General features: G+C 27.9%; 54 protein-coding genes (1 of these 54 cut by a window edge). 9 read left to right on the top strand and 45 right to left on the bottom strand.

Annotated elements, in window-relative coordinates; translation table 11 throughout:
• Positions 1 to 40: 40 nt before the first annotated feature.
• Positions 41 to 733 carry an RDD family protein gene (locus HBE96_RS25920; protein ID WP_169300599.1) on the bottom strand — a complete coding sequence of 231 codons (693 nt, stop codon included), beginning with the start codon at positions 731 to 733 and terminating at the stop codon, positions 41 to 43.
• Between the two features lie 68 nt (positions 734 to 801).
• Between HBE96_RS25920 and HBE96_RS25915 the strand changes: the two genes are divergently transcribed.
• Positions 802 to 1761, top strand: a complete 960-nt coding sequence (locus HBE96_RS25915) for a stage II sporulation protein M (RefSeq protein ID WP_169300598.1) — start codon at positions 802 to 804, stop codon at positions 1759 to 1761.
• Between the two features lie 293 nt (positions 1762 to 2054).
• Here the strand turns inward: HBE96_RS25915 and HBE96_RS25910 are convergent, their stop codons facing one another.
• The 8 genes from HBE96_RS25910 to HBE96_RS25875 form a co-directional block, all read right to left on the bottom strand.
• Complete coding sequence (locus tag HBE96_RS25910) at positions 2055 to 3368, bottom strand: DUF58 domain-containing protein (RefSeq protein ID WP_169300597.1); 1314 nt, start codon at positions 3366 to 3368, stop codon at positions 2055 to 2057.
• An 18-nt stretch (positions 3369 to 3386) separates the two neighbouring features.
• A complete protein-coding gene (locus HBE96_RS25905) occupies positions 3387 to 4352 on the bottom strand; it encodes an AAA family ATPase (RefSeq protein ID WP_243187069.1) in 966 nt (321 codons plus the stop codon).
• On the bottom strand, positions 4325 to 5323 hold the full coding sequence (locus tag HBE96_RS25900) for a DUF4350 domain-containing protein (RefSeq protein ID WP_169300596.1): 999 nt from the start codon (positions 5321 to 5323) through the stop codon (positions 4325 to 4327). The genes HBE96_RS25905 and HBE96_RS25900 overlap by 28 nt, the downstream gene beginning before the upstream one ends.
• Positions 5304 to 5996: a hypothetical protein gene (locus HBE96_RS25895; RefSeq protein ID WP_169300595.1), complete on the bottom strand. Its 693-nt coding sequence runs from the start codon at positions 5994 to 5996 to the stop codon at positions 5304 to 5306. Before HBE96_RS25895 ends, HBE96_RS25900 begins: the two co-directional genes overlap by 20 nt.
• Complete coding sequence (locus tag HBE96_RS25890; protein WP_169300594.1) at positions 5965 to 6948, bottom strand: glycerophosphoryl diester phosphodiesterase membrane domain-containing protein; 984 nt, start codon at positions 6946 to 6948, stop codon at positions 5965 to 5967. The genes HBE96_RS25895 and HBE96_RS25890 overlap by 32 nt, the downstream gene beginning before the upstream one ends.
• Positions 6949 to 7115: 167 nt before the next feature.
• Entirely contained in the window at positions 7116 to 7979 is an 864-nt protein-coding gene (locus HBE96_RS25885) for a methionyl aminopeptidase (protein ID WP_169300593.1), read from the bottom strand.
• A gap of 178 nt (positions 7980 to 8157) precedes the next feature.
• A complete protein-coding gene (locus tag HBE96_RS25880) occupies positions 8158 to 9147 on the bottom strand; it encodes an NlpC/P60 family protein (protein ID WP_169300592.1) in 990 nt (329 codons plus the stop codon).
• A gap of 414 nt (positions 9148 to 9561) precedes the next feature.
• Complete coding sequence (locus HBE96_RS25875) at positions 9562 to 9750, bottom strand: ferredoxin (protein WP_169300591.1); 189 nt, start codon at positions 9748 to 9750, stop codon at positions 9562 to 9564.
• Between the two features lie 349 nt (positions 9751 to 10099).
• Here HBE96_RS25875 and HBE96_RS25870 point away from each other — a divergent pair, with 349 nt between their 5' ends.
• A complete protein-coding gene (locus tag HBE96_RS25870) occupies positions 10100 to 10288 on the top strand; it encodes a hypothetical protein (protein WP_169300590.1) in 189 nt (62 codons plus the stop codon).
• A gap of 149 nt (positions 10289 to 10437) precedes the next feature.
• Here the strand turns inward: HBE96_RS25870 and HBE96_RS25865 are convergent, their stop codons facing one another.
• From HBE96_RS25865 to HBE96_RS25825, 9 genes are all read right to left on the bottom strand, one after another.
• Positions 10438 to 11616, bottom strand: coding sequence for an ABC transporter substrate-binding protein (locus tag HBE96_RS25865; RefSeq protein ID WP_169300589.1), 1179 nt, complete (start codon positions 11614 to 11616; stop codon positions 10438 to 10440).
• 168 nt (positions 11617 to 11784) lie between these two features.
• Positions 11785 to 12888: an HD-GYP domain-containing protein gene (locus HBE96_RS25860; protein WP_169300588.1), complete on the bottom strand. Its 1104-nt coding sequence runs from the start codon at positions 12886 to 12888 to the stop codon at positions 11785 to 11787.
• Positions 12889 to 13081: 193 nt separating this feature from the next.
• Positions 13082 to 13888 (bottom strand): energy-coupling factor ABC transporter ATP-binding protein, encoded by an 807-nt coding sequence (locus tag HBE96_RS25855; protein ID WP_169300587.1) that lies wholly within the window; start codon positions 13886 to 13888, stop codon positions 13082 to 13084.
• Positions 13881 to 14726, bottom strand: coding sequence for an energy-coupling factor ABC transporter ATP-binding protein (locus tag HBE96_RS25850; RefSeq protein ID WP_169300586.1), 846 nt, complete (start codon positions 14724 to 14726; stop codon positions 13881 to 13883). The genes HBE96_RS25855 and HBE96_RS25850 overlap by 8 nt, the downstream gene beginning before the upstream one ends.
• On the bottom strand, positions 14723 to 15490 hold the full coding sequence (locus HBE96_RS25845; RefSeq protein ID WP_169300585.1) for an energy-coupling factor transporter transmembrane component T family protein: 768 nt from the start codon (positions 15488 to 15490) through the stop codon (positions 14723 to 14725). Before HBE96_RS25845 ends, HBE96_RS25850 begins: the two co-directional genes overlap by 4 nt.
• Before the next feature lie 24 nt (positions 15491 to 15514).
• Entirely contained in the window at positions 15515 to 16117 is a 603-nt protein-coding gene (locus HBE96_RS25840) for an ECF transporter S component (protein WP_169300584.1), read from the bottom strand.
• 14 nt (positions 16118 to 16131) lie between these two features.
• A complete protein-coding gene (locus HBE96_RS25835) occupies positions 16132 to 16875 on the bottom strand; it encodes a nucleoside phosphorylase (RefSeq protein WP_169300583.1) in 744 nt (247 codons plus the stop codon).
• A gap of 14 nt (positions 16876 to 16889) precedes the next feature.
• Positions 16890 to 17567, bottom strand: a complete 678-nt coding sequence (locus tag HBE96_RS25830) for a Crp/Fnr family transcriptional regulator (protein ID WP_169300582.1) — start codon at positions 17565 to 17567, stop codon at positions 16890 to 16892.
• 417 nt (positions 17568 to 17984) lie between these two features.
• Complete coding sequence (locus tag HBE96_RS25825) at positions 17985 to 18875, bottom strand: GGDEF domain-containing response regulator (RefSeq protein ID WP_169300581.1); 891 nt, start codon at positions 18873 to 18875, stop codon at positions 17985 to 17987.
• Between the two features lie 263 nt (positions 18876 to 19138).
• Here HBE96_RS25825 and HBE96_RS25820 point away from each other — a divergent pair, with 263 nt between their 5' ends.
• Positions 19139 to 19585, top strand: coding sequence for a hypothetical protein (locus tag HBE96_RS25820; protein WP_169300408.1), 447 nt, complete (start codon positions 19139 to 19141; stop codon positions 19583 to 19585).
• A 147-nt stretch (positions 19586 to 19732) separates the two neighbouring features.
• On the opposite strand, the gene HBE96_RS25815 is transcribed toward HBE96_RS25820, so the two are convergent.
• The 7 genes from HBE96_RS25815 to HBE96_RS25785 form a co-directional block, all read right to left on the bottom strand.
• Positions 19733 to 21445: a methyl-accepting chemotaxis protein gene (locus HBE96_RS25815; RefSeq protein ID WP_169300580.1), complete on the bottom strand. Its 1713-nt coding sequence runs from the start codon at positions 21443 to 21445 to the stop codon at positions 19733 to 19735.
• A 608-nt stretch (positions 21446 to 22053) separates the two neighbouring features.
• Positions 22054 to 22914 carry a pyridoxamine 5'-phosphate oxidase family protein gene (locus HBE96_RS25810; RefSeq protein ID WP_169300579.1) on the bottom strand — a complete coding sequence of 287 codons (861 nt, stop codon included), beginning with the start codon at positions 22912 to 22914 and terminating at the stop codon, positions 22054 to 22056.
• A gap of 320 nt (positions 22915 to 23234) precedes the next feature.
• Complete coding sequence (locus tag HBE96_RS25805; RefSeq protein WP_169300578.1) at positions 23235 to 24032, bottom strand: hypothetical protein; 798 nt, start codon at positions 24030 to 24032, stop codon at positions 23235 to 23237.
• Positions 24032 to 24718, bottom strand: a complete 687-nt coding sequence (locus HBE96_RS25800; RefSeq protein ID WP_169300577.1) for a hypothetical protein — start codon at positions 24716 to 24718, stop codon at positions 24032 to 24034. The genes HBE96_RS25805 and HBE96_RS25800 overlap by 1 nt, the downstream gene beginning before the upstream one ends.
• 132 nt (positions 24719 to 24850) lie before the next feature.
• Positions 24851 to 25747: an ABC transporter ATP-binding protein gene (locus tag HBE96_RS25795; RefSeq protein ID WP_169300576.1), complete on the bottom strand. Its 897-nt coding sequence runs from the start codon at positions 25745 to 25747 to the stop codon at positions 24851 to 24853.
• A gap of 279 nt (positions 25748 to 26026) precedes the next feature.
• Positions 26027 to 27382, bottom strand: a complete 1356-nt coding sequence (locus HBE96_RS25790; protein WP_169300575.1) for a sensor histidine kinase — start codon at positions 27380 to 27382, stop codon at positions 26027 to 26029.
• Positions 27379 to 28098, bottom strand: coding sequence for a LytR/AlgR family response regulator transcription factor (locus tag HBE96_RS25785; protein ID WP_169300574.1), 720 nt, complete (start codon positions 28096 to 28098; stop codon positions 27379 to 27381). Before HBE96_RS25785 ends, HBE96_RS25790 begins: the two co-directional genes overlap by 4 nt.
• A 241-nt stretch (positions 28099 to 28339) precedes the next feature.
• On the opposite strand from HBE96_RS25785, the gene HBE96_RS25780 reads away from it, so the two are divergent.
• The gene (locus HBE96_RS25780; RefSeq protein WP_169300573.1) at positions 28340 to 29638 is read left to right on the top strand and encodes an esterase/lipase family protein; all 1299 of its coding nucleotides are present in this window, start codon (positions 28340 to 28342) and stop codon (positions 29636 to 29638) included.
• Between the two features lie 155 nt (positions 29639 to 29793).
• Here the strand turns inward: HBE96_RS25780 and HBE96_RS25775 are convergent, their stop codons facing one another.
• The 13 genes from HBE96_RS25775 to HBE96_RS25715 form a co-directional block, all read right to left on the bottom strand.
• A complete protein-coding gene (locus HBE96_RS25775) occupies positions 29794 to 30627 on the bottom strand; it encodes a methyl-accepting chemotaxis protein (RefSeq protein ID WP_169300572.1) in 834 nt (277 codons plus the stop codon).
• 152 nt (positions 30628 to 30779) lie between these two features.
• Entirely contained in the window at positions 30780 to 32315 is a 1536-nt protein-coding gene (locus HBE96_RS25770; RefSeq protein ID WP_169300571.1) for a cell wall-binding repeat-containing protein, read from the bottom strand.
• Between the two features lie 453 nt (positions 32316 to 32768).
• The gene (gene dmpI, locus HBE96_RS25765; protein ID WP_169300570.1) at positions 32769 to 32969 is read right to left on the bottom strand and encodes a 4-oxalocrotonate tautomerase DmpI; all 201 of its coding nucleotides are present in this window, start codon (positions 32967 to 32969) and stop codon (positions 32769 to 32771) included.
• A 58-nt stretch (positions 32970 to 33027) separates the two neighbouring features.
• A complete protein-coding gene (locus HBE96_RS25760) occupies positions 33028 to 33525 on the bottom strand; it encodes a hypothetical protein (RefSeq protein ID WP_169300569.1) in 498 nt (165 codons plus the stop codon).
• A 170-nt stretch (positions 33526 to 33695) separates the two neighbouring features.
• Positions 33696 to 33965 (bottom strand): hypothetical protein, encoded by a 270-nt coding sequence (locus HBE96_RS25755; RefSeq protein ID WP_169300568.1) that lies wholly within the window; start codon positions 33963 to 33965, stop codon positions 33696 to 33698.
• 289 nt (positions 33966 to 34254) lie between these two features.
• Entirely contained in the window at positions 34255 to 35052 is a 798-nt protein-coding gene (locus tag HBE96_RS25750; RefSeq protein ID WP_169300567.1) for a carboxymuconolactone decarboxylase family protein, read from the bottom strand.
• Positions 35036 to 35416, bottom strand: coding sequence for a MerR family transcriptional regulator (locus tag HBE96_RS25745; RefSeq protein ID WP_169300566.1), 381 nt, complete (start codon positions 35414 to 35416; stop codon positions 35036 to 35038). Before HBE96_RS25745 ends, HBE96_RS25750 begins: the two co-directional genes overlap by 17 nt.
• Positions 35417 to 35704: 288 nt before the next feature.
• Positions 35705 to 36460, bottom strand: coding sequence for an NADH-quinone oxidoreductase subunit NuoB (nuoB, locus tag HBE96_RS25740; protein ID WP_169300565.1), 756 nt, complete (start codon positions 36458 to 36460; stop codon positions 35705 to 35707).
• An 8-nt stretch (positions 36461 to 36468) separates the two neighbouring features.
• Positions 36469 to 38049, bottom strand: coding sequence for an NADH-quinone oxidoreductase subunit D-related protein (locus HBE96_RS25735; RefSeq protein ID WP_169300564.1), 1581 nt, complete (start codon positions 38047 to 38049; stop codon positions 36469 to 36471).
• 30 nt (positions 38050 to 38079) lie between these two features.
• A complete protein-coding gene (locus HBE96_RS25730) occupies positions 38080 to 39540 on the bottom strand; it encodes a proton-conducting transporter transmembrane domain-containing protein (RefSeq protein WP_169300563.1) in 1461 nt (486 codons plus the stop codon).
• Positions 39541 to 39550: 10 nt separating this feature from the next.
• Positions 39551 to 40162: a hydrogenase gene (locus HBE96_RS25725; RefSeq protein ID WP_169300562.1), complete on the bottom strand. Its 612-nt coding sequence runs from the start codon at positions 40160 to 40162 to the stop codon at positions 39551 to 39553.
• Between the two features lie 58 nt (positions 40163 to 40220).
• Positions 40221 to 41150 (bottom strand): respiratory chain complex I subunit 1 family protein, encoded by a 930-nt coding sequence (locus tag HBE96_RS25720; protein ID WP_169300561.1) that lies wholly within the window; start codon positions 41148 to 41150, stop codon positions 40221 to 40223.
• A gap of 34 nt (positions 41151 to 41184) precedes the next feature.
• On the bottom strand, positions 41185 to 42969 hold the full coding sequence (locus HBE96_RS25715; RefSeq protein ID WP_169300560.1) for a proton-conducting transporter transmembrane domain-containing protein: 1785 nt from the start codon (positions 42967 to 42969) through the stop codon (positions 41185 to 41187).
• A gap of 255 nt (positions 42970 to 43224) precedes the next feature.
• On the opposite strand from HBE96_RS25715, the gene HBE96_RS25710 reads away from it, so the two are divergent.
• The 3 genes from HBE96_RS25710 (at position 43225) to HBE96_RS25700 (ending at position 47287) form a co-directional block, all read left to right on the top strand.
• A complete protein-coding gene (locus HBE96_RS25710) occupies positions 43225 to 44241 on the top strand; it encodes a MarR family transcriptional regulator (protein ID WP_169300559.1) in 1017 nt (338 codons plus the stop codon).
• Between the two features lie 323 nt (positions 44242 to 44564).
• The gene (locus tag HBE96_RS25705; protein WP_169300558.1) at positions 44565 to 44972 is read left to right on the top strand and encodes a bacteriohemerythrin; all 408 of its coding nucleotides are present in this window, start codon (positions 44565 to 44567) and stop codon (positions 44970 to 44972) included.
• A gap of 314 nt (positions 44973 to 45286) precedes the next feature.
• Positions 45287 to 47287, top strand: coding sequence for a methyl-accepting chemotaxis protein (locus HBE96_RS25700; protein ID WP_169300557.1), 2001 nt, complete (start codon positions 45287 to 45289; stop codon positions 47285 to 47287).
• A gap of 117 nt (positions 47288 to 47404) precedes the next feature.
• Here the strand turns inward: HBE96_RS25700 and HBE96_RS25695 are convergent, their stop codons facing one another.
• Complete coding sequence (locus HBE96_RS25695; RefSeq protein ID WP_169300556.1) at positions 47405 to 47602, bottom strand: Uma2 family endonuclease; 198 nt, start codon at positions 47600 to 47602, stop codon at positions 47405 to 47407.
• A 111-nt stretch (positions 47603 to 47713) separates the two neighbouring features.
• Here HBE96_RS25695 and HBE96_RS25690 point away from each other — a divergent pair, with 111 nt between their 5' ends.
• Both HBE96_RS25690 and HBE96_RS25685 read left to right on the top strand, forming a co-directional pair.
• Positions 47714 to 48046 (top strand): helix-turn-helix transcriptional regulator, encoded by a 333-nt coding sequence (locus HBE96_RS25690; RefSeq protein ID WP_169300555.1) that lies wholly within the window; start codon positions 47714 to 47716, stop codon positions 48044 to 48046.
• 3 nt (positions 48047 to 48049) lie between these two features.
• Positions 48050 to 48763 (top strand): DUF2812 domain-containing protein, encoded by a 714-nt coding sequence (locus tag HBE96_RS25685; protein ID WP_169300554.1) that lies wholly within the window; start codon positions 48050 to 48052, stop codon positions 48761 to 48763.
• Positions 48764 to 49017: 254 nt separating this feature from the next.
• Here HBE96_RS25685 and HBE96_RS25680 read toward each other — a convergent pair whose 3' ends face one another.
• From HBE96_RS25680 to HBE96_RS25655, 6 genes are all read right to left on the bottom strand, one after another.
• Positions 49018 to 49551 (bottom strand): GNAT family N-acetyltransferase, encoded by a 534-nt coding sequence (locus HBE96_RS25680; RefSeq protein ID WP_169300553.1) that lies wholly within the window; start codon positions 49549 to 49551, stop codon positions 49018 to 49020.
• Positions 49552 to 49757: 206 nt separating this feature from the next.
• Entirely contained in the window at positions 49758 to 53333 is a 3576-nt protein-coding gene (locus HBE96_RS25675; RefSeq protein ID WP_169300552.1) for a DUF4132 domain-containing protein, read from the bottom strand.
• 110 nt (positions 53334 to 53443) lie between these two features.
• A complete protein-coding gene (locus HBE96_RS25670) occupies positions 53444 to 53767 on the bottom strand; it encodes a hypothetical protein (protein WP_169300551.1) in 324 nt (107 codons plus the stop codon).
• Positions 53768 to 54187: 420 nt separating this feature from the next.
• Positions 54188 to 55867 carry an SWIM zinc finger family protein gene (locus tag HBE96_RS25665; protein WP_169300550.1) on the bottom strand — a complete coding sequence of 560 codons (1680 nt, stop codon included), beginning with the start codon at positions 55865 to 55867 and terminating at the stop codon, positions 54188 to 54190.
• Positions 55843 to 56967 carry a VWA domain-containing protein gene (locus tag HBE96_RS25660; RefSeq protein WP_169300549.1) on the bottom strand — a complete coding sequence of 375 codons (1125 nt, stop codon included), beginning with the start codon at positions 56965 to 56967 and terminating at the stop codon, positions 55843 to 55845. The genes HBE96_RS25665 and HBE96_RS25660 overlap by 25 nt, the downstream gene beginning before the upstream one ends.
• Positions 56967 to 57671: the final stretch of a DUF5682 family protein gene (locus tag HBE96_RS25655; RefSeq protein WP_169300548.1), read on the bottom strand. Its footprint extends 1707 nt past the window's final position; the window shows 705 of its 2412 coding nt (coding positions 1708–2412); its start codon lies beyond the right edge, outside the window — the gene reads right to left on this strand; its stop codon occupies positions 56967 to 56969. Before HBE96_RS25655 ends, HBE96_RS25660 begins: the two co-directional genes overlap by 1 nt.

Here is a 57671-nt window from a genome sequence, read left to right as displayed (position 1 = left end):
TGTGTTATAAATTAAGTTGAAACTCTATTAATCAATGATATTATAAACTATTTATAAATTCTTTCCATTCATCTAAAATTCCTAACTCATCAAATTTTTTTGTGAAATGTAATTTTAATTCTTCTCTTAATTCTGAACAATCATCCATATCATTCTTACGTCCTAAATATTCTCTAACCAGCTCATTTTCTTCCTTTGATATGTAATAACTAAAATTTTCATTAGTCTTTTCTAAGTTTTCAAGTGTAATTGGACAATCTTTATTTTTATCAGCTATAACAATGGTAGATGCAGCAAAATCACCTAACCTTCTACGGTCTTTTGAAAAGAACATAAGTACAATGCCCACACCAAATGTATCTATAAATATCCTGAATAAGTTTCTTATAAGTGAATGCTTTAATGTTAAAGGTTGTCCATTACGTCTAATTGTTCTAAGTTTAAGAACTTTTTTTCCAAAAGTCTGCCCATTCATATTAAGTTCCATATAAATGAAATAACCATAACTTATCAGCATACTTATAATTATTAATATACCAATAATCCAGCCGTGATATTCCATCCAAAATTCAATAGAAAAGTATTTTATAAGCGCTGCAGCAATAAGAAGTATTATATAAAATATACATTGAATTGCAGTATCAATAACTGCTGCACCTGTACGTGAAGCCACGTCTGCTAAGGTATATTCTACTTCTATATTTTCAGGGGTTATAATTTTAATTTTTTTCATAATATCACTCCAATACATGTATACACAATTTAATACTTATTTGGTAAAATAAATATGAGGTGAAATCATTGAAAGAAGATCAATTTATTAACACACATTTAAGTACCTGGAAAGAACTTGAACAATTCACTACAATAATTAATAATAAAGGAATTAAATCTTTATCTTCAAAAGAGGTACAAAGATTTTTATATGCTTTCAGGCAAAGCAGTCATCATTTAGCTTATGCCAGAACTCATTATTCCAAAAGTAATGTAGTGGAATACTTAAATTCATTAATTAGTAAATGTCATTCTCATATTTACACAGTAAAAAAAATATCATCAGGAGACTTTACAAAGTACATACGTTATGACTTTCCAAAATTTATAAAAGAATACCGCTGGTTTGTTATTGGTGCCTTTGGTTTCTTTATTATAGGATTTTTAGTAAGTTTACTAATGGTATTACATAATGTAGATAACTCCAACATCTTCCTTCCTTCTAACTTAGTAGAAAATATAAAAGAAGGAAAGTCTGGAGGAGGGCAGTGGAATTACCCTCTAATGTCTAGTTATATTATGACAAACAACATTGCAGTATCCCTAAAAGTTTTTGTTTTAGGTGTAACATTAGGCCTTGGAACAATATACGTATTGTTCTTTAATGGAGCTATGCTGGGAAGCCTTACTGCTGTTACCTATCTTTATGGTAATCCAACAAATTATTGGTCACTTATACTTCCTCATGGAATAATTGAACTTACTGCAATATTTATTTCAGGAGCAGCAGGATTAATCATTGCTAAAAGTATATTAATTCCAGGAGAGTACAGCCGTAAATCTTCACTAATAAATGGAGCAAAAAAAGCCTCATCTTTGATTCTAGGTGTAATACTCATGCTTATAATTGCTGGTATTATAGAAGGTTTCTTTACTCCTCTTAAAATTTCTGCAGCAATTAAACTTTCATTTGCTACCATAACTGCAGTAATTTTAATGTTATACTTCTCCACTGCCTATTTAAAAACAAATACTAAAAAAGTTTAAAACAACTGCTAACTTTTTCAGAGGACATAGGACAATTGACAGAGGACAGTGAAGGATGATTTTTCTCCATTACACTACGAAAAATCTTTAGCTAAATTTTTGATAACTCGTTTCGCTAAAGCGAAACATTACTGACTTGTATAAATTTAAAGATTCTTTTGAGTCATCAAAATAAGTTTTAAAATAAATTAGTTTTCTAACATAAGGAAGAAAACTTACCTTCACTGTCCTCTGTCCTCTGTCCTCTGTCAATTGTCCTCTAAAAATGAATACCACTTCACTTTTAAAAATAACTATAAATATGTTTGATTCTTAATCTGTATATATTTATTTACTACTGCATATTCAAAATTTTCCCCAGTACATTCTACACAGAAAATACCTTTTTTATTTAAAAGGTTTATTATTTTAGATCTCTCGTTTAAAAGCTCCAGTGCAACACCTTTATTAAACAAACCTTCTTCATTTATAACTTTTTGTGAACCTATTTTTTCTAAACTTTCATTTCTTATAAGCATCATAATTACCACATTATTTCTTGAAATAATAGGCAACATTTTAATCATGTTTTCAGCTTCCTCTACAGTATCAAAATCAGTAAAAATAAATACAATGCTTCTATGACGCTCTTTTTTCTTTAAATAATAAAATGCATCATCATAGTTAGAAATTTCATTAGTAGAATTAATATGATAAAGAGTTTCTAATATTTTACTTCTGTGTGCACTTCCCTTTCCTGGTAGTACAGCCTTGTCTACCTTAGTATTGAATAATAATAGAGCTGATTTATCTCCATTTTGGTTAACCACATCTGAAAGTACTATTGCTGCATTTATCACCATATCAAGCTTTTTATATCCTCTCACTGTATAGCTCATAGGCTTACCTGTATCTATAAGAATATGTACATGTTGATTTTTTTCTGGTTCATACCTATTTATAATTGGCTTATTAAACCTAGCTGTAGCTTTCCAATTAATCTTTCTATAATCATCTCCAGTTACATATTCTCTTAAACTTTCAAAAGAAGTACCTTTACCTATGACTTTTAAGTTTCTTTGTCCTTGTTTTAATAATCTATTATTACATATATTCAACTTATACTTGCGAAGATTTTTTAAATTAGGATACACCTTATATTCCTTATTTAAATTTACTTTAAATATTTTCATACAAAACTTTAATTTTCCTTCACATTTAATATGAACATTTCCAAAATTAAAAGCTCCCCTTTTTTTAGGTGTTACAAAATACTTAAATATCTTTTTCTCATGGGGCATAATTTCTCCCCTCATAATCTTATCTTCAATATAAAAATGAAAATCTGGTACCTCATCCTTAATTTCAACATAAATTTTATAATCATTCTTATTATAAACCTGAAAGCATACAACTTCTTTTTCATATATAGACAAACGTTCTTCACTGCATCTTTCTATAATTATAGATGATTCCTCAGTAGATATAAAATAGTCTGCCACAAGCAATCCTGCACATATCAAATTGTATACTATAAAAATAGTAAGTGAATTGTTAATTAATCCACCTAAGCCAATAAATATAATTCCTAAAGACAATAAATATATAAACCGCCTAGTAATACTCAAAGTTATCTCCTTTCCCTGCTATCTTGGCACTTTTATCTTAGAAAGTATGTCTTTTAATACTTGTTCAGATTTAACACCTTCAAGCTCTAACTCCGGCTTTAAAACTATACGGTGTCTTAATGTCGGTATTGTCATCTTTTTTATATCCTCAGGGATTACATAATCTCTTCCAAAATAAGCTGCACAAGCCTTGGAACATTGAAGTAATGCAATTGATCCTCTTGGAGAACTTCCTATTTCAATAGTTGGGTTATTTCTAGTTTCTGAATTTATATTTACTATATACTCCATAAGCGTATCATCAATTTTAACATTATGCACCTCTTCCTTACACCTTGTTATATCTTCTTCTGAACAAACTGCGTTTATATTACATTTATTTAAATCTGTACTGGAAAATCCCTGATTATGAAGTTTTAAAACTTCTTTTTCAGCTTTAAGTGAAGGATATCCTATAACAATTTTCATAAGAAATCTATCTACCAATGCTTCTGGCAGTGGATATGTACCTTCATATTCAAGTGGGTTTTGCGTTGCAAATACCATATAATTAGAAGGAAGTTTAATCATTTCCCCATCTATGGAAACACTGCTTTCAGCCATTGCTTCTAAAAGTCCAGCTTGAGTTTTAGGAGGAGTTCTATTAATTTCATCAGCTAGAAGAAAATTAGTAAATATAGGACCTTTCTTTAATTCGAATTCTCTTGTATCCATATTAAATATTTTTGTACCCGTTACATCTGCTGGCATTAAATCAGGTGTAAACTGAATTCTTTTAAAATCTAAAGAAAGAGTTTTTGATAGAATTTTAACCATTAAAGTTTTTGCAAGACCTGGTACACCTTCTAAAAGAACATGTCCACCTGAAATTAAACTTATTAATGATTGTTCTATAAGTTCATCCTGTTCAATAATAACCTTTCTTAACTCTATATTTATTTTTTCCATAACATCTTTTACTGTGGTCTTTTCAGAGTTTTCCAATATAAATCTCTCCTTTTCTCTAAATCGTTAATTAGTTGTTCTAATATGTTCACTATTTGAATGTATTCTTTCGATTTTATTTTTGCTTCCTTTACATTCATAAACTTATATACCTTTTTAGCCTTATCTAAGTTTGGAAGTTTCTCGCTTTCCCAATATTTTAACCATTCGCAACTAGAATGATTAACCTTCTTTAAAAAGCTTTTATAATAACTTTCAACCATTATGTCCCAGCATTTTGCCTGCCTATAAAGAGATGCTGCAGAATACAAGTACTCATTTTCTTCTCTTTCCTCTTCCTCATATAAAGGTATAACTTTTCCAAAACGTTTGCCTTTATAGTAGAAAAATGCAGCCAAAATTATAACAAATTGATATATTATATATTTAATTTCCATAGGTATACAATCCCATAATGATTTCTTATCTGCCGAAAATAAATTTGCCTCATTAAAATATATTTTTTTATGTTTATAGTCATCTATTTCTTTAAGTAATTCATAAGCTTTACCTGTATCTTTTGTAAGAGTCTCATTTGTTAAATAAGATGCATTCAAAGTAATAATTGTACCCTTATTATATTTGTATACTTTCATCTTTCCTTTTATTTTAGGATTTCTACCATATTCAGTAAGCGAACTATTTTCTGATCTAAGATATACTAATACACCACCATTATTTACCCATCTCTTTATTTTCACATCGTTGATATTAAAATTTCCACCTTGAACTACAATTTGTATATTACTATTATCATGATCTTCCACAGAATTTAAAGTCCTATATACTGGAACGTTAAGTTCTTTTAAAGCTTGAAAAAATACATTATAGCCCATCTTTGATTTATTTTCTACAGAATAAGAGGGCAAATTAATATTATTCATTCTACTTGAAATATAGAATGTGCAGCATAAGAAAAGAGGAATACATATGAGAAATAATATTAAATCTTTACTTATTTTTATTTTCATAAGCTATCACTCCACTCCACAACTCATTTATGCACCTAGTCCAGTTGTTATATAAATCTATTTCACACATTTTGTGACCATACCAACACGAGTTAAAAATATTCATCAAACATTCAAAGTTTGAAACCATAAAAAAATCTCTGTATTTTAAATAATTATTAATTTCTTCATTAGTTTTAGTTTCATCAAGATAAATTAAATTTTTTTCATGCATTAAAAGTAAAAGTGCAATAAAATCATACCTAATAGCATCTCTAAATTGTCCTTCTATTTCAAAACTACTGGCTTTTTGTCTTAAACTTGCTGGAGTGGTTTTTTCATCAATTTTTTCACCTAAAATTTCCGTAACTTTAACATTTTTATTAAAAACCTTACTTACTTTTATAACTATAATTACAATTATCCCAAAAATAATTAATAAACCTATAATCATAAATACTATAGAGAGATTACTTGATATTGAATGTACAGATTCCTTATTTGGAATTGCATTTTGAAGCATTCTTGAAATTCTCTGCATTATAACTTCTTTAATATTATCAATAAAATTTTTAATATTGTCTTTTGAATGATTATATTCAGGACGCTGAAGTACATTGTATATAGCTTTATTAAATTCATCTTTAGAAGAACTTATTATACTAAATACCATCAGCTTCTTGTTTCCTTTCATGATTTTTTTGTATTTCCTTTAACCTTAAAACTATATCATAACCTTCTTTTTTATATCTTTGATTAAAATACATATTACACATCATTATAGTGGTTAATGGATAAATAATTAACCACATTAATAGATTTATAGGAAACTGAATATATCTAGACATATTAACAATAAAGTCAGTATAACCTACTTGTACATTAAAAAAGCTAGTAATTAGATATAGTATGCTTAAAACAGCTTCCATAAAACCAGCTAAAGAAACTTTTACTGCAAAAATTGTTATACTAAATAATATACTGCATCCAATTATTTTCCAAAACTCATTTTTAACTAAATTGAAGCTGCGTTTTAACGCTGAAAAAGCGTACTTCTTTTCTATAACAGCAACATTTAATGAAAAAGAAATAAAGGTTACATATAACCAAAACATACTAATCATTGCTATAATAATTAATATTAAGATAATTATTGCAAATACATATCTTATAGAACTAATACCATATGCAATTACTATAGAATTAATAGAATATTTTAGCCCTTTACAAATAAAATACGATGCTACACCAAAAACAGCTATAACTGGAATAAATAAAATTGTAACTACAAGCAAAATACTAAAAACCCTGAAAATACTTTTAAAGGATGCTCCTATAGCATCATCTGCATAAATCCTTTCACTTAAAAAATCTTGACTTGCAATCTTAATTAATCCAACATTGTAAGCTAGTAAAAAGGTAAAAATAAAACTGCATAATAAAACTAAAATTATACCAGACAGTATAAAACTTGATAAAACTTTATATGCCACTGCTACTAAAATTGCTGTAATGATAATCAATATAATAGCAACAATTCCAGCAATCACCCCATATCCTAAAGAAAATAAGAATATAGTTTTCATATATTTTCTCAGAACTTCAATGGATGTATCCATTATTTCAGAAAGACCTAATAATCCCATAATCAACCTCCTTTATTTAATAATTTGTATATTTTACATATTTATAGATTAATATGCAAGTTAGGCATATGTCAAGAAATTCCTTTCATATTAAAAAATTTGAAATATATAAAACCTCCAATACAAAGGAATGGAGGTTTTTGTATACTGTATATAGTTTTTTTAATTTATACCAATATTTCTGTACCATTTTCTGTAACAACTATAGTATGCTCCCATTGAGCTGACAGTGAACCATCTTTAGTAAGTACTGTCCAATCATCATCAAGAGTAATACATTTATAATCTCCTTCGTTTATCATAGGTTCAATAGTAAATACCATGCCTGGTAATAATAATACTCCTTTTCCTTCTTTAGCAAAATGATCTACATGTGGATCTTCGTGAAATTTTAAACCTACCCCATGTCCTCCTAAATCTCTAACTACAGAATAACCCAAGTTATTACAATGTTCTTCTATAGCTATTCCTACAGCATTAAGACTGCCATAAGGCTTTACTGCATCAATACCTATATACATGGCTTTTTTAGTCTCCTCTACAAGTTTTACTGCATTTTCACTAGCTTCACCTATTATAAACATCCTACTGGCATCAGAATAATATCCATCTAATATAGTACTTACATCTATATTAATTATATCGCCATTTTTTAAAACAGTATTATCCGGTATACCATGACATATAACATTATTTATGGAAGTACAAACACTCTTAGGAAATCCATAATAATTTAGTGGAGCTGCAACCGCACCTCTTTTAGCAGTATGCTCACTAACCCAATTATCTATTTCATTAGTTGTTACGCCTTCTTTAATTCTTTCTGCTACAATATCTAGTATTTCATTGGTAACTATTCCACTTTTTCTTATACCTTCAATTTGCTCTGGAGTCTTTATTAAATCAAAGGAAGGAATTATAAAACCTTCTTTTTCATATTCAAACAACTTGCTATCTTGATCCATATGACATTTCTTATATTTCTTACCACTACCACACCAACATAAATCATTTCTACCTGGTTTTTTCATCAAATACATCTCCAATCAAATATTTAGCCTAATAATATAATACCAGTCTTTTTTAGTAATTTAAACATAAATTTCAAAATATGCTTTTTTAATTCAGTATAATAAATAATATATTACTGTGCAACAATAAAAAAAACTAACAACACAAAATAATTTATGTTGTTAGCATGTCCATTTACTATTTTACTCTCTTAGCAGTTAGATAATCACCTCTAGTAAGTGGTGAAACTTTGACTACATCTCCTGTTTGAGGCGCATGAATGTACATTCCTCCACCTACATATATTCCAACATGATGAGGATTACTTCTAGTTCCAAACAAGACCAAATCTCCTGGTTGAAGTTGATCTCTTGATACTGTAGTACCATCATTTATTTGTTCATAGGTAGTTCTTCCAAGTCCAACACCAAAATGTGCATAAACATATTGAACAAATCCTGAGCAATCAAATCCTGAAGGTGAAGTTCCTCCCCAAACATAAGGAGTTCCTATAAAGCTATAAGCATAATTTACCACTGAGTTACTTCCTAAAGATATAGATGATCCTCTGGATAAATTAGCTTGAGGGGCTGCTGCTGATGCATATACGTTTTGTGTTTGCTTAGCTTGAGCTGCTAACTTTAAAGCAGATTCTTTATCTGAATTAAGCTTGGCAATTTTCTTTTCAGTATCTGACTTTAAGCTTAATAATTTAGTATTTTTCTCGTCAAGCCCCTTCTTCTCTATTTCCATTTTGTTCTTTTTATCATTTAAAGATGCAATGGTTTTATTATCAAATGCTAAAATTGTCTTTATTGTTTCTATTCTAGATATAAAATCTCCAAAACTTTTTGAATCTAATATGGTTTCAATATATCCATCAGATCCATTTATGTATGCTGCTCGTACCCTTTTTTTTAGTATATTCTTATGTTGACTTATGTCATTATCGCTATTTTTTATTTCTTGTTCTAAGGATTTTATGTCATTAGAAGTTTTAGCTATTTGCTTTTTATTATCCTCTAATTTTACTAAAGCATTCTGTATATCATTATCTAACTTTTCTATATTGACATTAACATTTCCGTCTTGTGAGGGGGCATTAGTTGCTGGTTTTGCAAAAACCGGGTTTCCCAGTAAGAATACTGCGGTTAAAGTTCCCGTAATAAACTTGACTATTTTTTTCACTAATATCTCTCCTTTGTAATTTTCTTAATTATTTCAATGTTTTATTCTAATTGCAATCGTTTTAATAGGTTATAACTTGCAAATTGTAAAACAATCTTTTTCATTATATCATAAATTTAATAAATTTAAAAATTTATTTTTGTTTTTTTAATTTCAAGTTTATTTTGAAGATTTAAACATTTATTTAAATCAGTTACTATCATTAATAAAATATTCGTATTTTTATTATATACAAACTAAACAAAACTTTTATTTTTTTCATTTTGAACTATATATATATATAATACATGTTAATATATTTTGCATCAAAATCAGAAGTAGATATATCTTATAAGGTATATAAAACTTCTCTACCAACCTCAATATGATTCAAAATATACTAACATATTTAATTGTTACTTTTTTCAGTACATTTTATTCTACTGAAATTGCATTTACAGGACACTGCTCTGCAGCATCCTTTGCACCATCTTCCTGTGTAGATGATACAGAATCTACTACAGCTTTTGCTTTGCCATCATCATCCATTTGAAATACTTCTGGACATATATCTGGACACAATCCACAACCTATACAAGTATCTTTATCAACATTAGCTTTCATAGTATTCACTCCTTTCATTAATAATTAAATAGTTCATAATTTATTTTCCCGATTTTTTAGATTTCAATTCATTAATATTAAAATATTATATAATTATCAATTTAAACCTGTAGCTAAATTTAAAATTAAATAAAAAGGCTTGTATTTATTTATTCATATGATATAATATTCTAAAAAGTAGAAACATTAATAAAGATTACTTGTAACCATGTTTTGTTATTTACTTGAATATTTTTTATAAGGAGGTATAAATTGATATGGAAATACTATTTGAAATTCCCATGGACGTTATTGAAGAATGCTTAGTATACTTGGATTAAAATCTAATAATTTGGAAGGGATGATTTAAATGAAAAAGTCAAAAAAAATCATGACTAAAAATTTAAATTTCATTATTAATATTAATGAATTAGCTTTAAATTCCAGAAAATTTGATACTAATGAAATTTCTAGAGGTACTGGCATTCATAAACCTAAAAAAGGCAAAGGTTCATATACCCGTAAGAATAAAAAATCAGAATATTCTTACGGGTATTAATTTTTCTGTTATAATATCAGTTCAAAGACACATAAAAAACTATTACAATTATTGGTCCTTAACTGATTTTTTATAATATTTAATTATTAACAAAACAAATTAATAACTTGTTTTCTCCTGATACTGCAATATATTAATAAACTTCTATTTTACTGACTTACTGAAGTTAATTGATCAACTAAGATAAATTTACCTCCATTAATAGAAGTTAAATAAAAAGGTCTTTTTACATCACCAAATTTATCAAAAGAAAAGTTGTTCATTAACCCTAAAGAAGTATTACTTTTTAAAAGTTCCTCCTTTAATCCTTTTTTCTCGCCACCAGTTTTTTTGAGTGCATCAATAAGTGTTAAAGTAGCTTCATATCCAAAAGCCGCACCAAAACAAGGTTCACTTCCAAATCTATCTTTATATTTAGATTGAAAATCAATGAAAGATTGTAATCTACTGTTTAAAGCATATGACTGTTCCAGTTTCATTCCTTCAACTGCTGTTCCTCCATTTTTTATTAATGTTTCTGTTTGTGCCCAAGCTGAAGTAAATAGTGGAAGATTACCATCTATAAATTTAATTTTTTTAGCAATTAAAGCTGTATCAACATCTGATGCAACTATAAGTAACCCTTCTGGTTTGTTATTACATAATTTTGTTATTAATGGAGAAAAATCCGTCTGCTGCATAGAAGAAAAGCTAATTTCTTCGTTTATATCTCCGCCTAAGGATTTAAACTTATTTTTTAAAAAAATAGTATAATCTTTTGAGTATGCTGCATTGTCTGTATCATAAATTATAGACATATGTTTTATATTATTTTTGTTATAAATGTATTTTGCAAAAGCTTCAGAGCTATCTTTAAAAGAAGGATATACTCGAAAAAAATAGTCATCCAACCTTGTTAATTCTGGAGTTGAAACAGTTGGTCCTATCATTATCTCTTTAGCGGTATTTGTCACATTAATACCAGCTAAAGTTTGGGCACTAGTAGCATGACCAATAATAGCAACAGAGCCTATGTTAATAAGATCCTTATCCATTTTTTTCGCTTGTTCTGGAATTCCAAGGTCATCACGGACCATTAATTGCACCTGCCGCCCAGAAATTCCTCCCAATGCATTAATTTTTTCCACTGCAAGCTGAACACCATTCCTTTCCTGTATTCCAAGTTCAGCTTGTTTACCTGTGAGCTGAGCATCAAATCCAATAATTATCGGTCTCTCCTTCGCTTTTATATTTTTTATAAAAAAGAAAAGTGATATTGTAACAACTAAAAATATAATAATAATTAGAAAATATAATTTTTTATTAAACTTGATGCTGTAAATATTCATTTTAGTATCCTCCCTTAAGTATCCAGTAATGTATTTTTATGATAATATTTCTAATAACATTATACTCTAAAAATAAGAATACTTAAATAAAAAAATACTGTATTTTCAGAAAAATCAACTTTTGTTTATTCTATTGTCCTATTTAAACGCAATAGTATTATCTTAATTTTATACAATTTCATATTCTGGTCCCTCTATAACTATTTCTAATTCATATCTAAGATCCCTGACTATTTCTTTATTTAACTTATTTATAATTTTAACTTTAGGTCTTAATGAAAAATTAGGATATACTTCTTCTATAACTGCTATTTCTCCATTACTTAATCTAACAATAGTTCCTTCTGGATAAGGCACTATGCATTTACTAAAAGCTTTTACTATCTCATAGTTGAATTGCTTATCTCCATTTGCCATAATATATTCCACTGCATCATTAGGACTTAAAGCTTTTCTATGAGGACGATCTGATGTTAATGCATCATATACGTCTGCTACAGCTACTACTTGAGCTAAAATATTTACTTCATCTTCTTTTCTTCCTTCTGGATATCCTTTTCCATCCTGTCTTTCATGATGTTGTAGAGTAACAATTCTAGCTGGCGCAGATATATCCAAACTACCCTTAAGAAAATCATAGCCTCTTATTGGATGATCCTGTAATGTATTTTTTTCTTCTTCTGTAAGTTTTTCTTTTTTGTACAATATATCATGGGGTATAAGTGCTTTTCCGATATCATGAATTAATGCACCTAAACACAAATCATTTAATTGTTTTTTCCCAAGCTGTAATTGTATACCAAGTACTAAAGATAACACTGCCACATTGACACTATGTTGATAAGTATAATTATCTATACTTTTTATATCTACAATATTGATTAAAACCGTTTTCTTAGAAAGAAGTTCTTCCATAATTTCTTTTACAATGTCATTTATATCTTCAAAATACCTTTCTCTCTCAGCCATAAGGATTTTGTCCTTAAATGAATTCTTTCCTACATTTAAATTAAACTTTTCAAGACTATAAAATGTTTCCTTTATAGTTTTAATTGCTTTTTGTCTTAACTCTGGCTTTATTATATCCTCAACTTCCTTTTCACTGTATTCATCATTTATATACATGCTAAACATACCAAGTTGAGTTATTCTTTTTATATAACCATCTGTTAGTTTTACACCCTCTCTTAGTAAAATACTTCCTTTATCATCATAAATAGTTTTAGCCAAAAAACTTCCTGCTTTGACATATTGTATTGGCACAAGTCTCATTTTCTCCACGCTCCTACCTGTATTATGTTATGAACATCTAATATATTTATTATACAATAAATTTTATCAATATTTTGCAGTAAGTTTTAATTCTTTTATTCAATTGCTATTAATTTCATACTTTATTTTCAATTTAATTCTAAAACACCCTACAAACTACTTTATATAAGCAATTTATAGGGCATTTTAATTACTATAAAATATTTTTTTTATATTCTACAAATTCACGAACAGTTAGGAAGGTTTCTTTAAAGCCTAGCTTTTTACAAAACTTAGTTATATGAGGCGCTTCTAGATACGCTTTTTTAAGTTCCTCTTCTCTTGAAAAAATCTCCCTTGTTGTGCCATCCATTAACATTTTTCCTTGGGTAAACACAATAACTCTTTCAAAACATTCTGCTACAAAGTCCATATCATGAATTATTGTTATAACAAGCTTATTTTTTTCTCTCAATTTAAATATTATATTTTTTATTTTTTCTCTTCCTTCATAATCCTGCGCAATGGTTGGTTCATCAAATATTATAATATCTGTATTCATAGAAACTATTGAAGCTATACTTATAAGTTTTCTTTCAGATAAGCTTAAATCGTAAGGATTACTATGTTCTAAATGTTCTAATCCTACCATTTTTAAAGCATCCATAGAATTTTTATAGGCTTCTTCCCTGTTTTGTCCAATATTTAATGCTCCAAACATAACTTCATCTATTACTTTATTTTTAAATATTTGATCATTAGGATTTTGAAAAACCAATCCTATTTTTGATGATAGAGTAGCTACAGTTGCTTTCTTAGTGTTTGTACCTTGTACAAATACGTCTCCTTCTGAAGGTTTTAGAAGGCCCTTAAGAAGCTTAACAAAAGTAGTTTTTCCTGCACCATTTTGGCCAATTATAGCTGTACTTCTATTATCTAGCTCTAAATTTATTCCCTTTAAAATTTCCTCATCTTTATTATATGAAAAATGAAGGTTTTTAACTTCAATTTTTTTATCCATTGGAACTCACCACCAAATCATAAGCTTCTTCTAAAGTTGCTGGATATAATCCAGTTTTAGGATTTACTAAAGATAATTCTCTGCACATTTCAGTATATGAAGGTTCTTTAACACCATAACTTCTTAAATCTTCTCTTGAAAAAACTTTTTCTGGTGTATCAAAATCTATTAATTTTCCTTCATTTAAAAGCATAATTCTGTCAGAATATTTAGCTATCTTTTCAATTTTATGCTCAACCATTATTACAGTCATGCCTTCTTTACTTAATTTATGAACTGATTTAAATACTTCTTCTGAACCTTCAGGATCAAGTTGAGATGTAGGTTCATCTAAAACTATTACATCTGGCTTCATTGCTATTATGCTGGCAATTGCCATTCTTTGCATTTGACCACCTGATAGTGCAAAAGGATTTCTATCTTTAAACTTTTCTATAGACAAAAGTTGTAAAGAATAATCTATTCTTTTTTTCATTTCTTCTCTAGAAAGCCCCATATTTTCAAGTCCAAAAGCAATTTCTTCATACACAGTAAGCTTAGAACCTGTAACTTGAGTAAATGGATTTTGAAAAACTATACCAACCTTTAAGGATAAATCACTTAAAGGAGCTTTTCTTACTTCTAATCCATCAATTAAAACTTTTCCACCATATCCACCGAAGAAGAAATTAGGTACTAATCCTGTAAATGCCTGACATAAAGTTGATTTTCCTGCACCATTTCTTCCTACAATTCCTATAAATTCTCCCTCTTCTATTTCAAATGATATACCCCTTAATGCTAAATCCTTTGAAAGAGGATATTTATATTTTAAATTTTCTACTACTATTTTCTTCATAAAGCTACCCTCCATACTATCGCTGCAACTATTATCAAAATCATACATATTCTAAAAAGTCCATTAAATTTAGGGTAAATTCTTTCATTTAAAAAAGTCTTTTTACCATTTGAAGAGAAACCTCTTACTTCTAAAGCCATAGCTCTTTCTCTAGTTGCTATTAAAGAATTCATAACCACAGGACCTATAAGAGGGAAAAATGCTTTTAATCTAACTATAAACTTTCCTTCAGTTTCCATACCTCTTGACTTTTGAGCATCCATTATAGTTCCCATAGTAGATGTCATTTGAGGAATTATTTGCAAAACGGAGCTTAAAACATAGCCTATTTTTGGTGATAAACCCTTTTTCACAAGTTCTTCTATTAAATCAGAAGGTTTAGTAGTCAAAATCAATATAGAAAAAGCACAAAGTATATTAATTACTCTAAAACATATAAGAATAGCATGGGATAAACCTTCCTTATAAAAGTTTATTTTTCCTAAAGTAAATGCAACATTTTTATTTTCTTGAAAAAACAATCCTTGAATTATAACTATAGATATAAGAATAAGCAAACTAAAATTTATAAGAGGTATAACCTTTTTAAAAACTTTAGCAAAAACTATTAATATAAAACTTACTATTATACAAGCTAAAGCTGATATTTTATTTGGAATAATTGCAGCAACAGCTATAGCTGTAATTATATATAAAATTTTACTAATTGGATCTATATTATGTACAAAACTATTTCCTTCTGTATATAAACTTAAATTTTTCATGTGACCACCTCACCTTTAAAATGACTAATCCAAGTCATAAACTTCATTATTTTGATATAAAACTGTAAGAGCCTTTGGAAGTCCCTTAAATATAGCATAACTTATTAACACTGTAGCTATTTTATCTGGAATATCTACTGCTAATTCATCTATTAATGATGCTATCCAAATTGGCTGACCTTTAGCTGTTAAAATAGCATATAAAGCATCGCCCCATAAGTTACCTGTTTGTCCACCCCAAAATGCTATATTTATTGGTGTAGATACGCAAGCTGCAACTAAAGCTACAATTATTCCTGCAATTACTGCTGTAAAGGCATTTTTTATAAATCCTTTATAACTTAAAAAACCTAAAACAAGTCCAACTGAAATGGATGTTAATGCATATATAAACGATATTGGGTCCATAGTTAATCCATATATAATATTATTAATAGCTCCACTTACGGCCCCAACCACTGGTCCAGCCAAGATACTAGCAAGCATAGTTCCTATAGCATCCAACCATAGTGGTAATTTTAATATTCCTGCAAAAAGTTTACCTATGTAATTTATACCTACTGCTGCTGGTATAAGAACTAAAGATGTAGTTGAAAGTTTTAAAGACCATCCTTTGTTTTTACTCATAATATCACCTCCATTTAAATTTTATTACTGTAATTATAAATTGCTTCAAGTGCAGTTAATATTTCTTTTTTCTCGCCATCTAAAGTAGCATTTTCCCCATCAACATAATCATTTATATTTTCTTCTAAATTTCCATCAATTTCTACAACTACATTTAAAATTGATGCAGTTTTTAATCCTCTTAATCCTCCTATAACAAATAACGCTGCACTTTCCATATCCGCACCTAAAACTCTTTTCTTACTCCAATAATTATCTATATTTTCTTCTTCATCAGTATAAAAACTATCATGACTTCTTGCTATACCTACATGGTAAGGAAATTCTTGCTTTTGTGCACTATTAATAATGTTAAACAAAAGTTCAGTATCTGGTACTGCTGGATATTTTTCCTCAACATAAGCTCTTGAAGCTCCTTCATCTCTCACTATTCCATTAGGAATGATAAGATCTCCAATTCTTATTCCTTCTTGTGTAGCTCCACAGCTTCCAATTCTTATTAAGGCTTCAAGTCCTATATTTTTAAGTTCTTCTACGGCTATGCCAGTAGACGCTCCTCCCATACCTGTAGACATAGCAAGTATCTTTATTCCTTTGTAATAACCCACTAAAGATTTATACTCACGATTAAATCCCACCTCTTCTACATTTTCTAAAAATTCTGCTATTCTATCTACCCTTTTAGGATCTCCTGGAAGTATAGCGTATTTTACATTTAAATCTTTTGAACATCTTATATGTGGTTGAATGAGTGTCATAAATAAGCCTCCATTTAAATATTTTTCTTTGTTAAATTTTTAAGTTTATCCAAATTCATAATAAAAACTTGAGAATTGCTTATTTCAAGGATACCTTCTTTTCTAAGTTCCATAAAAGTTCTATTCAAACTCCTCTTTGTTACTGCCAGCTGTGCAGTTAAAGTATCTTTATCTATGCTTATATTAGCTTTAGAACTCTTACCATATTCTTCTAAAAGATAGTTGCATATCCTTTCTTTTAATGTATATAGAGTATCTTCTGCTGATTTCTGTGAAAGAGTATAAAATGCAGTACACATCTGCTCTGTAATATACTTACATATATTTTTATCCATGTCATACCATTTTAAAAAACTCTCTCTTTTTAAAGCCAAAAGTTTAATATCTGTTAGAGCTTCAATGGAACAACTATAAGGAATGTTATTGAATATCTCCAGTTCACCAATGAAATTCCCCTCTGTGTATATGGATTGAGAATACCTTTTCCCGTTATGAGACATAACGAAAATATTAGCTTGTCCTTCAATTATTATAAAAAAGTATGGGTATATCTCACCCTGTTTCAAAAACGTTTTTCCCTTTTTATATTTAAATATCTCCCACTGCTTAAGTATTTCATAGGGGCATGACTTTAAAATATTATAAATAATTTTTTCCTTTTCAATAACTTCTACTACCTTTAAAATGCTCATCTCTTGTTCTCCTTTATAATAATAATACACCTAAACCTTTACATACAGGACATATGTCCCATTTAAAATTATAACAATAATTTTAAATAAATAAATACATAAAAATTTAAGACAAACTTCCCAAAATGCGAAATTAATATAATTTAATTGTCATTTTAGACCCTATATAATACTCATATTTAATTTTAAAGCAACCAGAATATCATTTTAAATTAATTGTGATATTCTACATTGATAAATATATAACATATTTATGTGAAAATTATACTTTTAAATTAAAAAGCCGTGAAACATTAAATTTAACTTCTTAGTTTCACAGCTTCTATTTTATACTTTAATATAATATATTAAAATCTATTTTAAAACAATTTTCTATTCTATAAATAATAAAAAAACTACTTCTTAAATAAACATATATTAAACTATTTCTATTTTATTGCGCCCGCTACTTTTAGCCTTATATAGAGCTTCATCAGCTTTTCTTATAATTTCATCACTTTTTAAACCTTTTGTATTTTCTCTAAAACAAGCACCTATACTTATAGTAATTTTAACTTTGGTACCATCTGTTTCAAACTCAGCATCCTGAACGTTTTTTCTCAATGTTTCACATAACTTTTCTAAATTCCCCTTACTTTCATGTGTAAATATAATACCAAATTCTTCTCCTCCATATCTACCCACAATATCAGAATTAGGTACGGATTTCAATAACATATCTGAAAGCCCCTTTAATACTTTATCTCCAAACAAATGTCCATAAGCATCATTCACCTTTTTAAAATAATCAATATCTATCATTGCAAAAGAAATACTGGATACTTTTTTTTCATGTTTTTTTATTTCCTTTTCTAATATCTCGATTAAAAAAGTATGATTATACAAACCAGTAAGTCCATCTTTAATAGCCATAGCTTTTAACTTTTCTTGATATTCATTATATCTTAAAACAGACTTAACTCTAGCAGCCACCTCAACTTCATCTATAGGTTTTTTTATGTAATCGAAAGCTCCTAACTCTAGTGCCTTTTTTACATCACTGCTGTGGGTTCTTCCCGTTATCATAATAATAGGTATATCCTTAGTATATATATCTTCTTTTAACATTTTACAAATTTCAAATCCATCAATGTCTGGTAATATTATATCTAAAAGTATTGCTGATGGCTTAATTAAATATGTCTTTTCTAATATAGAACTTCCATTGAAAAAGGGATAAACTTCATATCCTTCCACTTTTAAAATATCGCTTATAAGAGTCAAGTTTAATTTATCATCATCAACTACTAATATTCTTTCACCTGTCATATCATTTCCCCTTTTACTTTTTCAGATTAATATTAAAAAAATTGTCATATTATTAAATCTAATTTTATCACCAAGTTTATAGTGTACTCTATCTTGAATTATATTAGAGTTTATATATTTCTTCAAGAAAAATAATACTAATTTCTATATATCAATTAAAAATTTATCTTGTTTTTTATATTATCTACTATATTTAATTTTGTAACGCTCTTTATAAAACTACATACAATAATACTGTACTTAAAATTAGTGGAGGTATATTAATGTCTAAAAATGAAATCCAAAATTCTAATCAAAATATTACTGAAGATTATGATGATTACAGAGAAAATTACAATGACGATTTTTCCTCAATGTATTATAATCCAATGATGCCTTACCAAGGTATGCAAAATATGTCACCTTACCAGCAATGGATGCCTTACCAACAAAACATGTTTTATCAACAAGGTACGCCTTACCAGGAAAGTATGCCTTATCAGAACATGCAAACACAAATTAACGAGCAACAACCTATGGACTATTATGAAGATGATATGAATTTCAGAATTGATTATATAGACGACATAAACGAGGATGACTTTAGGCAATATCCTCACCATCCATATTATCATCACCGTCCACATTACTATTATTATCCTTACTATTATGAACCTTACTATTATGAGCCTTATTATCCTTACTATTATGAACCTTACCCATATTATTAGTTTTACCCATATTACCACCGGCATAAATAAAATCACTAATTATTTGGTGTAACATGCAAATAAGCAAAAAATTATAGGTTAATCCATAAATTTTTTGCTTATTGTAAATGCATCATATATGAGAAATAATTCATGCCAATTAATTCTCTATACTTTAAATTTCATTACCATCTCATTAAGCTTTTGTGCAAGCTCAGATTGAGTTTGCGAGGATTTTGCTACATCTTCTATGGCAGTTGATACTTCACCTATACTATTTAATATTTCTTCAGAACCTGCTGCAGATGTTTGTGCAGTTAAAGCCACGTTATCAATAGCTTCTGTTACCTGTCCTACTGTTTCCCTCATTTTTCTTGCTGCTAAGGCTATTTCTTCTGACATATTATTAATGAACTCGGAATCTTTTTCATAATTTACACCTGTTTTTAATAACAATTCATGACCTGGCTTTACACTATTATTTATATAATCTAATATATCTTTTGAACTATTAGATAAATTATCAAATGCACTCTGAATCTGTACTACCATGTTCTGAATTTGTGTAACGGCGTCTGCTGATTGTTCTGAAAGACCCCTTACTTCCTCAGCTACTACCACAAATCCTTTCCCATGTTCACCAGCTCTTGCCGCTTCTATAGCTGCATTTAAAGCTAGTAAATTTGTTTGTTCTGATATATCTGCTATAGAATCAGCCATAATTTTTACTTTATTTACAATCTTTCCTTCCTCTATAGCTTTTATTATGTTATTATATTTTTCATCATAAATTCTACTTCCATTTTCTATGTCTTTTTTAGCTTTTCCCTTTACTTCAAGTGCCCTTGCTTTTATTTCTCTTACAGATGCAGCTGCTTTATCAGCCTTATTTGATAATTCAATTGTAGTTGAATTTATTTCTTGTACAGAAGCATCTACCTGTTCTACTACAGCACCTAAGTTTTCATTTCCTTTAGCAATTTGTTCAGTTGACTGAGCTACATTTTGTGTATTTGCAGAAACTTCTTCTGTTGTTGCAGATAATTCTTCACTGGAAGCACTTATATCAGAAGCACTGCTAGTAATTTCAGAAATTAAATTCTTTATATTTTCTCCTGCAATATTTAAAGCTTTAGCAAGTTTTCCTATTTCATCTTCAGAATCAATATCAATTTTTTGTGTTAAATCTCCTTCTCCAAAAGCTTCTCCAAATTTTAATATCTTACTTAATTGTTTGGATATTATTTTAGCTATTATTGTTCCCAGCACAATGGAAATAATTAATCCTAAAACACTTATAGATACAATAACAATGAAAGATTTTGCAGATGCTGCATCGTTATCAGCATCACTTTCTTTAGCCAATTTGACATTTAACTTAATCATATCATCAATTTGATTAGTCATTTTTCCCCTTACAGTTCCAACCTTTGGAAAAATCTTAATGGCTTCATCATATCTATTTTCATCAACAAACTTTATAAGTTGTTCACGAACATCTCTATATTCATTTACGGACTTTTCAAGTTCTGTATACATCTTTCTATCATCATCATTTGTAATAGAATTTTTATACTCATTTAACACCTTATCATTTTCCTGTTTTAAGCTGGATATCTCTTTTTTTATGCTGTCAAGTTCACTTCTATCTCTTTTGTATACAAGTAAAAGCAAATCTGCTCTAATCTCCGTTTGGTTATCTTTTAATGTTCTAATAGCATTTATACCAATTAAATTATCATTATACATATTATCTGCATTAATACCTATCTTTTTTATATTCCATGCTCCAACCATACCTACTATTATTACAAATATCGCTATTATAATAGATGAACTTATTATTTTTTGTGCCATTTTTAAATTATTAAACCACTTCATAAAAATTTGCCTCCTCCTCAATTAGTCATTATAGTTTAATATTCGATATTTAATTAAATTTCTTTATAATTTTACATTTTTTGTGGATACATTATAATCCTTGTATTATAATGTATTAATTACCATTGTGCATGTATAATGCACAAAAAAATAATGACTTTAATATAGTTATATTACCTATAATAAAGTCACTATTGTTTAATTATATTATATTTATAGTAAGAAAATTAATTTTTATAAATTACTATGACTTAATAAAACTTTATATGTTTATATTTTAACCCGTAAAATTTATAAATATCTTACGCTCTTTTTCAGGTTTTTCAACTACACCCTTACCATGTTTAATTAACTTTATCAACCAAATCATATTTTTTCAGGGGTTTTCATTATTTGTATTTATTTATCCTAATTAGTTAATCTTTTAATTATTTATAAACATATATAGACATACTTCAGCAATAAAGAACTATCTAGCAATGATTTCTATAAACTATATTGTCTAAAAATAGACATTTTAAAAATTAGCCGCATATTTAATTTATCTATGCACCTATCAAATTTTTCTCCTATTTAATAAATTAGTATATACACCTTTCTCTGTTTCATTATACATTGCTTAATTCTAAAACCTGTTTTACGCTATAGCCTTCCTTAGATAAATCTGAAAGCAATATTTCATATTTCTTTGGTACAACCTTAATAACATTTAAATAAACAGGCATCTTTTTTAGATTTTCTATGATTAATCCTTTATTTTTCATAACATTAATATATTCTTCACTAAACTTTTCTACTAACTTTGCGGTACCTGAAATCTGTATTCCAGCTAAATTTTTGAAGTCTTTACAATTTTCATATACTGCTATAGAAACATTAGGATTTATATAAATATGAGCAAACTTTTCTCCACCTTCACTTATAAAATAAATTGATCCATTTAAGTAATTATATTCAATAGGTGTAGCTCTTACCCAATTTTCATGTGTTGTGCATAAAGTACATGTATTATATTTTAAAAGGAATTCTTCAATTTTTAATTTTAAAGCATCTAAAGGCATATCATTATTATCCTTAAGAATTTTCTTTACTTCTAAAGCTTTATTTACAATTTTTGAAATTTCCATATGTGCTTTAAAATATTGCGAAAAGATTACAGATTGTCCTAATATTTCATCTACTTTTTTTAAAGTATCCTTTGCAGTTTCAATATTAAAGGATGTAGAAAAAATCACAACCTTCTTATTCTTTAATTGACTAACATTTGCATTTATGAAGTTCATATACTGATATAGGTCATCTTTAGAATATACTGACATAACAATAACTACATTAGAATAATTTTCAAAGTTTTCATTAAATTGTTCAAATAATAAAGTCTTAGCTGGTCCAAGAACATAACCTAAAATTTCTGCAAATTTTTTAGTTACATAACCTTTATTTTTATAAATAACCAACGTACTATTCATTTAGCCACCTCCCAAATTATTTACACTACAATTTTACCATAAAAATCAAAAATTACCCAATTTATTTTTATTGCACTAATATTGTAAAAAATAAGTAATAATACAAATTAAAATCTGCTGCCAAAAGCGTTTTTTACACTGGCAGCAGATTTTTTTACTATAATATTTCCATTTAAGCATATGAAAGAAAATAACTGTTCGAAAATATTGGTATACTTTGACATTGGCAAGGAAACAATCAAAGGATTTTGTTGACTCAGTATGATGCAAAATATACTAACATACTGACTTGTTATTTTTTTGAATATGCCTTAATAAACTTAATAATTGAATTCCTTATTTCTAAAAATACTTTTTCCTATAAAATAAGCTAATAATAAGTATATAACTGATGCTAAATTTGCCATAAGTAAAGCACTTAATGTTATATTACTTCTTGCTTTCTCCATAATAGATATAACTCCAATAGGTGAAAAATTACGGGTAATTGTTAGCCTATCAGCAACAGTTAAAAATACTGAAATAATAATTCCTAAAGTTACACTTATTGTTTTATTATTTATAAACATAGACATTATTCCTATGATCAGTCCAAAAGAAGCAAGGGGGATAATTGAGGAACCATAAATACATATAATTCTACCTAATCCATGAAAGCTAACTTTAAATACAAACGAACTAATAATAAAGCCTAAAATTATATTAATAGCTACAACTAAAATTGAATAAATAATCAAAATTAATACTTTAGATTTAAAAATATTAATAGTATCTTTATCTAATCTTGCAAAGTACTTCATATTTCCACTAAAAAAGTCTTGTCCAAAAATTTCTACTGAAAATACCACCATGAAGAATGCAAAATATGGTACAACCGGCCTAAAAATAAATTCCGTACTAAACATTTTCAAAAATATAACACTATTCATGTTTAAAACATCTGTTTTAATTTGTTTAGTATATTCTCTAGTTTTAGGAGCATTATTTATTATATTATTTTGATCTAAATGCATCATATAACATATGGCTAAAATCATAAATATTACAAATGCTAACAATATATATATCTTTTTTGAATGCATCATCTTTATAATTTCATTTTTTAAAAACTTAACCATCAATGTGTCAACTCCTTTTTAATAAATAATTTTACATTAAATAATATAAAAACTACTGTATATATTAAAAATAAAATAATAGAAAATGTATCAACTTGTTTTTCCAATAAACAATTCCATAAAAATCTTCTAGGAGTTATCTCTCCAATAGTTTTAGGAATAAAATCTGACATTATTGGTAAAAGGAATATCAATAATGATACAATAGTACTACTTTTACACAGTATAGAAATTAGTACATATATAAGTAAAATAGGTATTAATGCAACTAAAAACATTATACTCATTTTTATATCTTCTAATATATTAATCTGAATTCCAAACTTTGCAATGTATACTGTATTTAAAATAACAAAGGTAAATATAATTAATGTGCCTGTTATAAGAATCAAAGAAAATATTTTATAAAAAAGCACCTTTTCTCTTTTTTTATAAATAAGAAAAAATTTCATGCATCCACATTCATAATCATAAGTAAAAACCTCTGAAACTATTGGTGCTAAAATTATTGGTATCATAAATACTAATGATTTCATATCACCATATAATAAATCATGAAAAGTTACTATTCCAGATGGTACATCTGCAAATATTACATCAGATATTAAAATAAATATTAATATAATTCCTCCATATATTGATGTTTTTAGTGGAGTGAAAAATTTTATAAGTTCATTTTTTATCATGTTAATCTCTTACCTCGTTTTTCAATAATTCTTGGGTTCAGTTAAAATTTACCTATAAAGACAACACTCTTCATAAAATAACATTTAAATATTTATCCTGAACCATAGAAGAGCTTGCACATAAGTATTATATTATAGTGATAAATGTCTCATAAAATAATCCTCTAAGGAATTACTATTTTTAGACATACCTGAAACTTCAATATGATTATCTAATATCAACTTATTAATTAATTTAAATTCTCCCTTATTAATTTCAACAGAAATTCCATTTTCTATATCTGACATTTTTAAAACCATACTACCTAATATATGCCTTAATTTTTCTTTTTCCTCTGAAATTATGCTGTACGCTTCTTTATTAGTATTTAATAAGTTATCCATTGAATCTTCAACAATTATGTTCCCTTTATTTATCATAGCTACCCTATTACATAAGTTTTGAACTTCATTTAAAATATGAGAACAATATATAAAAGTTGTATTATTATCCTTTGCTAAATCTTTTATTAATTCTCTCATATCCTTTACCCCTTCTGGATCCAATCCATTAGTGGGCTCGTCTAGTATTGCAATTTTAGGCTTGGTTAAAAATGCTCTTGCCACCGCTAATCTCTGTTTCATACCCATAGAATAATTGCTTACCTTTTTATTTTTATCCTTTGCTAATTGCACTAATTCTAAAATTTCATTTACCCTTTTATTACTTAAATCCAAAACATTGGCATATAACATTAAATTCTTATATCCTGATAAATTTGGATAAAAACTTGGGTAATCTATCATTGCACCTATACTTGAAGGATTATTTTCCTTATCATTTAAAATATTTTTTCCATCTATGTATACCTCTCCTGCTGATGGTTTGAGCAAGCCTAAAATCGTTTTAATTGTAGTAGTTTTTCCAGCTCCATTAGGTCCTATAAAGCCATATATATCTCCCTTAAATACTTTCATATTAATATTGTGAAGTACATCTTTTTCTTTGTACCTTTTACTTAAATTTCTCACTTCTAAAATTGGTTCCATTTTTTTCTCCTTCTTTTCAAATCTAAAATATGTGTTTAAATATTAAAACTAATCTTCTTTTACATATTAACAAAACTATCACTGATTTTTTGTATCCCACTCCAAAGTAACAGTTATGAATTCACAAGTAACATTATTATTTACGGTTATGATTAAAAACTTTACGTTTAGGAAACGACTTTCCTATTTGAATATAAAAGTATCCTATAAAATAAACTTTTTACTTGCTTATCTTATAGGATACTTTTTAATTCGATATATTTATTTCGTTATTTTCTTTCAGATGCCTAACTTAATATTTTTAATCCACAACTCCTGTATAAACATATTGTCTTCAATGGATGTATTTATAAACACATTATCATACTTTGTCTCTATAATATTTTTAACCGTATATAATCCTAAACCTCTTCCACTTCCTTTAGTGGAAAATCCCTCTTTATATATTTTATGAATTACAGGCTTTTCACCAGAAAAGTTATTTTGCACTGCTATAACCACATACTCTTCCTTATTTACAATACAAAGAGAAAGCTTTGGATACTCACATTCATCTGCTGCTTCACTAGCATTATTCATAAGTATTCCCATTATCCTGCACAAATCCATTATGTTCATAGGAACTTCCGAAATATTCTCTACTATTTCTACTTTTATATCTATATTCATAGATAATGCTTTTATAAGTTTTGTTGATAACAATGCTTTTAAAGCTGTAATTCTAATATATCTTAACTTATCTATATTACTATTAGTCCACTTTATATCTTTATCCATATCAATAACATTATCATAGAAAAATTCCTTAAGTTTCTCCATATCATCATTATCTATGTACTCTTTAAGTGGTGTAAGCATGTTTATATAGTCGTGCTTAAATCTCCTGGTTTGACTGTACATTTCTTCTACCATATGAGCATATTCTTCTATTTGATATTTCTCTTCAATTTCTCTCTTTAAAAGCACTTCACTTTTTACACTTTTATCATAATTATAAATTACTATAAGTATAAGTATTATGGAAACTAACGGAATCATAAGTGGAATAAAGGAATCTATAACAAAAGAAATTGCATTATCCTTTGTTAAATCTACAAATGGATATAGCAATTGTATGCTTATAGCTATAGGTATACAAATGCTTAAAATCATTCTATTTCGTATTTGTAATGAGGAAAGTTTTTTTAAATTTATTGTTTTATAATAAATTATATTTATAATTTTACATGTTAAAAATACTATAATTAGTGATACTGCCAATTCAGCAGTATAATGTTTAATTGATATAATATTTTTTTCATAAAAGCTTGTACCCCAAAATGGTATAGGAATAACAGCCAAAAAATATATTGTAAAAATAGCTATAAGGTTTTTTATAGTCCTATTTATATTTTTACTATTTTTTAATTCTAATATAACTATAATTGAAAGCAGCGGAAGTACCAGTATATAGGAACCTGTTCTAAGAATCATTCCTGTTATAAATGAAATAAAAAAGTATCTTTTAATTTCACGTAAATTATGTTTATCCCTACCTAAAAAATATACTGCAGCACAGCAAAGAATACTTATAGGTAACGGTGGAAAAATAAGTTCACCTAAAAACATACTAATCGTAAATTTTTTTATTATCATGATAATAGTCCCTTCTTATATCTAAAAGAAACATAACATTCTTCATCATTTGTCATAATGATTTTATTATTTTTCATATCTATTTCTTTAATTTTATCTTTATTTACAATATAAGATTTATGACATCTATAAAAATTTGATGTAAGCTTTTCATGTATATCTTTAAGATTACCATAAAACTCAATCTGTCTATTTTCCTCATGCACTCTTATTTTATGAGCTGTACTGCTGGTTTCAATAAACAAAATATCGCAAAGCTTTATATTTATCACCCTAGAATCTTCATTTATTGAAATAAATCCTTCCTTATTACTTTCTTTATAATATGTATTATAAGCTTTCATAATACAACTGTTTATTCTTTGTTTATAATCTTCTTCATCCTTAATTACATAATCCATAGCTTCAACCTTATATTTAAAGGCAAGGTAACTCATTTCCATATGTATAGTTGTAAATATTATAAACCCTTTAGGATCTAAATCCCTTATTTTTTCTCCTAATCTTATTCCATTTATGTTACTTTTTAAATCTACATCTAAAAAATAAATTCCTGTAATACTGTTCTTTTCAGTGTATTTTATTACATCTTCAGGATTTTCCGTACATAAAGCTACACTTAAATCCAAATTTTCTCTTAAAATAGTATTTTCAATAATCTGTTTAATTTTATCTCTGTAAGATGAATTATCATCACAAATTAGTACTTGAAGCATATTTCCCCTCATTTCTTAATTAGTAACATTATAATTATATCATAATTAAATCCTATAAATAATTTCTAAACTTTTCACAATTATCTAACAAAATTTCATGCAGCACAATATTTTCATTGATCTATTTGCTTTCATTAAATAAATTAAATTGATTTAATTTATTCACAAATTAACATTTTTTGTAATTATCTTTAATATATTATATATTAGATAGCTAATAAAAATTTATAGGAGTGATATCTTGAAAAAATATGTTTATAATAAGGTTCTTGTATTGCTATTGGTTTTCTCATTCCTCTTTTTCATTCCTAATACAACCTTTGCATCAACTAGTACTGCTGCTAATCCAAAATCAACTAGTGATATACATTTAACTAATAACTATCCAGTAATTATGGTTCATGGCCTTTTTGGTTGGGGAAATGATGAACTTATGGGAAAAAATTATTGGGGAGGATCTGAAAGTTTAAGACAAAAACTAATTGATAAAGGTTATGAAGTTTATACGCCAACAATTGGTCCAGTATCAAGTAACTGGGATAGAGCCTGTGAATTATACGCCTATATAAAAGGCGGTACAGTAGATTATGGAAAAGGACATTCAAATAAAAATGGTCATGCAAGATATGGTAGAACTTATCCAGGAGTATATCCTGCTTGGGGTACTTTGTCTAATTCAAATGAAATTCAAAAGATTCATCTAATAGGTCATAGTATGGGAGGGCAAACTATAAGAACATTAGTGCAATTACTTGAAAACGGAAGTGCTGAAGAGATAAATTCTACTCCAAAGGAAAATATAAGTCCTCTATTTACTGGTAATAAATCATGGGTCCATAGTGTTACGACTATTGCAACTCCACATGATGGAAGCCAAGAATCACATGAAAAGTATGCTTTAGAACCTCTAGTTCACCAATCTGTCGCAGCACTTGCCGCACAAAATGGTGGAATTACTATTGATAATATAGGTTTAGATTTTCAATTAGATCAATGGGGACTTAAAAGAAATAAAAATGAATCTTATAAAGATTATTTTCATAGAGTAATGAAGAGTAATATATGGGGAAAAACTAATGATTTAAGTGTGTGGGATTTATCTCCTGAAGGAGCTCGTGAATTAAACACATGGGTAAAGGCTCAAAATGATGTATATTATCTTTCACTAGCATGCTCAGATACTCATGAAGATCCATTGACTCATTTCCAGTTTCCAGACACAAATATGAATCCAATTTTGCTGAAAAGCTCAATTTTTATGGGTGCTTATACAAATAATAGGTCAGGAGAAGTGCCTATAGACAGCACCTGGTGGAAAAATGATGGTATAGTAAGTGTTGTATCTGCAATTTCACCTAAAGTAGGATCAAGTGATAAAATAGTTCAGTACAACGGCTCAATACAAAAAGGCATCTGGAATTATATTGGATTGATAAAATCCGTAGATCACCTTAATGTAGTTCAAATGACAGAAAATCGTCAGGCCCTTGAAAATAAATACTTTGATTTGTTAAGTATGTTATATAACCTTCCTAAATAGATAATTAAAGCAGGAAAACTTTAAACAATGTTTTCCTGCTCTTTTTTACTATTGCATTATCAATTACTCATAATAAATATATGTAAGAAAAATCAAATTTGATTTAACCTTGTTTATATTAAACTGATTTATTTTTAATATCCATTACAATATTACTAAAGCTTCTCCCCTATTTTTTGTATTATTTGAGCTGTATTACTAAGCTCACTTATACTGCTGTTAATTTCTTCAACACTGGCAGCTTGAGTTTCAAAAGCACTATTGTTTTCAGAAATGCTAGTTGTAACATTTTCAATTGAAGTTTTTAATTTAGTCAGAACATTGTTTATTTCACCTATAGATTCACTACTTGAATTTGATAATTTTCTTATTTCATTAGCAACAACACTAAAACCTTTTCCCATTTCTCCAGCTCTTGCTGATTCTATTGCTGCATTAAGTCCTAACAAGTTAGTTTGCTTTGATACATTTTGAACAAAACCTATAATTTCATCTGTTTTCTTCATGTCTTCATTTGTAGCATTTATTTCTTGTAATATATCATTACTGTTTTTAGCTACACTTTGTATTCCAGATGCTACGTTATCAATAACTTTAGAAATTTCTGAGAAAGATTGTACAAAAGTCTTAGAGTGTTCCTTAATATCTTCTCCCCAATTTCTTTTTCCTATGGCAATGCTACCTATAATTTGTCCATCTTTATTCCTTATTGGAGATGCTACTGCTTTTATAGCCATACCAAAATATTCCTTAGGTAAGTCCTTTGCCACTGTCTTTCCCTGCTGCATACATAAATAAGCTGGAATATCATGAGGTATATTATCACCTTCACCATAATTACCACCATCACCAACTCCAAATTTAGTAATTTTAATTATCTTTTCTCTATCAGTAAGCATAAAGCGTACTTCATTATTGAATAATTCGCTAATACAAGGTAACATATAGCTAATACTTAAAATTAAATTTTCGTCATCTACATTTTTCATCTCTAATAAACTCCTTTGTTATGTTTTTATAAGTTACTTAATATATTAATTACCAACTTCATAATTAAAGTTTTACAAACTATTTATAACACTATTTTATCCTCTAATTCTAAATAATTCAAGGGCAATATATAACTTACACACATTCAAACTTAACCACCTAGATAACTAAAATGCATATAATCCTTTGGATTTGTAAAATTTCCTCCCCAATCCCATCCATACTTCTGAAATATTTTAACCACTTCTGGTGTAATGGAGTATGGATCTTCACCTGGCTTATAATAATTTCCAACCTGGGATTTTACTTTTCCATCCTTATCTAATTGAATATAATAATTTTCATCTGGGTTTATATCAATAGCAGCACCAGCTGGATGATTAATGCATGGATCTGAATCCCTAAATCCACCTACATCATCTATTGGAAACTGCTCAGGAAGAGCATATATTTCATCAAAAATTTGTTTTACGACTAATGATAACTTTTTATTTACTTCAATAGTCTTTACTACAGTTTTTTTACCCTTACTTTTATCCTTTTTATCTACGTAGTCCCATACTTTAATAGTAATAGTTTCTATATTCTTACTTTTTGCTTCTTTGCTTGTATACTGCCAATTACCATTTAGTTTAGCAAAAGTACCATCTTTCTCTGCATCACCAATTAGAAACTGCCTTCTATTAGGTGCATCAGTAGCATCACCTTTGTCTTTATCTTCTACTACTAATTGTTGAAATAAACTATTAACTTTTTCTATAGGCAGTATACCTTCTCCACCTAATATAACTTTATTTTCAACTACTTCTTCCTGCAATAATCTATTTATATTGTTATTACTACTGTTTCCTGCAAATATTATGGGACTACTATTCCTTACTGCTAGTCCAACAGCACTTAATGCATCCGCAAAGCCTTCTCCAGATGTTATATATATTGTATTAAAATTTATATTTGCTTTAAAATTATCTATTATATTTTCATTCAAAGAATAAGGTGCCTTTCCCGATATTCTTTTAACACCTGGAAATTTATTCGCTACTTCTTCTGATATTAAAGTTTCATCTCCTAATACATATGTAGTTTTTATGTTATGTCCTTTAAGATAAGCTTGTACTACATCGGGAACTTCATTTTTAGAAACCAATATTACTGGAATATTATTCTTAGCTGATATAGGTGCTGCAGATAAAGAACCTGAAAAATCATCTCCATTAGCTATAAAAATTTCATCTACATCTCCTAATTCCTTTGCTATATTTACAGCTGTTGAATATCTATCCTCTCCTGCTAATCTTTTTAAATTGTAACCGCTTTTTTTAAGTGAATTTTCAATATTGATAGAAACAACACCTTTTCCACCTAATATTATTATATTTTTAGGTTTTAACCTATTTAGTTCACTTACTAATACGGGATTATCATGCATGGAATTTCCTTGAACTAATAATATAGGTGCTTTATATTTATATGACAAAGCAGATGCGCCTAGTGCATCTGGATAATTTTCCCCATTTGCTACAATGACGTTTTCTGCTGAACTCCAACCACTTGTTGAAATTGCTTTACATGTATCATAACGAGTTTGTCCAGCTAACCTTGTGTCTACAGACTGTGCATTTACAGTACTTGTTAATAACCCTGCCGCAAAAATACCCATAATCATTGTTATTGCTCTTTTATTCAAATTCTTCGCCTCCTTAATTTTAATAGGTTAAAAAGTAACTTTTATATGATGCTACCTATTGTAGCACTCTCACTAAATAAAATTCATTGATACTAATATTTCCTACTATTATCGCTCTATCATATGTAATAAAATACCAAAACCAGTGACATTTACTCAGACAGGTTCTTTTTATGTAATTCTACCATATAACTTGTTCCATTTAAACTAAGTATTTAAAACACAAAAAATAAAAACTAACATAGGAAATTAAATCCTTGTTAGTTTTTATTAGCATATTAAAATTAAGGCGTCTGAAAGAAAATAACAAATCCAATATGAGACGAATATTTTTTGTAAGACAAGGAAACAGGTTCCGCAGAAACTTAATCTATCTAAGGTTTCTGTCAACACAGTATTACAAAAAATAGACTGGCATATGAACTTGTTATTTTTTTGAAGATGTCTAATCGTTTATCTATTATAAGCTCTTTTTATTTCTCCAATATCCTTTCCACCAATACCAATGTTCTCATCATCAAGTTCATGAATCACAACAGTAAATGACTCCTTTGGAATTTTTGTAATTTCTGCTGTAGTTTCTGTAATATTTTTAATAATTTCTTTCTTTTGTTCCTTTGTTAATTTACCTATTTCCAATGATATAACTGGCATATAAAATACTCCCTTTCATTTGTTTTTTCTAAGTATGATTATTTAACAATATAAATAATTAATCTGCAAAAAAATCTTTGTGTAAAATATTTATATTATTTGAAGCATTTATTTTTAAATTAAAATTGCCACTAGCATCTTTTCCAACAATTCTAATCATGTACTTTCCATTTTTAGGTGTAGCAAAATTCATATTACCCTTATCTTCTGTTTCACTTTTTTTAGATATGATATTATAATCTGAATCTAAAACTACCACATAAAAATTACCTTTATTAATTTTTGTATTATCAATTATAGTTATTTTATTACCTTTATCAGAATTAAATCCAATTAAAGACCATTTACCTGTAAATCCAGTAAAATCAAAACTGGCGCCATCATTAGTATTTTTTTCATTGTGATTATACTGAAAAGTTCTTTCATCTTCATTTCTGCTTGATAAATAGCTATCTGAACTAATATAAGAAGAACTGTTTTTATATATCATCATCACTATTCCTGACACCGCTATAACTATCATACAAAGAATGATTAGCATATTTCTTTTTTTCATTTTACTAATCCTCCACTTTTAAATATTATAGGTACTTTTATAAAAATAATGATCCGAAGATATCACTATTTTTATGAAAGTACCTATAATATAAATGATATACTTAATACAATACAAAATCAAGTATTAGGTTGTAATAATATGGATTTATATTAAATTATACAAATTATTTATGATTTTTTGTAAACATCTACAACCTCTGCTACATAATCATCATATCCAGATTTAGCTAGCACCACAAAGGACCCAGGTTCACCTTCTATTTTTACTTTATATCCTTGTGCTTCTTCTGTATCAAAATTATTATTTCTATTTACATCTATTTTACTTCTATCTGTAACCCCATACTCCTCTAATATTCCCACAATTCTATTTTCTAAATTCCCTGTTGCACATTCAAGTGTCTTAATTCTATCAATTGCTTCATCTATTTTTTTCATTATATTATCCTCCTACATATTAGTTAATTGTCTTTAGCACATACAAAATTTAAAATTTATATAATAAGCAAATTGCAGTACAACTTTTTTAAACTTCAAAAGTTAACTTAATTACATTTTCTATTATGTCCCTTTATTTTTTATTAATTCCTGTTACATATATCTGAAAAATAGGTATAAAGTCTAGTCTGTTTATACAAAATATTTGAGTTATAGAGAAATTAAAAAAACGGAAAATAAAAGTTTTAAATTCCTAATAAAACCAAAAGCTAGATGTGAAAAATCACACCTAGTTTTTTCTTTCATCTAACACTTCTTTTAAAATATTTGTTCCATTTATGGCAGATGGAAAACCAGCATAAATTGTCATTAAAAGCATTATTTCTTTTATATCATCATCGGTTAATCCTATATTAAGACCTGCATTAACATGAAATTTCAATTGAGGCTTAGCATTGCCTAACGCAGTTAGTGCTGCAATTGTAGCAATTTCCCTAGTTTTTTTATCTAAATTGTTTCTTGACATTATATCTGCCTGTCCATATACTATAAACTTAACTAAATCTGGCGAAAAGCTATTATAGGCTTCTTCAAGACGCTGCAGTTGATTACTATCTAATTCTAAAAGTTCTTTAACACCAACCTCATACCTATCCTCAGGAGAAATCTTGTTTGTTGCCTCTTCCCCTATAGAATCTTTTATTCCTTGTTTTTCACGTTCACTTAGAACATCCTTTAATGCATTCATAGCATTTATAGATGTTGGAAAACCAGAATATGCTGACATTTGAAGTATTATTTCTTTTATATCATTGATAGTACATCCAACATTTAGTGCTCCATTTATATGAACCTTTAATTGAGGCTCTGCATTTCCAAGTGCTGTTAATGATGCAACAACAGCAATTTCCTTTGATTTTAAATCCAATCCATCTCTTGAATATATGTCTCCAAAGGAATATTCAATCATATATTTTACTAAATCAGGCGATATATCATTTAAACTATTTTTTACCTCTTCACCTGCTTTTCCATCAATTTCTTGTAATTTTCTATATCCTCTTTCTAATCTAGTCTCTTCTTTCATTAATTTTTTCCTCCATCTCACTATAAATTTTAACTTTTCTTTCAACATAATCCTTTACTTCTAGCAATTTTTCAATTTGCTGTTCTATAAATTTTAAATGCTCTTTCATAATATTTTTTCTTTCTGTAATAGTTTCATCTCCCATATGCCTTAAGTTTGCATATTCTTTCATTTTAGCTATATTCATTCCTGTTGCCCTAAGCCTGTTTATTACCTCAAGCCATTTTAAATCCTGTTCGCTGTAAACTCTTTTTCCTGCAGAATTTCTCTTTATACCTCTAATTAATCCAATATCCTCATAATACCTAAGAGTATGTGCTTTCAATTTAGTTATCTTTGATACTTCGCTTATTTCTAATTCCAATCCAAAATTCCTCCCACTTTCCTTATGTTGCCTTAAATGATCATTTATACTATCCTGTCTCCCAATAACAAAATAATATCACTTAAAGTGCACTTTAAGTCAATAGCAAAATTATAATTTTTGTTAACTTTGTATTATTTACTCTTCATCTAATTTAGGCATCTTCAAAAAAATAACAAGTCCATATGCTAGTCTATTTTTTGTAATACTGAGTCCACAGAACCCTTAGATAGAATAACTATCTGCGGAACTTGTCTTACAAAAAATATCCGTCGCATATTGAACTTGTTATTTTCTTTCAGATGCCTTATTCATAATTTTAAGCATTCCATAGAGTATTGCCTGTGGAGATGGTGGACAGCCTGGTATAACTACATTAACTTTCAATATTTCATTTAAATCTTCACAAACGCTGTATCCATCCTTAAATATACCTCCACTGTAAGCACAGCTGCCTACTGCTATAACAATCTTAGGATCTGAAATAGCATCATAAGTTTTTATTAATGCTTCCTTCATGTTTAAAGTAACAGGGCCTGTAACCACTATTCCATCCGCATGTCTTGGAGATGCTGCAAACTTAACACCATATCTTGATAAATCATAGTAGGTATTTTGTGTATTAGCAACTTCCATCATACATCCATTACAAGACCCTGTATCAACAGATCTTAAAACCAAGGATCTTTTAAATTTGCTGTATATTTTTTCTTTAACTTCTTGTCCTAATATCTCAATGCTTGCCATTTTATAATCATTACTGCTCTTTAATACTTTAGATGGACATGCATCAACACAATTATTACAATAAATGCATTTTTTAAAATCTAATTCTATATCAAATGCTTTATCTATATTAACTTTGTTATGTTCAGTATTTTTTTTAATGGAAATAGCATCAACCAAACACTCCTGTACACATTTACCGCAGTCTGTACAATTATCTTTACAAACTTCTATTCTTCCATAGCTATATGGATTATCCTTAAGAGGATTTTTAACTGTATCTTTTCCATTTTTTATTCTATCTAATAAAAACTTCATTTCATCACCTACTTATCATTTTCGGAATAAGACATATTAAAACTCTTATTACACAAAGGAAAATCTGGTACTATTTCTCCAAGCACTGCATAGGTTAAACCATTCCAGTTAGTAACAGAAGGTGTTTTAAAATAAATTCTATTGAATTTATTACCTTTACCAACCTTACCATACACAATAAGTTCACCCTTTACTGTTTCCACAGCAGCAAGTGCTTCTGTTTCCTCTATTAACTTAAATTCAGTTTTAGTTTTTAAAATGTCTTTATTTATAAGATCTAATGAATCAAAAATAAAATTATAAGCATCATAAATTTCTCTAATTTTTAACTTGTACCTTTCAAAAACCCCGCCAATTTCAAGGGTATTATTATTCTTTTTTAGAATCCCATATATTTCATATGGGAAGCTCTTTCTAACATCATAATTAATTCCAGAAGCTCTTCCGATGATACCAGTCATATAAAGCTTTTTAGCAGTTTTATTACGTACTATCCCAGTATTTTCAACTCTATCTAAAAAAGAAACAGAATCCAATGTGATTTCTATAATCTTATCCATTCTCTTTTTCATACCATTTAAAGTATTTTTAATATCTTCAATATCTTCCTTTGTAAAATCTATATTTATACCACAGGGAATAATAACATTTCTCATAAACCTGCTTCCAGTTATTCTTTCGCAAAGCTTGTGAATTTGTTCTCCAAAGGCTCCAAACCTTTTAGCAGGATAGCTAAATCCAATATCCACACATATACCAGATATATCACCTAAGAAATTATATATTCTTTCTAATTCCAAAAGCACTACTCTTAATGCTTTTATTTCTTGAGGTGTATCATAAGATAACAACTTTTCAACTAAAAGAGCATAACTTTCAGCATAAGCTGCAGAGGATTCACATGCCATTCTTTCAAATACAAGATTAAGCTTATTTGCATCTACATTTTCACAAATCTTTTCTATTCCCCTATGCTTATAATTAAGCCTGAGTTCTAGATTCTCAATAGCTTCACCTATAACACTAAATCTAAAATGTCCTGGTTCAATTATACCTGCATGCACAGGTCCTACAGATATTTGATATGCTCCATCTCCAAAAGCTTCCTTACATTTATAAGGTGAAATTTCATTTTTTTCTTCTAATTTAGCACCATATGGGAAACTTTTTCTTAAAGGATATACATCCTCAGGCCATTTTTCATGTTTAACAATTTTCCTAGTATCTATACCATCTTTTATTTTCAAACCAAATAAGTCGCACATTTCTCTTTCAAATAAATGACTTTGAAACAAAATATCCTGGAAAGTTTTAATTTCTTCTTGGGTCTTGTATCGTACTATTACAAAATACCTTTTCTTACTATTAGAAAGTATAATGTTAATCATAAAATCATTTTGGAAATTTTCTTCATTACTGTTATCAACGCAAAATTGCGCAATAAATTTCAATTTATATTTTACTAAAAATAAGCTAATTAACGATTTAACATGGGAAATTCCAACGTCTACATAAATCTCATTTTTATTTTTAATCTCACTATTATATTTAAGATTGCTTAATTCTTCTTTAAATAAGTCAATGTTCACTATTTTCACATCCTTCTATTAATAAACTTGTTACTGCATAGGATTAATAATTAAAACAGCTTTATTAATTAATGAAGCTATTTCGTATCTAGAGAAGAAACTTAGAATAATTATTATAAAAAATATAATAATTAATGGAATTATATTTTCCTTATCCTTTTCACTTCTTGTATTAAAGTCCTTATCATCGCTAAATATCATATTAATAAAAACTTTTAAAAAACCTGCAAAAACTATAAGAAGGCATAAAGCGTAAGTGCCACATACAAGATAATGACCATTTTTTATTGATGCAGCAAGTATATTATATTCACTAAAAAATGATGGAAATGGTGGTATACCTGTTATAACAAGAACCCCGCAAATCAAAAGCACTGAATTTATAGGCATTGTTTTTATTAAATTATTTACCCTATCTATACGTTTTGTTTTATAAACACTTAGTATATTGCCTGATATCAAAAATAACAGTGACTTTCCATATGCATGTATAATAGAATGAAGCATTGAACCGTACAAAGCAATCGGTCCGCCTATACCAAAACCTAATGTAATAATTCCCATATTTTCTACAGAAGAAAAAGCCAATAACCTTTTATAGTTTTTTTGATTCAATATACTGAAGGCTGATATAATCAAAGATATCAATCCAAATACTATAAATAAGTATTTCATTTTTTCTAGTCCACTTATGAGTTTAACTATTATATAAAATCTTAAAACTACATAAAGTGCAAGATTTAAAAGCACTCCAGACATCATAGCACTAATTGGAGATGGCGCTTCACTGTGAGCATCTGGAAGCCATGTATGCATTGGAGCAAGTCCAGCTTTTGTGGCTATACCTACAAAAATGAAACAAAAACCAAATTTAACTATACTCTTATTTAGTACAGAATAGTTTTTAACAAGGTATGTCCAATTTAAAACCCTATTAGAAGGATCTCCAGATGAATAAATAAATAAAATTATTCCTATCAAACCTAGTACTATACCAATAGAACAAATAATAATATATTTCCATGCAGCTTCTAATGAAAGCTTATGTCTATTAAAACCAATTAAAAATGCTGTGGAAAGAGTGGTTGCTTCAAGGCTTATCCACATTAATATTATGTTGTTGCTTATTGCAACTGCAATCATTGATAATACAAACAAATTAAATAAGAAATAATAAATTTTAGCAAAATTAATACTTATTGAACCACTATGTATTTCTTCTCCTATATATTTATGAGAATATACTGCTGCAACTAGTGATATAGTACTTATTAAAATTAACTGAATTATATTTAAATTATCTATGTATATTAAATTATTACAAAAATTAAGTGAATCTTGTAATTTAAGATTTCTATAAAATATTATGGAAACTGCTACAAACATAATCATATTTAAAATTGTTAAAATAGATATTGCTTTAGTACTTTTAAGAAGTATGTTTAATAAAATAACTACTGCAAATACAGTTGCACATATAGATAATATCATTTTCTCACCTCTATTCTTTTAAATTTGAAAGGTAGTCTGTATTTATAGTGTCAAAGGTTTTATTAATATTAAATATCATTATTCCCATAAGAAGAGCAAGAATTAAAACCTCTAGGGCCATCCAAGCTTCTAAAATAAGTGAAAGCTTTACTACTGACATTTCAAATAAAATAATCCCATTCTCTATAGTTAAAAAACCTATCATTTGAGTAATTGCTTTTTTTCTACCTATCATAAGGGTTCCACCAACAAGTGCCAGAAACACTGCTGTTTTTAAATAAGTATTATCATAATTTCTAAAGAAAGCAAAAACAATTATTATAAAGAAACCTGAAAGTACAAAGGAATTAACTGCATTTATAATCAAATCTAATTCTCTTTTTACTTTTAAATATCTAGTAGATTTGTTTATTATATAAGGTATTATAATTACCTTTATTATTAAGGTTAAAAGTCCCATTATGTAGTAATGAACTTCTTTTGTATTGTATCCTAAAATAATACATATAAAAGTTATGGCAAGGGATTGGAATGCAAAGCTTAATACTAAGAGCTTAACTCTTCTAAGTCCGCATATTAAAATCCCAGATAATATCACAATAGCAAGTAAAAGCTGTAACATTTTTTATTCTCCTTTCTATACCTTGTTCAAAGCTTATGCTAAATCACTTAATAATTAATTATAAAAAATAGTTTAAAGATATAGCTGCAATAGCAATAGCTAATGCTGCTGATAAAAGTTCTGGCACTCTAAACAATCTTGATTTTGTCATTGAAATTTCAATAATAGAAATACCAAATAAAATAACTAAAATCTTTATAAAGAAAATTACACTAGCCTTCAATATAGTAACCGCACCTAGTGTTGTTGCTGCTCCAAAGGGCATAAAAAGATTTATAAAAATGGTTAAAAATATCATGAGCTTAATTTGTGAAGCCATTTCTACAAAAGCTAAATCCGTCCCTGATAAATCTAATATCATTGCTTCATGTATCATAGTAAGTTCTAAATGAGTTTCTGGGTTATCTATAGGGAGTCTTGCATTTTCCGTGAGTAACAATATAAAAAATGAAATTGCAGCTAAAATATGTCCTATACTATAAAAAGCTCCTGAACTATTATTAAAGGATATGGTGAAAATATTAAAGGATTTATTTTCAAAATATAAAAACATAATAGTAAGAAACATTACTGGCTCTGCAAGCATTGACAAGAAAAGCTCCCTGCTTGTCCCCATTCCTCCAAAGGTACTGGCACAATCTAATCCTATTAATGTATTTAAAAATTTTACAATAGACATCATAAAAATAATAAGAAACAAACTTCCTAAGTATGTTTCTCCACTGCTGAAAAAAGTAGGAATCATAAAAACAGCAGTTATGCTAGCTCCTAAACTTAATATAGGTCCTATTTGTGTTATAAAACTACTGTGACTGCTCCTTATCCTTCCTTTGCTAAACAACTTTTGGTAATCATAATATACTTGAAAAATACTACTTCCCTTATATCCTCTTAAAATAGCCTTGAATTTTTTAAGAATACCCATAAAAAGAGGAGTTACTATAATAAGAAGTATACTTTGTAAAAAATTAATTGCTATGTACTTCAAGATTTTTACCTCCTTAAATCAATGAATGCTGTCATCATATAAACATGTTAACAAGTAAAACTGTAACTAACAGTGAAACAAAAATATATGACACATATACTTGTATCTTTCCAAAATGAATTTTGCTAACACGTAATGATATATAATAAACGACCTTAACTACTAATCCGTAAATGTATTTCTCTATGTTATCTAGTACCTTGTCCTTTAATAATATTGAATAACCATTTTTCACTTCTTTTTCATATCCAACTATTTTTCCAAAGATTCTTGTTGAAGGCTGACTTAGTCCATTTGCACTATATTGCATATTAGACTTTACATTATTAAAGCCGCATCCCCAAGTTTCTTTTATTACTGTAGTTTCTTTGTTATTTAACATTCTTGATATTAAGGCTAAAGTAGCTGTTATAATTACAAAAATACTGGATACGATCATTATTTCATTATTTATTTCACTATTCATCAAAGGTAAGTTTGTATTTAAAATTGAATTTGAAACCTTTGATATTAAATTAATTATAAAAAGTGAAAATACTCCTGAAACTATACATAGTAAAGCTAGAATTCCAAGCCCAATATTCATTGATAATGGAATTTTATGTGCATTTATTGCTTTTTCACTTCTTGGTGCTCCAAGATAAGTTATTCCAAAGCTCTTAACAGATGCATATAAGGTAACTCCACTAGTTAGCGCTATAATAATTCCACAACCTATAATGATTAATGCAGTCCACGTACCTTTAATTGAAGCAGTTCCAATTATAAAGCACTTAAATATTAAAATTTCACTTGCAAAGCCATTTAAAGGAGGAATTGCTGAAATAGCTGCAGTACCAATAAAAGCACATATAGCTGCAAATTTCATTTTCTTATAAAGTCCTCCTAACTCGTTCATATTCTTTGTTCCTGTAGAATATAAAACACTACCTGCACTAGCAAAAAGCAGACTTTTAAAAATAGCATGATTGAATATATGAAATAAAGCTGCAATTAAAGTTAGATTGGCAAAGGAATTTAAATTCAAATTGTAAAATACTAAAGAAAGTCCTAAAGTTGAAATTATTATTCCTATATTTTCAGCACTGGAATAAGCCAGCAGTTTTTTAATATCTTTTTGAACTAATGCATTCAATACTGAAAAAATTGCAGTTACTGCTCCTAAAAGTACTAATAAAAGAGCTGCTTTTAAAGGAAGTACTTTAATAAATGTAAAAGTTACTCTTATTAATCCATAAATAGCAACCTTAAGCATAACCCCTGACATAAGAGCTGAAGCATTAGATGGTGCACTAGGATGAGCTTTGGGCAGCCAAATGTGAAGTGGTATAAGTCCTGCTTTTGCACCAAATCCTAAAATAGCAAAAGTAAAAATTATATATTTTTGACTTATTGTAAAATCATTTGACAACTGATAAAATTTATCAAAACTTATACTGCCTGTATATTTATATAGAAATGCAAACATGATCATTAGGAATAACCCGCTAATATGTGTCATTATAAAATACATTATTCCTGACCTTATATTTTCCTTATTTTTATACTCATAAACAACAAGAAAAAATGACACAGCACTCATAACTTCCCAAAATACAATAAAAGTAATGCTATCTCGTGCTAGTACTACACATAACATTGATGCTGCAAATAAAAGCATTAACATAAAATTATATTTAACTGAATACTTACCCTTATATTCCGCAGTATAACCTATTGAATATATAAAAATAGGTGCAAAAACTACAAAAATTATAATTGCAAAAAATATAGAAATTGGATCGTTCATAACACCATTACAAAAAAATGTTGATAACAAAATACTTTTCACTCCTTTTTTACTATAATTAGCACTCGAATATTAAAATAACTATGTACTTTTTTATTTTTTGTATTAAAATTTAATTATGCCAAATTTTTTAATATAGTTAGTATTCGAATATTAGAATGCGACACGAAATCTATCATATCACTTTATTGTCGAAAATACAATATATTTGACTTTTACTTAACACAGCATATTTTAGAAATAGCAAGCTGAAAATGTTGAACTTATACTATGGAGGGCTTCACATTGAAAAACAAAAAATCACTTGATATACATACATTCTATAATTTATCCAGGTATTGCTTTTTAAATATAGAATATAATTATAGTTCTGTTGTAGAACAAACTGGAATAACGCTGCCTCAACTAAGAATTTTATGGATATTAAAAGCCTTTCCTGGAATATCCCTAGGAAAGATTGCAACTATAGGTTATTGGACATGTCCTACAGTAACTAATATTTTAAAAATTCTAGTTGACAAAAAATTAGTTATAAAAGAAGATTCAGTAAATAAGAAAGTTTATAAACTAAATGTTACTGAAGAAGGAGAAAAATATATTAATATAAATAAACAAAATAAATCTAAGAATTTTCATCTCTTTGATTTAATGAATTTATTTTCTGAAAAAGAGCTTGATCATATTGTAGATTTTTATAAAGACATTGTTATTAAATGTGGTAAGGATTATATTTTTCAATATGTAAATAAAATTAACTCTCTAAGTTTAAAAGTAGATTACACTGATTTTTCTGAAGATGAAACTAAAAAATTAAAGAAGCTTGTGTTTTTTTATAACACTTTAAGAATATTTATTTTGCATATGGAACATGATCATAGACTTTTATTAAAAAATTTAAATTTAACTTATCCTCAATTAAGAGCCTTATGGATAATTGAAGCTTTTCCTGGAGTTACATCTAGGGCATTAAGTTCTCTAGCCTTTTGGTCTCCTTCAACAGCAAATTTAATTGTAAAAAATTTATACACTAAAGACCTTATTTATAAAGAAAAAGCAGCAGTAAAAAACTCTCTTTATCTTTTTATAAATTCTAAGGGAGAACAAACTTTAATAGAAGATTTTAAACTAAATAATCATAGGCTAATTATTAATGATTATTTGAAAGATACAGAAGAAAAAACTTTAAATACAATAAATAATTATTTATATTTGATTAATAAAAAGCTTAAAAATGACATGGTAGAAACCTACATTGAAAAAATCCATGAAGTATTAGAAAGTTATCATGCTAAATTCAAATAATAAAAAAACTTTTATGAAACATATTTATCGTAAATCTCAATAAATAAAAGTAGCTTTACCTGGATTTCCTTTTAGTGTACTTTATCAAATAACTATGATTTATTTACTAAATCTCTTAATACTTTAAAATCTATTTTTATATAATTTTTTCCAATAAGGGTTCCCTACAAAATTGAAATCATTTTTATAAAAAGATAATTTTGTCAAAATCAATAATTACTTAATAATAATTATTGATTTATTTTTATATTCTGTTATAATTAAATTATAGGAAATGATTAATATTAAATTGTTGAATATATAAATTTTGAGGAGGCATCTACATGTTTGAATGGAAAGAAGAATATGAAACAAAAATAGAAGTTATTGATGAACAGCATAAGGAACTATTCAAAATTGCAAATGAATCTTATGCTCTTTTGAAAAATGATTTAATTTTGGACAAATATGATAAAGTAATAGTAATAATAAATAAATTATTAGATTATTGCGAATACCATTTTTCCACAGAAGAACAATACCTATTGGATATAGGTTACAAAAAATTTCTCAGTCATAAAGTACAGCATGAAGAATTTATTAAAAAACTTAGAGATCAAGACTTGAAAAAAATGGATGAAAATCAAGATGAATACCTAATGAATATATTAAACTTTTTCATGAAATGGATATCTGGACACATATTAGCTAGAGATATGGATTATGTTCAATTTGCTAGAACCCTATCTTAGTTAAAAGATTTCCTTTGCAACGGCGTTAACAAAAGAACCTTCATATGGCAGCTACCCGATAAATAGTAATATAATTAGAAGCGTACTAGATTTGTATACATTTAAATCTATGTACGTTTTTTATTTTCGTCATTTTTTATTTAATCGTTAGAATATTTTACAGTCGTTTTATTTTAGTTCAAAAACATCATCGAAATATGTTGATTTTTGTCAATTTATACTTTATTATATTACTATGTATTTAGATAAATTTAGTATGCACCACTATGCCCAAAACAAATCAAACTTAATAAGTTAATAAAGGAGATTTAACGATGAACTTTAAAAATTTAAAACTAAACAACATTCGCAGTAAACTAATTATTAGCTTAATATCAATTTGTTTAATCCCATTAATTATATCTGGCCTTGCTTCTTATATAAAGTCAAAATCAATACTTAATGAGAAATTATCTCTTACAAGTACTCAATCACTTAAAGAAATCAACAATGGACTTAATAATTATTTTAATGGATTCTCAGACATAGTTTCTCTTACTGCAAGTAATCCGGCTATTGCAAATATTGATACTGACACTAATACTGGGGTTGTATCAGATGTATTAAAAAGTGTAAAAGAAAGTGACAAGGACATACTTGGAATATATTATGGAACTTCTTCTGGCAAATTTACAATATATCCTAATGCTAAAATGCCTGACGGATATGACGCAACCAAAAGAGATTGGTATAAGCAAGCTTTGAATAACAAAGGAAAAGTCATAGTAACTCCTCCTTATAAAGATGCTGCCACTGGAAATAATATTGTTACCCTTGCAAAAACAGTAGAAAAAAATGGACAAGTAGTTGGAGTTATTGGAATGGATTGTACACTAAGTACTCTTTCACAAAAAGTCTCCACACAAAAAATAGGTAATACAGGATATGTGTTTATTGCCGATATGTCAGGTACTGTTTTGGCCCATCCTAAAAAAGAACTTATTGGCACCACTACAGCTTCTACCCTATCCTTTTGGAATAAAGCAAAATCAGAAAATAATGGATTTGTTAATTATACATATAATGGTGTGAAAAAGTTTGGAGCATATGAAACCAATGAATTAACCGGCTGGAAGTTAATAGCTGCTTTAGATGAAAGTGAGCTTTCTAAGGATACAATGTCTATATTACAAATAACTTTACTAATAATATTAATAATGGGATTAACTTCAGTAGTTTTATCATTATTATTAAGTAAAGGAATATCTAATAATATCAAAAATTTAAAAGAAGTATTTGCTAAGGCTTCAAATGGAGATTTAACAGCTTCTATAACTGCTTCCACAAAGGATGAATTTAAAGATCTTTCTGAATCATTTAACTTGATGATGAAAAATATATTAGAGCTTATAAATAATGTAGCCAAGTCATCTGAAACAGTATTAGATACATCAACAAGTCTTGCAAATATGTCTGAAGAAGTAACAGCTTCTATAACTGAAGTTTCAAAAGCAATTGAGGAAGTTTCTTTAGGCGCAACTGAGCAAGCTCAAAATGCTCAAAAGGGTGCCTCTGAGATGGATGACTTATCAAATAAATTAGATAAAATAAGTACTAACTCTGACGAAATTGACAAAATTTCAAAAGATACTAAAGACCTTGGGTCAAAAGGACTTTCTATGATAGACACCTTAATAGAAAAATCCAATAAAACTAAAACTGCTACTACCTCCGTTAATGATATAATTCATGGTATGAATGAAAGCGCTAGACAAATAAACATTATATCAGAAACAATATCTGATATAACAGCACAAACTAATCTTTTATCATTAAATGCAAGTATAGAATCTGCACGCGCTGGTGAATCAGGTAAAGGATTTGCTGTAGTAGCAGAAGAAATAAGAACTCTTGCTGAACAGTCACAAAGCTCAACAGAAGAAATAAAAGAAATTATAGCTGCTATACAAGAGAAATCACAAACAGCAGTAAATGCTATTAATTCTACTGAAGCTGCAGTAAATGAACAATATGCAGCAGTAAATCAAACTCAAGAAATATTTAATAAAATTCTAAAATCAATTGAAATAATGATTGCTAAAGTTGATGAAGTGAAAATATCCATTATTGATATGGACAATAAAAAACAATCTACAGTGTCCGAAATTGAAAATATTTCATCTATATCTGAGCAAACAGCCTCTGCTTCTGAAGAAGTTACTGCTTCTACAGAAGAAATAACGGCTACTATGGAAGAGTTCACAAAGCATTCGAACAAGCTTCAAATGTTAGCAGAACAATTAGAAAACCAGATAAATAAGTTTAAAGTTAATTAATGTAATTTTTTCAGATAAAAAATCATTAAATTCAATACTTATGAAATATAAAAAGCTATGAAATTATAATAAATATTGTAATTTCATAGCTTTTCTATACATTTTCAAATGTAATTATTACCTAAGCAAAGGCATACTTCCTAAAACGCCAAGTTTTCTATAAGCTCCTTTCTTTATTTCTGTGTCATCGTCGGCATTACTAGGACTTAAAACTTCAACTACTAGTTGTGGTACACCTAAAAATCCTCTTTTAAACACATATCCTCTATCACAGTAAACTACAACATCTGGAACAAGTTCTGCTCCTTTATCCAAAAATCAAATTGTAAATAAGCCATACCATTTATTGACATGCATATCATTAAATGATATAATTTATTTAACAGTATATCATTTAATGATATACATTAGGAGGTGAACATAGTTGTGGCTAGAAATGATTCTTTAAAAATGGGTGAACTCACAGATGCTTACTATTACATTTTACTTTCTTTAATAAACCCTAAACATGGTTATTTAATTATGAAATCAGTAGAAAAAATGTCTGAAGGCAAATTTTCAATAGGTCCTGCATCATTATATACAAGTATAAAAAAACTTCTTGATGCAGAATTGATAAAACTTACAGAAGAATCAGATCAAAAAAAAATTTATATCGCTACAGATAAAGGCATTGAATTTCTAAAAAATGAAATTGAAAGAAAAAGAAAAATGATTGAAATTGCCGAAAAGGTATTTAATGATAAGGAGATGTTATAAAATATGTTTAATACTAAATATGTTATGAGTAAAGGACTAGGATTTGCAGAATATGTAGAAATGCAAATGTTATCCGAATACGCTAGTAAAGGTTGGATTTTATGCAAATTTGGATTTTTAGGATATAAGCTTAAAAAAGGTACTCCTCAGAAATTGCAATATTCTTTGGATTATAGAAATAATGCAGATAAGGAATATTTTTCATATTTTAAAGAAGCAGGTTGGCATCATGTATGTTCTATGTTAAATGTAATTCATATATTCAGTGCTCCTGAAGGAACAAAACCAATTTATACTGATATAAACACTGAATCAGAAAAATATATGAGCCAATATAAGTGCATAAAGGTAATGGTAGTCCCCCTTTTGTTATTTTCCGCTTTATTTTTTGTTTTAGTACTTCTTGCTAAATATAATTATATACCAGACATATACAGAATAATTTTTGGTATTGCTTTATTACTTACAGTACCACTAGCTGTTATTACAACAGTATCATGTGTATTATGCTATAGAAAAGCAAATGAACTTGAGAAGGTTTCTACTTTCAGTAAAAAACACAAAATAATAGATAGATTATCAGTAATTGTTCTTATAGTATTAGTATTCTTATTTATTTTAAGAAATCTTAATATTATAAGTATGAGCAATGCAGTTTTTTATTTAATCTTCTTAATTAGTTTCCTATTAAATTTACTTACTTGTTTTACGAAGTAAAAAGATTTATCTAAAAATGTATAAATATGCATTTAAGTCATCTACTTTTTCACTTTATAACTAAAAATTATATTTCGAAAATATAGTACAAAATTATAAGTTTTAAAATAAAGCTGGGGTATCTCAAAATTAGTTATACGTTATACCCATTTTGAGGCACCCCCACTATAAATTTTTATATTATTAAAATATCTACTTTAATATGAAATTAAGGATATCTCAGTTTTTCACAAAACTTTATAATTCATACTATTTTAATCAATTAAAAGTCCCATAGCTATAGAATCATAGAAAACTCCATTTATGAAAAAATCCCTCTTTGATATTCCTTCTTCTAAAAATCCTAGCTTATTATATAATGCAATACCTGCTTTATTATCACTTCTAACTCTTAAATTAATTTTCTTAATTATCCCTGAATTCTTACTCCAGTCAATTAGATATTTAATAAGTTCTTGTCCTATCCCATTTCCCCAATATTCTTTAAGAACACTTACTCCAAATTCACCAACATGAGAAGTCCTTTCTCTTGGTCCTCCAGAAAAGTTTAAATTTCCAACTACCTTGCCATCAATTTCAGCTATAATAAATAATGCATTTTTCTTATTTAAGGCATTTTCAATGAATTCTTCCTCCGCTTCAACAGTCCTATTAAACTCACCTTTTCCAAAAGTCAGAAAATCTGATTCTCCCCCAATTATATTAAGATATTCTATTAATGCTTTTCCATCTTCTTTAACAGCTTTCCTAATTAAAAAATTTTTCTTACTACACTTTATGTCATTCATTGCATCCAAACCTCCTCATAATCTTTTTTATTTATATATAATTCTTAATACTAAGAAATGAAATTACTGAGCATTTATCTTATACCACTTTAATACTCATAATTTTTAATCTTAAATAAGAAGAAGTATATCTCTAAACAAGGTATTCTATAATGTTGAAACTGGCAAAATACTTAAATTGCATTTTACCAGCTTTTCCTTAGAATTTAATAAACTCCATTTGAATCAAGCTTAATTTCTTTTCTCCAATTTTCATTTACTGTTGTACTTGATGAAAGTGCATTATCAACTTGATATAATGTTTCACTAAAATACTTCTCTGGAACCTTACTTAAAGAAAGTAAATGTTCTTCTTTTATTTCATCATATATATAGCTTCCTCTATCCACTGTACCTGCATTATAAAATCTTAAAATATAAATTGTGGTGTCTTCATTTTCATCTCCCACATATAAACCTTCAAATCTCAATTCTACCCCTATTCCTAAATTCTTGTCTTCCTTATACAATTCATAATACCCACCTGCATCTTGAACTGATCCTCTATACCATCCATAGCTCATTAGCTTACCTGCAAGTGAAAGTCCATTTACAATTTTTCCACCAAATCTATCTACATACTTCATGCTCTTTTCTTTTTCTGTTAAAGCAAATGTCTTTCTATTGAGCTGTTCTATAGGTTGTACAATTTCATAATTTTCAAGCTGCTCCTTCCAAAGTGCTAAATCTTCATCATTAAGCTCAAGTGGATGTACAAGTCCTATACTGCAATCATCTAGCATTTCAAATTCATCTTCATCCTTGGTATTAAAGCTTCCATCTTCCATATATCTAAATGTATCTACTAGCTTTGAAGCCTTATATGTTCCCCAAATAAGTCCTATGGCAAATTGATGCATAATTGGATTTTCAACAAATAAGTTCATCCATGCACTCTTTGTCCATTTTCTATCATTAGAAAGTGCTAAATCCATTCTTGTAGTTTGTATTGAAACTGTTGTCTTTAACTGCTTCTTAAAGGTTTTAAACTCACTATGTGCTTCTTTAGCCTTTTCTTCATCATCTCTTTTACCCGGAGAAGGTAAATTTTTAAGCTTCTTTTTATTTTCATCATATACTTCAATAGAAAGATCAGGTGTAAGATTTACAGTAAATTTTCTACTTCCATAATCAAATATTCTTTCACCATTTATATCAAAGCCTAAATTTGGCACAATCTTATCAGAAAGTTCTTCTCTGTCTACTCCCATTTGCTCTGCAGCAAAATCAAGAGCTTCTGAGGCTGCCTTCTTTACCTGTTTATACTTGAACTTTCTTGAAATACCATCAACTATTAAAAGTGCACTAGAACTTCCATTTAAAGCAAGAGCTTTTACAGCTTCACTGGCTATTGCCCCTCTTGAATTTTTAGCCCAGTTATTTATATCCTTTTCTAATTTTACAACAATTTCATCTCCACCGTGAATTGCTGAAAATCCAAGTACCCATCTCTTTTTGGATTCAGCACCTTTTTCAAACCATCTATCAAAAACTTCATTTGCAAATAACTTCATATCAGATTCATTTAATTTTTCTGCAAATCTATCTCCATCTACACTTATTCCTATATTGCTAGATGCCGAATAACAAAGTAGAATAGCTTTTAAATATTCCTCTTCACAATAATTATTGTTTTCCTTTAATCTAACCTTTGACAATGATTCAAATTCAAGCCATGAAAGTGACTTTTTCTTGTTGCCTTTTAATAAATTTTTAATCAAATCATCATCCTTTAATTCTTTTTCTTCACCTTCTTGTTCAATACCTAAAACTTCCATAAGTAAAGTTCTTATCTTTTGACTTTTTTCAGCTTCTAAAGCATGACTTAAAGAATCCTTAATAAGCTTCCTTCTTTCCTCGCTAATATTTTTGTCATGCCATTTTGACAATATTTTTATGGCAACTTCTCTTTCACCCTGTTTTTGAGCCTTTAACTTACTTAGCATATTATCCATATAAGAAATATTATTTAAATCATTTGTAAACAGTTCTATAATTTTTTCCTTAACTTTTTTTGAACTGTCACCAAACTGATCAAAAATTGCTTTTACGTTGTCCTCTGACTTAATTTTAAATATATATTCTATAAATATACATCTAACATCTGCTGAAACATTTTTTATATTTTGTATAACTTTATCCCCATCTTGTACTACAATGTCTTTTAAAACAACAGCCATTGCACTTGCTATTCTATTTTCATAATCATAATTATTTAGTATTTTATCAATAAGCTCCATTTTTGCAGTTACGGATACATTATATTTCCTTAAAATATCAAATATGCTCTGAAATTTTTCTTTACCGTAACAATTGCCACTATGTTTATCATACATAGATGCAAGTCTTAAAATATATCTTTGATATTTAAGTGCAGATAAAACTACAATTGAACGCTCATATATATCAACATTATCTCCTATTTTCTTACACAAAATAGAAAGTAGATCTATAAGTTCATTATTTACTCTCCAATAATATGTTTCCTCATGGGTTATTGAATAAAAAGTATTTTTTACTTCTTCAAAGGAACTCGTTCCATATAAAAATGATTCTACTATACTTATGTTCCCTTCATCTACCTTATCTTCTCTAAGAATTTTTGAAAATACATTTACACAGTTATTCTCAAGGCTTTTTATATAATCCAATTTTTTATCATCATCAAGCATAAATGAAATTAAATAATTTTTTGCAGTACCTTCACACAAATCTATGGCATCTTCAAAAGGCTTTTTATCTTTTTTAAGCTTTTCATTTAACACTTTTGCTGCATTTTCATTTTCTGAAAACTTTTCTGCATACCACGCAATATGGTATTTTGAAGGTATTTCAAATATCGTATCAAAATTATTTACTGTATTAGAATAACAGCTTGTTACAGACATAATGCTATAGGCTGAGTTTAAAGAGAATCTAAAATCTACCCTTGTGAATAATTGAAAAATTTTCTTTAAAATTGAAGATTTATCTGCATTTAATGCTGAAAGTCCTATTAAAAATTTAAACAAATAATCATTGAATCTATATGTTTTAACCTTATCTATAATACTTTCAAGTAATTTATAATCATTTTTATTTATAAAGTCTTGAATTTTCTTAACTAACTCCTCTGGCATCTTATTTTCATAAAGGTTATCTATAGAATCTGTAAAATCATCTTCTACAGCTTTTAAAAGCTCCTTATGTGTATCATCTCTTTTTACCATTTTACAGTTGCAATATATTGAATAAAACAGCATTTTTTGATTTACATTTACTAAATCAGCTGCTTTAACTAGAGCTTCAGGATTTTCACTGCATATATCATATATTATTTTAAAATTTTTACTTTCCAATCTATTAAAGTTGTAGGTTAAAGGTTCTATATAAAGTATTAATACTATATATTTTTCAATTCCTGCAGCTATAAATTCCTTTGCATTGTATTCTGAAAACCAATAATAAGCTCTATTTACTATAAGGCTGGCACTTGGACCACCCATTTTAAATAGCATATTTATATACTTTCTCATATAGTCATTATTCTTATATTTCTTTATGGAACTAAGTGCATGAACAGTTTTTTTAATGTTGTCATCTGAAATTGAATAAAATTTTATGTCAGGTAATATATTTAAAAATTCATTTTCATCCACTGCATCTTCAAGGTAATCTTCTAATTCATCTATAACATTTTCAGATACATTAAGTTCTTCAAGTGCATCCATTATTCTATTTAATAAGTGTTCTTTCATATTCATAAAACGTCATCTCCATTTCATATATAGCTTTCACTGCAATAATTAAAAACTGTCTTTTAAAATACAATGTTCACTTCAAAACGTACTTAAATTTTACCTACTATCAATTATCAAAGCTTTGCTATTTTGTCTTTTAGGTTTAACATATGTAATTTTTTGCTACAAATTAGACAATACTCATTTAACTCTGAATAATTTCTCACAGTTTCTTCATAATCAAAATCAAAGCTGTGCCTTTTGATTGAAAGTTTATCATGTATGCTTTTTAGCTTCTTTGCACCATAGCTCATTCCACAACTTTCCATGAGTAAACTTAACCTTGAAAATTCGTTTAAAGTAAAATCACCTGGTGAATTAAATCCGCTAAAAAAAACTTCCTGTAAAGTTTTTTCAACTTCCTTTAATATTTCAAGTATTTCTTCCTTTTCATTCATATATATCACCACCGAATAATGAAATTTAAATTTTGCATAATACTTAACTCAATTTTCATAGTTTAAAAATATTGCGAAGCAGTCTTCTTTTTAGAGGACAGAGGACAATTGACAAAGGACAGTGAAGGAGGATTTTTCTCCGTTACACTACGAAAAATCTTTAATAAAAAGGAACTCATTCTTCTATTTCTCAATAGTACTATCTGAATAAGTGATCATCTGAAAATTATAAATTTTAGTTGCCTGCTTAATCGATGTTTTGCTTTAGCAAAACAAGCTTAAAAACAAATTAGTTTTCTGACGTAAGGAAGAAAACTCACCTTCACTGTCCTATGTCCTCTGTCAATTGTCCTCTGAAAAAAGTTACATTGCATTATGCTTATATCAAGTAAAAATTTATATCTCCACAAACCTCTTGCCTTATACCGTTAAGTTTTCCACTTCTCCTGCATCATCATAATAGCTAATTGGATAAAACATAAGCTTTTCTTTATCTATATAAACCCTTCCCATAAATAAATGAGTCTTTTTATATTTCACTAATCTTTCCAAAGTTCTTATAAGATTTTTGCTTTCACTAGAAAATTTAACAAGTATTTTGCAGAGATTATTTTCCTTATCGTATATTGGGAGTGAAAACTCTTGAGTTACATTATCAAAATTAGGCTCTCCAAATTCATTTATATTTAAAAATACTAAGTTATAATTTTCATTTTTCTCATTGTCATTTAAAAATATCTTTTCTAAAAGCTGCTGCCAGTTGTCATAAGTAAATTTTTCTGCATTTAATTTTGTAAAATAACTTTTATCTATAATTGTTCCCTTTGATTCACTACTGGAAGAAATTCTATTCCTAGAATTTACTTTGCCATGAACAAGCTTAAAGGTTATTTTAGACAATTCCTGTACACCACAATTTAGTTCCCAAGGTGCAGCTTCATTAAAATTTCTTCTAACTTTCACATTATCATAGTATGTAGGTAATGCATGAGTATAGGTATAAATTTGCTTTCTTTTATTTTCTAAAAAATAATAAGTAATTCCTTCATAACCTGATTTACTCTTCCACTTTTCAGCTCCAAAACCGCAAAGTTCTATGGGCGGAATTTCATAATAAGAACTTTTAAATTCGCCAACTAATGAACCCAATTTATTTAAATCTTCTATATTTTCCAGTGCAGTTGTCCTGGTATAAATATTAGTTAGTTTATTTAACAGATTTTTTGCAGTAAAAGAAGCATTTTTATTAAAATAAAGTAAAAATTCCGCTCTTATATCCCTTATACTTTTTTCAAAATTAGGCAGCTCATAATTATGACATATAACTGCAATACTGTTTAGCTTGTCCAAAACTGTTACAGGGGTTCTTGAAAGACCTGTTATAAATATATCTTCAATGTTCTGTCTTAACTTTACTGCTGCCTTTTTCATTTCCTCTCTATTAAAAAGCATCTCACTTACAGTAAAATCCTTGAGTTTTTCAAAGGTCAAATATCCCTTTTCAAGCTTATATAAAATTAAAGCTTCAGCTTTATGTGTACAAAGTTCTTTTGACTTGCAGCTGCAAATTGAGTTTTCTATATCATCTAAAAGCTTGACTAATATATCTTCATCCTTAAAATTCACTTCTATAATAGAGCCTTCTTTTATTGTAAAGTTTATTCCGTATTCTACTCTTTTTACTATATTTTCTAAGTTTTTTTCTCCTATTTCCTTTTTTATATCCTCTATTTTAAACTCTTTTAATTTTAAAAATTCTTCCTTGGCTTCCTTACATTCACCTTCACTATTTTCTAATTTAAATATTTCTTTTTGGTTTTCAATTAAATATAAATAGCACATAATAACATGCTTGCATATACTTCTTGAAGGACAGCTGCATTGATATTTTTGAATGTCTTCACTTATAAAACAAGTTATATCATCAATTTTAAATTCAATACCTTCATCTTTTGTTTCATATTCAATATTTGAAACTTTAGCTAAATCCTTTTCTGCCCTATTTGTAACACCCTTATTGCTTATTCCTATAAGATATTCTTTATCAATAGTTTTAATGAATTTTCCAAAGGATTCTAAGAAATTATCTTTGCTATCCAATCTGATAACCCCCCCGGTGTCATTGCTGCAACTTCTGCTCCAAGAGAAGCCATTTTTAATCCAGCATTTTTATCATATGAAGGTGATGCTTCCATATCCAGTGCTGTGAGTACAATTAACTTTGCTCCACTTTCAACAATGGATTTTGCTCTAGCATACATATTTCCATAACCTCCTCCTTCATATAAATCCGTAACTAAAATAACTATAGTTCTATGTGGATTTTCAATTAAGCCTTCACAATAGGTTAAAGCCTTACTTATATTAGTACCACCACCAAGCTGTACACTCATAAGCGTTTCCACCGGATCATCAATGTATCCAGTTAAATCCACTACTTCTGTATCAAATATAACAAGATTTGTTTTAAGCATTGGAAGCTTTGCAAATATTCCGGCCATTATGGCACTGTGAATTACAGAATCAAGCATGGAACCACTTTCATCCACTGCAATTACCACATTCCAGGGATTAAATTTTTTAACTCTTTCATTGAAATATATTTTATCTACAATAATTTTGTTTTCATTTAAATCGTAATTTTTTAAATTTCTCTTTATAGTTTTCTTAAAGTCTATGTTTCTTGAACATTTAATTATAGAGGATTTATTTTTATTTATCCTTCCTGTAATGGACTTCTTAACATCATTTTCAAGTTCTTTGGTTATTTGCTCTGCAATGTTTTTTACAATGTTCTTTGCAGTATTTAAAACTTCACCCTTCATAAGGTGCTTCATCTGCAGTATGTTTTTTAAAAGTTCCTTATTAGGTTCCAGCTTCTTAAGAACTTCTTTATCTGTTAAAAGCTCTGTAAGATTATATTTTTCAATAGCATGCTTTTCAAGGACTTCAACAGTTTCCTTTGGAAAAAGTTTTCTTATCTTAGTTATCCACTTTGGCACAGTTAAATCTGAAGCTGATGAACTACCTTGACCCTTATTTCTTCTTACACCATCTTTTTCGCTGTATTCTCTGGAATATAAAAAATCTAACAAATCGTCCATATCCATATAATTAACACTTGAATCACCACTTTCAAAGGAAATTTGATTTTCTGCATATTTTCCAAGTATTAATCTCCATCTATTTATATTGCTCACTAAACTATGCCCTCCTGCTTCATTTTACTAACTGCATATTTATCAATTTCCTCTCCAAACTTCAAAATTTCAGGCGAAACAGTTACTAGTTCATCAAAATGACCTTTTGAGGTTCCATAAGCTTGTGCTACTCTTTCACCTATTTCATCTATTTCTCTTGGTATAAAATAGCTGAAAGCAAGTCTAAGATTTGGAACAATTCTTATAAACTCTTCTTCTGAAACATCACCTACAAATTTATCAATGGATTTTAAAATAGAATTCTCCACAAAAATTAAATCCCTAGCTGCTGAAAATAATCCATTTAGAAATAAAGGTGCTTTTAAAGCTTCATCTTTGGTTCCCATAATATATCCTTCTAAAGTCTTTGCTATTTTATTTACTTCCATTTCACCAAATCCATATAATATTCCATATACAGCCCCTTCAATTCCAGTATTTAAAGAATCTTTTCTTAAAAGTGAAAATAATGCTTCTTTAAAAAGAGTACCGTCAAGTTTAATTTCCCTATTAAGCACAATATTAAATACTTCCTTTAAACAATTTACTGACTTTATAGTCTCTTCTTCATTAATGGAACTTATGTCTGAAATCAATATACATATTTTACTGTAAGCATAAAAGATCATATTTTTTATTTCATTCATACAATCCATTAAATACAATTCTCTTACTCCATAAATGTGATTTAAATAATATAAACA

The sequence above is a fragment of the Clostridium muellerianum genome, from assembly GCF_012926525.1.
Taxonomy (GTDB): Bacteria; Bacillota; Clostridia; order Clostridiales; family Clostridiaceae; genus Clostridium_AM; species Clostridium_AM muellerianum.
Note: the sequence above shows the minus strand (reverse complement) of the source record. Positions and strands in the feature narration are given on the sequence as shown.

Bases quoted from the DNA above. Each gene is read 5' to 3' on its own strand.
- HBE96_RS25900 (WP_169300596.1), bottom strand. From the start codon at position 5,323: ATGAAAATAAAAATAAGTAAAGATTTAATATTATTTCTCATATGTATT.
- HBE96_RS25870 (WP_169300590.1), top strand. From the start codon at position 10,100: ATGAAAAAGTCAAAAAAAATCATGACTAAAAATTTAAATTTCATTATT.
- HBE96_RS25790 (WP_169300575.1), bottom strand. From the start codon at position 27,382: ATGATAATAAAAAAATTTACGATTAGTATGTTTTTAGGTGAACTTATT.
- HBE96_RS25705 (WP_169300558.1), top strand. From the start codon at position 44,565: ATGTTTGAATGGAAAGAAGAATATGAAACAAAAATAGAAGTTATTGAT.
- HBE96_RS25835 (WP_169300583.1), bottom strand. From the start codon at position 16,875: ATGACACTCATTCAACCACATATAAGATGTTCAAAAGATTTAAATGTA.
- HBE96_RS25850 (WP_169300586.1), bottom strand. From the start codon at position 14,726: ATGAAGAAAATAGTAGTAGAAAATTTAAAATATAAATATCCTCTTTCA.
- HBE96_RS25865 (WP_169300589.1), bottom strand. From the start codon at position 11,616: ATGAATATTTACAGCATCAAGTTTAATAAAAAATTATATTTTCTAATT.
- HBE96_RS25815 (WP_169300580.1), bottom strand. From the start codon at position 21,445: ATGAAGTGGTTTAATAATTTAAAAATGGCACAAAAAATAATAAGTTCA.
- HBE96_RS25860 (WP_169300588.1), bottom strand. From the start codon at position 12,888: ATGAGACTTGTGCCAATACAATATGTCAAAGCAGGAAGTTTTTTGGCT.
- HBE96_RS25700 (WP_169300557.1), top strand. From the start codon at position 45,287: ATGAACTTTAAAAATTTAAAACTAAACAACATTCGCAGTAAACTAATT.
- HBE96_RS25820 (WP_169300408.1), top strand. From the start codon at position 19,139: ATGTCTAAAAATGAAATCCAAAATTCTAATCAAAATATTACTGAAGAT.
- HBE96_RS25840 (WP_169300584.1), bottom strand. From the start codon at position 16,117: ATGAGTAAAAACAAAGGATGGTCTTTAAAACTTTCAACTACATCTTTA.
- HBE96_RS25755 (WP_169300568.1), bottom strand. From the start codon at position 33,965: ATGAAAAAAATAGATGAAGCAATTGATAGAATTAAGACACTTGAATGT.
- HBE96_RS25855 (WP_169300587.1), bottom strand. From the start codon at position 13,888: ATGGATAAAAAAATTGAAGTTAAAAACCTTCATTTTTCATATAATAAA.
- HBE96_RS25730 (WP_169300563.1), bottom strand. From the start codon at position 39,540: ATGATATTATCTATATGTGCAACTGTATTTGCAGTAGTTATTTTATTA.
- HBE96_RS25670 (WP_169300551.1), bottom strand. From the start codon at position 53,767: ATGAATGAAAAGGAAGAAATACTTGAAATATTAAAGGAAGTTGAAAAA.
- HBE96_RS25750 (WP_169300567.1), bottom strand. From the start codon at position 35,052: ATGAAAGAAGAGACTAGATTAGAAAGAGGATATAGAAAATTACAAGAA.
- HBE96_RS25795 (WP_169300576.1), bottom strand. From the start codon at position 25,747: ATGGAACCAATTTTAGAAGTGAGAAATTTAAGTAAAAGGTACAAAGAA.
- HBE96_RS25800 (WP_169300577.1), bottom strand. From the start codon at position 24,718: ATGATAAAAAATGAACTTATAAAATTTTTCACTCCACTAAAAACATCA.
- HBE96_RS25830 (WP_169300582.1), bottom strand. From the start codon at position 17,567: ATGAGCATTTTAAAGGTAGTAGAAGTTATTGAAAAGGAAAAAATTATT.
- HBE96_RS25775 (WP_169300572.1), bottom strand. From the start codon at position 30,627: ATGAAAAATGTAGATGACGAAAATTTAATTTTAAGTATTAGCTATATG.
- HBE96_RS25675 (WP_169300552.1), bottom strand. From the start codon at position 53,333: ATGAATATGAAAGAACACTTATTAAATAGAATAATGGATGCACTTGAA.
- HBE96_RS25890 (WP_169300594.1), bottom strand. From the start codon at position 6,948: ATGGGATTATTAGGTCTTTCTGAAATAATGGATACATCCATTGAAGTT.
- HBE96_RS25725 (WP_169300562.1), bottom strand. From the start codon at position 40,162: ATGTTACAGCTTTTACTTGCTATTGTGATATTATCTGGGATTTTAATA.
- HBE96_RS25895 (WP_169300595.1), bottom strand. From the start codon at position 5,996: ATGAAAGGAAACAAGAAGCTGATGGTATTTAGTATAATAAGTTCTTCT.
- HBE96_RS25680 (WP_169300553.1), bottom strand. From the start codon at position 49,551: ATGAATGACATAAAGTGTAGTAAGAAAAATTTTTTAATTAGGAAAGCT.
- nuoB (WP_169300565.1), bottom strand. From the start codon at position 36,460: ATGAAGTTTTTATTAGATAGAATAAAAAATGGAAAAGATACAGTTAAA.
- HBE96_RS25760 (WP_169300569.1), bottom strand. From the start codon at position 33,525: ATGAAAAAAAGAAATATGCTAATCATTCTTTGTATGATAGTTATAGCG.
- HBE96_RS25845 (WP_169300585.1), bottom strand. From the start codon at position 15,490: ATGAAAAATTTAAGTTTATATACAGAAGGAAATAGTTTTGTACATAAT.
- HBE96_RS25920 (WP_169300599.1), bottom strand. From the start codon at position 733: ATGAAAAAAATTAAAATTATAACCCCTGAAAATATAGAAGTAGAATAT.
- HBE96_RS25885 (WP_169300593.1), bottom strand. From the start codon at position 7,979: ATGAAAAAACCAGGTAGAAATGATTTATGTTGGTGTGGTAGTGGTAAG.
- HBE96_RS25685 (WP_169300554.1), top strand. From the start codon at position 48,050: ATGTTTAATACTAAATATGTTATGAGTAAAGGACTAGGATTTGCAGAA.
- HBE96_RS25785 (WP_169300574.1), bottom strand. From the start codon at position 28,098: ATGCTTCAAGTACTAATTTGTGATGATAATTCATCTTACAGAGATAAA.
- dmpI (WP_169300570.1), bottom strand. From the start codon at position 32,969: ATGCCAGTTATATCATTGGAAATAGGTAAATTAACAAAGGAACAAAAG.
- HBE96_RS25810 (WP_169300579.1), bottom strand. From the start codon at position 22,914: ATGAATAGTACGTTGGTTATTTATAAAAATAAAGGTTATGTAACTAAA.
- HBE96_RS25805 (WP_169300578.1), bottom strand. From the start codon at position 24,032: ATGGTTAAGTTTTTAAAAAATGAAATTATAAAGATGATGCATTCAAAA.
- HBE96_RS25825 (WP_169300581.1), bottom strand. From the start codon at position 18,875: ATGACAGGTGAAAGAATATTAGTAGTTGATGATGATAAATTAAACTTG.
- HBE96_RS25875 (WP_169300591.1), bottom strand. From the start codon at position 9,750: ATGAAAGCTAATGTTGATAAAGATACTTGTATAGGTTGTGGATTGTGT.